Genomic DNA, 56,186 nt, shown 5'->3' with positions numbered 1-56,186 from the left:
CCGTACGCCTTGACGACCTGGCGCGCCCGGGCGGCAACGGCCGTCCGCCCTCCCGTACCCCCATAGGTGGGGCTCGTCACAGCCGTTGTCACGGTATGTCTCCTTAAGTCGGTCACAGCCGGTCACAGCCGGGCCCGTGCGGTCTCGCCGGACGCGGCCCGATGCCGTGCGGCTCCGTATGAAGTGTTTCGCGCCAGGGCAGCTGAGCGCCCTGGTGCCTGGCGCAGTCTTTTCCCGGGGGTTAACCCCACCCCCGGCCCCGCCCGGCGCCAGAACCGCTTCGTAAGAACAACCTAAGGAAGCCCCCGCCCCCGCTCCTCCTCCGGCGGGACGAACCGACCCCCGCCCGAACCGGGGACCCGCCCCTAGGGGTTCTCCGCCGGGAGGAGGAGTGAGAGGGTGAGCCGGCCAACTACATGCACAGGGAAAGGACTTCCGGTGGCGAAGAAGGTGCCGAAGGGGGCCGCGAAAGGGGTGCCTTCCGGCGGGGGTGCGGAGGCGACCGCCACCCCCGCGACCACCACCACCGGCGGACGCGGACCGCTGGTCGCCGCGCTGATGCTCGGCATGGCCCTCGCCGCCCTGGACGCCACCATCGTCTCCACCGCGGTCCCGCAGATCGTCGGCGACCTCGGCGGACTCTCCGTCTTCTCCTGGCTGTTCGCGGGCTATCTGCTCGCCGTGACCGTCACCCTGCCCGTCTACGGCAGGCTGTCCGACACCCACGGCCGCAAGCCCGTGCTGATCGCCGGGATCGTGCTCTTCCTGGCCGGCTCACTGCTGTGCGCCGCCGCCTGGGACATGCCCTCGCTCATCGCGTTCCGCATCGTCCAGGGCCTCGGCGGCGGCGCCCTCCAGGGCACCGTGCAGACCATCGCCGCCGATCTCTACCCGCTCAGGGAACGCCCGCGCATCCAGGCCCGGCTCTCCAGCGTCTGGGCCGCCTCGGCCGTCGCCGGCCCGGCGCTCGGCGGGCTGCTCGCCGGGTACGCGCACTGGCGGCTGATCTTCCTGATCAACCTGCCCGTCGGACTGCTCGCGCTCTGGCTGGTCGCCCGCCACCTGGTCGAACCCTCCCGCACCACGCCCCAGCGGCCGGGGGCCGCCCCCGGCCCGCCGCGGAGCGCGAGCGCCCGGGTCGACTGGCCCGGCGCGCTCGCCATCTTCGCCACCGGCGCCCTGCTGCTGACCGCGCTCGTCCAGGGCGGCACCGCCTGGCCCTGGCTCTCCGCGCCCTCCCTCGGCCTGCTCGGCGCCGCCGCGGTCTCGGCCGCCGTCACCGTCGCCGTGGAACGCCGCGCCGCCGAACCGATCATCCCCGGCTGGGTGTGGCGGCGGCGCACCATCGCCGCGGTCAACCTCGCCCTCGGCGCGCTCGGACTGCTGATGGTGGCGCCGACCGTGTTCCTCCCGACGTACGCCCAGTCCGTCCTGGGCCTCGGCCCCGTCGCGGCCGGCTTCGTGCTCTCCGCCATGACCCTGACCTGGCCGGTCAGCGCCGCCCTCTCCAGCCGCGTCTACACCCGGATCGGCTTCCGGCGCACCGCCATCATCGGCATGACCTGCTCCACCGCCGTGCTGCTGGCCTTCCCGCTGCTGCCCTACCCCGGCGCGCCCTGGCAGCCCACGCTGATCATGCTGCTGCTCGGCGGCTGCCTGGGGCTGTTCCAACTGCCTCTGATCGTCGGCGTCCAGTCCACCGTCCCCTGGTCCGAACGCGGCACCACCACCGCGTCCGTGCTGTTCTGCCGCCAGGTCGGGCAGAGCCTGGGCGCCGCGCTCTTCGGCGCCGTCGCCAACGCCGTCCTCGGCTCCCACCTCACCGAGGCCGGCCCCGCGCGCGGCGGCCTGGACGACCCGGCGGCCGCGCTGACCCCGCGGGCCGTGGACGCGGCCGTGGAGTACGTCTTCCTGGGCGCCGCCGCGGCCGGCGCCCTGGCCGTCCTGGTCCTGCTCACCCTCGCGCCCCGCCGCTTCCCCGTCCTCCCCGAGGACCGCGCCGCCCCACCACCGGAACCGGCCGTGTCCGCGGAGGACTTGGCCCCTTGAGCCGGTGTCCCGGGTGGCGGCGAGGTGAAGGGTACGCGGATACCAGGGCTTCGCGGGCCGGGCCGGCCACTGGACGGGCGCTCCGGGTTACGGTGCGGGCATGGGGAAGATCGGGGAGGGTCCGGCGGTGGGCGGGACGGTGCTGATGGTGGCGGTGTCACCGGCGGGCCGGATGCGGTTGATGGACGCCGGTGGTGTCCTGGGCCCACTGGCCGCGGTGGGACCGGACCGGCTGACCGGGACGGACGGCGCGGTGTCGGTGGTGGAGTTGGCCGATCCGGTGGACCCGCAGGCCGTGCTGACCCGCGTACGCACCGCGGCCGCGGCCCCGGGACGGCTGACCGTGGTGCTCGCCGGGCAGCTGCATCTCGACGAGCGGCAGCAGCGGCTGCACCTGGCCCTGGCGCGCAGCACGCCGGCCGCGCTGCGGTACACCGCCCTGCCCTGGGACTGGGTGACGGACGCGCTGGCCGCCCGGCCGCCCGGCGCCACGACGATGGTCCTCGACCTGGTCGCCGACGCGGCCGCCTGGCAGCGGTTGCGGACCGGCGGACTCGGAGCGGGACCGCGCGTGTTCGGCCGGGTGGTCCCGCCACCCGGCCGGCGCCGGACGGTACGGCCCGACTACCTCATGGCCCTGGCCACCGCGTGGCGCACCGGCCCCGCGACCCCGCTGGAGGCGCTGCACGAGCAGGCCGTCGCCGAAGCGGGCGGCCGGGAAGGGGCCCTGATCCTGGACGGATCGCCTCCCTCGTACGGTCCCGACCGCCTCGCCACCGCCGGCCGGCAGCCCGCTCCCGACCGCTTCGTCACCGGTGAGCGGCAGCGCGCGCCCGGCGCGGCCCCGCCGCACCGGGCACCGGCGGGGCCGTCCACCGCGCAGGGCGGCCCGCCGGAAGCGGTACTGGCAGAAGTTCTCGCGGCCGCACAGGCGGGGCGGCATACCGAAGCCGCGGCGCTGGCCGCGCTGGCCGAGGGCCAGGTACTGCGCACCGACGGCGTCGGCTCGGCCAGGGCGACGCACTGGCTGGAGGTGCGAGCCGATCTGGCCCGGCTGGCGGGCGAGGCGGGACGCAGCTGCGAGCTGTGGATGGCGGCGGCCGACGCCCATCTCGCTCTCGGTCGGCCGGCCGACGACCAGCAGGTGGTCGCCGCGGTCGACCGGGCCCATCACCAGTGGCAGCAGACCGATCCGGTCAGGGCCCTGGACCTGGGCGGACAGCTCGCCGCACTACGGGAACACGTCCCCGGCCACCGCCCGGGCGCGGCGGCCGCGGTGCGAGCGCGGCTGGCGGCACTGGAGAGCACCGGGGCCGGACACCTTCCGGGGCGGTGACGCCATCGGGGAGCAGGCACCGGTGCCCACGGGGAGCTACGCGAAGCCGCCGCTCGGCCCGGAGGCGGCCACAGTGCTCCTACCCGGCTCGCAGCGGCGGGCCCGCCCGGACCCCCAAGGGAACGCGCTACTCCTCCGTGCCCCGCCCCGTCAGCGCCGCCAGGCTGCTGCGTACGTGGGCCATATGGGCGCGCATCTCCTCCGCGGCCGCCTCGTGCTCCCGCAGCAGCCGCTCCGTCTCCCGCTCGACGCGCTCCGCCCGGAGCCGGGCCTGCCCCAGCAGCTCCTGTGCCCGCGCCGAGGCGTCCTCGTCGGTGTGCCGGGCCTGCTCGGCGGCCTCCGCCAGTACCCGCTCCGCCGCGCCCAGCCGCTCCCCGGTCGCGTCCAGCAGCCGGTCGTGGTCCGCGACCAGCGCCGCCTCAGCGGCCGCGTCCTCCCGCTCGACCGCCTCCCGCAGCTCGCCGTGCTTCTGCCGCTGCTCGGCGAAGAGTCGCTCCCCGCGCTCCCGCACCGCGCGCAGCACCGCCGCGCCCTCGGCACGTACCCGCTCGGCCTCCTCCCGGGCCGCCGCGCGCTCCGCCTCCGCCGACTCCCGGGCCGCGCCCAGCGTCTTGTCCGCCGACGCCTCCGCGTCCGCCCGGACCGCCTCCGCCGCCGCGCGAGCCGCCTCACCGGTACGGGCCGCCTCCGACGCCGCCTCCTCGGCCAGCCGCCGCGCCTCGGCGAGGGCGTCCGCCCGCAGCGTCTCGTCCTCCTCCTCGGCCAGCGCCCAGATCCGCTGGGCCCGCGCGCCCAAGTCCTCGTACCGCTGCGGCGGCAGCCCGGCCGCGTGCTCCCGCAGCCGCTCCAGCCGCTCGGCCGACTCCCGTACCGCCGCGTCCAGTTCCTCCGCGCGCCGGCGCGCCGCGCGCCCGGCCTCGGTGAGCTCGGCGACCGCCCGGTCCACCTGCCCCGGCCGGTACCCGCGCCCCCACACCAGATCGAACTCAGCCGTGCTGCCTGTACCCGTCATGCCCGCCGCGCTCCCTTCCCCCGTCCAGAATGCCCCACCCCCGGCAGCGCGAAGCAGGGCGTCCGACCGGATCCGGCCGAACGCCCCGCCCCGGGACTCCCGCCGCTACCGCCGGCTCACAGCAACCCGTCCCACATCTGCTCCAGCAGCACCGACCACCAGCTCTCCGGCGAGGCCAGCGCCGCCGGGTCCAGCATCGCCAACTGCGCCTGGAAGTCGACGGTCCACCGGCCCGCCTGCTCCGGCGTCAACCCGAACCGCAGCCGCCACATCCGCCCCAGCAACGCCAGGCAGCGCACCAGCTCCGGCAGCCCCGAGTTCACGAACTGCGGCGCCTGCGGCCGCCCGTCCGGACCCGCCTCCACCGGCACCGCCACGATGTTCGCCGTGCCGTACTGCACACAGATCGCCCGGCCGAAGTCCGAACCGACCACCAGATACGAACCGGCGTCCGCCGCGGGCCGCACCTGCCGCTGCGCCGCCAGCTCCGCCAGCGTGGGCACCACCGGATGCGCCGGCTGCGCCCAGAAGAACGGTCCGAAGTCCGCCGGCAGCCCCGCCCACACCAGGGTGCGCGCCACCAGCTCCGGAACCCCCTGCCGGGACACCGCCCGCTGGTCGAACCGGCAGATCCCCGGCCCGAACGCCCCGGCCAGCTCCTGCGCCACCGCCTCCGGCGGCACCGGCGGCACCGGCTGCACCGCGGGCAGCGGCGCCCGCACCGGCGCCGGACGCGCCGGCCCGTCCGCCACCTGGTGCAACTCGCCCTGGTGCGCGATCAGCTGCCCCATGCCCTGCTGACGGCTGGCATGGTCACGGCCGTACGGGGCGATCGAGGTGATCCGCGCCTGCGGCCAGGTCTCCCGGATCATCCGCGCGCAGTAGCCACCCGGCAGGTCACAGGACTCCAGCTCGGTGTGCAGCTCCAGCACCGCCTGCGGCGGCACGTTCATCGCCCGCAGCTCATGCAGTATCTGCCACTCCGGATGCGGCATCCCCGGCGCCGAACGCCGGATCAGCTGCGCCTCGGAGCCGTCGTGCGCCCGGTAGCGCAGCACCGCCTGGTAGCCGGGCCCCACCGTCGGCAGCCCGGCCGGCGGCTGCGGATAGCCGTACGCACCCGGTGCCCCGGGCGGCGGCGCCTGCCCCGGAGCGCCATGCGGCGGTACGGGACCGGGGGCCGCGTGCGGGGGCGGTACGGGAACGGGTGCGCCCTGCGGGGGCGGTACGGGGCCGGGGGCCGCGGGGCCGCCCGGGCCCGGCTGGGCCAGCATGGTCGCGGCGTGGTGCACCCCGCCCGGCGGCGTACCGGGCCCACCGGGAGCACCGGGGACGCCGGGAGCACCGGGCGGCTGCGGGGCACCCGGCGCACCGGGGCCGGCCACCGGGCCGGGCTGGGAGAGCATCGTCTGCGCGTAGTGCACCCCACCACCCGGCGTGGACCCGGGCGGCGCGGGCGCGCCCGGCGGAGGCGGCAGCGTGGCGCCGGACGGCGCGGGCGGACCGCCCAGCGTCCCCGGCCCGGGCTGGGACAGCATCGTCTGGGCGTAGTGCACATCGGCACCCGGCGGCGGCGTCGCCCCGGGCGGCCCGGGCGGCCCCGGAGGAGGCGGCGGGGTCGAGCCGGGAGGAGCCGCCGGAACCGGTCCGTCCGGGCCGAGCTGGGAGACCAGCTGCGTCGGCACATACCCACCGGCCGGCGCACCCGGCGCACCGGGACCCGAACCGCTGGGCGAATGCGTCTGGCCGGTCTGACTCGTCTGGCCGGAACGCGCCCCCGGAACGCCCGGCTCCCCGGGCGGCGGCGGGGTGGTCGACCCGGTACCGCGCGAAAGACGCGGCGGCCGGGTGGCCTTGCTGGTGGCCGCGTCGGCGATGTCCCCGGTGCCCGGGCCGTCGCCCGCCACCGGCAGCGGTGTCACCGCGGTACGCGGAAGCTGGCTGCCGCCCGACATCAGCGCCGTCGGCGCGTCCGCGCCCACCGCGGGCGGCGGGGTGTCGTCATCGTCCGACCCGGACAGCGGCGGCGCGAACACCGTCGCCGGCAGCCCCGCGGACCCGTCGTCCTCGGCGCCGGGCGCGTGCACATCGCTCCACGGAGCGGGAGTGGGGGTCGGGGTGGCGGAAGAAGCGGACGCGGGCGGTACGGGCGCCAGGGTGCCGCTGCTCCCCGTACCGGCTCCGCCCTCACCCGCCGGGACCGCGTCCACGACGTCCTCGACCGGCGCGGGGGGCGCCGCCTCACGCCCGGCCGCGTCCCGGTCCGCCTCGGGCGCCGGCCAGGAGACGGCCCCCGGCACCGCGTCCACCGGGACCGGGACGGCGTCGGAGCGACCCGGAGCCGGGACCTCATCGGAAGGCCCCGGACCCGGACCCGGAGCCGGCACCGCGTCCGAAGGCACCGGAACCGAAGCCGAACCCGGACCCGGGACCGCATCCTCCGGGCCGACCGGCCGCACCGCCTCCGCGGCGCCCGCCGGGCCAGCCGGCGCCGAGGCCTCCTCCCCGGCCCCCGGACCGCCCACGCCGCCGGCACCATCAGTGCCCCCCGTACCGCGCCGGTCCGGCACCCCCATCCGGTCCGCCGCGTCCTGCAACCACTCCGGCGGCGTCAGCAGGAACGACGTCTGGTTGAGGTCGATCCGCTCCGGCGCCTCCGCCGGCTCCGGCACACCCGCACCGGCCGGCGCGCCGTACTGCTCCTCGTACCGCCGGATCACCTCACCCACCGGCAGCCCCGGCCACAGCGTCACCTCACCGCCGTCCCGCGCGATCACCAGCCGCTGACGGCCCGCACCCGACACCGGGCCGCCCTCGCGGTCCTCCGCCCACACCACGAACCCGAGACCGAATTCCCGCACCCGCACCTCGCGGTGCTGGTACGCCGGAACCTCGCCGTTCACCCACTCCTCGGCGCGCTCCTGCGCCTGCGCGTACGTCACCATCGGCCCGTCACCCCTCACCCTCGACCGCACCGGCCGCACCCGACACCGGGACCACCGAGGCGAAACCACCGTCCACCATCAACCGCGCCACCGTCTCCAGCTCCGGCGGCTCACCCGCCAACCGCTCCAGGAACGCGTCGAAATCCGAGCCGCACGGCAGCAGCAGCCGCTCCACCCGCTCCGTCACCGACCAGCCGTCCCGGTCCCGGGCGTCGTCGAACGGGCAGAACCACACCGAGCCCGCGTCCGCGCCGCCCCGCACCTTCACCGCCAGCAGCCCGCCCTGGACGAACGCCACCCCCAGGAAGTCCTTGGTCAGATGGTCGCGCAGGCACTTGTTCACATAGACCAGGTCGTTCACCGCCGCCTCGTCCCGCACCGTGAAGAACGGCTGGTCCACCAGGATCCCCAGCTCCGGATCGAGCGCCGCCCCCACCGGAGCGCACCCGCCCGCCGCCTTCAGGAACGAGCGGTACGCCTCTGGGAGCCGGTAGCCCAGATCCTCCTCGACCCCCTGCACCTGCGACTCCGACACCGCCGTCCCGGCCCGGGGCAGCCCGAAGTGCGCCGGACGCACCTCCTGCAACGGCCGGGTGCCCCGCTTGTCCTGGTCCACCGCCGCCGTCGCCACCCCTCCGTGGTGCCGCAGCAGCGCCTTCACCTCCACCGGGACCAGCTCAAGCCGCCGCGAACCCGCCACGTGGTGCCAGGTCCAGCCGTGCGGCGTCGCCACCGGCGACACCGTCTCCCACAGCTCGTGCCCCGCCAGCGCCAGCGCCGCGTTCGCCGAGACGTAGTCCGTCAACCGCAGCTCGTCCACGCCGAAGCCCTCCGGCGGCTCCGCGATCTCCACCGCCGCCCGGGCATACGGCGAGAAGTCCGGAAAGCCGGACTCGCCCATCCGTACCCCGCCCGGATACCGGGAGGCCCGCACCGGGTCCGGAAAGGACACGACCTGCCCGGCGTACGCCGCGTTCGGCGGCACGACCGGGGCGTCCGGAGCGGCCGACACGGAACGCTGCCCGAGCCCACCTGTCGTCATGGCGGTTGCCCCCTGCTGCTGACACGGCTACTGACACGGCTGGTGTCCGCACAGCCTAAGCCGTGCTCCGACACAGCAGACCAGCCCACCGCCCCGGTGACCAACCGTCACGGACGGGTGACCCGTCAGCCACCATTCCGACACACCACCCACCCGAAACACCGCCCCCGCTTCCCCCACCACACCCCTGTTTGGCAGGCTGTTCCCCGCAACTCGGGGGATTGCAGAGGGGACGACACCAGACCATGCACACGGCACAACCAGCCACAACACCGACCGGCGCACCCGCCGCCGGAGACCCGCGCCTCAGCTGGAGCACGACCGCCCCCGAGCGCGCGCCCGTCCTCCGCCGCCGCCGCGACGGCATCCTCCCCACCATCGGAGCAGCACTCTCCGTACGCGGCACCACCCTCACCGCCACCGCCGCCCGCGGCAACCGGCCGCCCGCCCTCCACCCCCTCGTCCAGGACTTCCTGGACGCCCTCGGCAGCGGCCAACGCGAACGCTTCACCGGCCGCTGCCCCGAAGTCATCCTCATCTCCCGCCACCTCACCACCACCGACAACAGCCGCTCCAAACGCGCCCAGCGCAAACCCCTCAGCCAGGGCGAAGCCCGGCGCTCCCTCAAACACGCCAAGATCACCACCCGGCGGATACGAGAAGCCGACGACCCCCTGCACGGCAGCTACGCCGCCCCCTGCCGCTCCTGCGCCGCCCTCCTCGCCCACTTCGGCGTACGCCCCATCGACCCCACCACCCCCGAGAACGGCTGACCGCACCGCCATGCCCGACGCCACCACCCCCGGCCACCACCCCGGCCCGCCCCGCACCGTCCACGACACCACCCGCTTCCCCGCCCATGTGGACACCGCCCTCACCCAGGCCGGCTGGCACCCCGGCCGCTGGGACATGCGCCAGGCCGAACACTGGGCCGACACCCTCCGCGCCCACACCTCACCCGGCGGCCACCACCACACCGTCTTCCCCGCCGCCGTCGAAGCCTGGGCCGAATTCGGCGGCCTCCACCTCCAGGCCACCGGACCCGGCCGCCAGATCGCCCCCACCCCCGTGCACCTCGACCCCCTCACCGGCCTGCACCACGCCCGCAGCCTCGCCGACCTCGGCCGCGCCCTCGACACCGACATCGCCCCCCTCGGCATCGAAGGGGACCACCACGCCCTCCTCACCATCGACGCCCACGGCCGGGTCTACAGCCTCGACCACAGCGGCGACTGGTATCTCGGCCCCACCCTCGACCGCGCCCTCGCCGCCCTCCTCACCGGCGCCCAACCCGCCCGCCTCACCTCCCCCTGAGGCCCTCCCCGGCGATTCCCTCCGGCAACACCGCCGACAACCGGAACCCCCCGGCGTCCGTCGGCCCCGACACGAACACCCCGCCCAGCGCCGACACCCGCTCCCGCATCCCCACCAGGCCGTTCCCCCCACTCGGCAACCCGGCGTCCGCCACCGCACCGTCCGAAGGACCGTTCTCCACCTGCAACGCCACCTCCCCCTCCCGGTGCGCGAGGCGCACCACCACCTTCGCCCCCGCCGCGTGCTTGTGGACGTTGGTCAGCCCCTCCTGCACCACCCGGTACGCCGTACGCTCCACCGCCGCGCCATACGCCCGCGCCTCCCCCACCACCAGCAGCTCCACCACCATCCCGGCCTGCCGCGACTGCTCCACCAACCCGTCCAGCTCCTCCAGCCCCGGCCCCTCGTCCAGCGGACCGCCGCCATCGGCAGGCTTCCTCTCCTCCCCCTCCCCCTCCACCGCCGCCGACACCGCCGCCGCCGCGGCCCGCCCCACCGCCGCCAACGGCACCCCCTCCGAGCCGCCCCGGACACCACCCGGCTCCGTCCGCAACACCCCCAGCATCTCCCGCAACTCCGTCAGCGCCTGCCGGCCCATATCCCCCACCAGGGCCGCGTTCCGCACCGCCTTCTGCGGATCCTTCAACGCCACCGCCTGCAAGGCCGCCGCGTGCACCACCATCAGACTCACCCGATGCGCCACCACGTCGTGCATCTCCCGCGCGATCCGCGTCCGCTCCTCCGTACGCGCCATCTGCGCCCGCTGCTCCGCACGGTCCGCCAGCAGCGACAGCTCCTGCTCCAGACTGTCCGCCCGCTCCCGCAGGCTCTCCATCAACCGGCGCCGCGCCCCTATGTACAACCCCAGCAGCACCGGCGGCGCGGTCATCCCCACCGCCAGCACCACCGCCGTCACCGGCACATACCAGGGCCCCGGATCGAACTCCGGCGCCGACGCCACATCCGCGCGCATCCGCACGAACGTCACCACCCCCAGCGCCACCAGCGACATCGCCGCCAGCAACGCCGTGATCCGCCGCGGCACCTCCGAAGCGGCCAGCGTGTACAACCCCACCACGCCCATCAGGAAGCCCATCTCCGCCGGGGTGATCGCGATCGACACCAGCACCACCGCGATCGGCCACCGCCGCCGCAGCAGCAGCACCCACCCCACGACGAACCCGAACCCCACCCCCAGCGCCGTCGGCACCCCCGCGCTCCGGGAGAACTCCACCCCCTCCGCCGCGCACTCCAGCGCCGACAGCAGCGCCAGCACCCCATCCAGCACCGCCCCCCGGCGCCGCTCCCACCACCACCAACCGCGGGCGGTCCGGCCCACGGCTCCCTGCTCTGCCCCCGTTGCGGTCATGCCTCCAGCCTACGAGTGGGCACCAGCCGATTTCGGGAGGGCCCATGTCAGCCCGGACTGCCCTAAAGACGAACAAGACCGGCCCATCCCTCGAACAAGTGAATCGCCCGGGCATTCGACCCGTACAGCCACATGGCGGACCACACTGCCTCCATGACCGACTACGACACCCTCCGCGACCAAGCCGTCGCCTTACGCCGCGAAGGCCTCAGCCGCCGCCAGATCCGCGACCGCCTCGGCATCCACAACAACGACCTGCTCAACCTCCTGGTCCAGGGTGAACCCCCACCCGACTGGACCCGGCGCCCCAACGCCAAAGACGAGCTGCGCGCCAGGGCGCGCGAGCTGCGGACCCAGGGCATGACCTACGACCAGATCCAGCTGGAGCTGGGCTGCTCGAAGAGCTCGATCTCGCTGTGGGTGCGAGATTTGCCGAAGCCGGAGCGGCGGAACCCGTCCGAGCAGGCGCGCCTCGCGGGCCGCCTCCGCTGGGAGCATGAATTGGCCGTGCGGGATGCCGAGCGGCAGGAGACGAAGGCGGCCGCCTGCGGCGAGATCGGAACGCTCTCCGACCGCGAGCTGTTCTTGATCGGTGTAGGGCTCTATTGGGCAGAGGGTTCCAAGGACAAGACGTACGCCCGTCGGGAGAACGTGCTCTTCGTCAACAGCGACCCGAGCATGATCCAGACCTACCTGGCCTGGCTGAAGCTCCTCAAAGTGGAACCCGAGCGCTTGCGCTACCGCGTGATGATCCACGAATCGGCCGATGTGGCAGCGGCCGAACAGTGGTGGGCCGAACTGGTGGGCGTCGATCGCTCGCGCCTCGGCAAGACAACGATCAAGAAGCACAATCCGAAGACGGTGCGCAAGAACGTCAACGACAACTACCGCGGCTGCCTCGTGATCGGGGTAGTCCAATGCGTCGAGCTCTACCGCCGCATCGAAGGGTGGTGGCAAGGCATCACAGTGGCCGCACAAGGCTGAACCGCGTAGGCTGACCCGGGCCGTTCCCGGGTTGCTCTGTCGGTAGGGGCGACTGGACTTTGAATCCAGGTAAGACGCAGGTTCGACTCCTGCCCCGGGAGCCTCACGCGGGCCCCGACCGTCGCACAGCGCGACCGTCGGGGCCCGCCCCCGTTTCGGTCCGTTAACCCCCCGGTATCCTGCGGTTGTCCACACCCCGAAAGCCGAAGGGCAATCCCGTGAGCGCCACACGCCCGGCCGCCGTCGTCGTCCTCGCAGCGGGTGAGGGCACCCGCATGAAGTCGAAGACCCCCAAGGTCCTGCACGAGATCTGCGGACGTTCCCTGGTGGGGCACGTCGTCTCCGCCGCGCGCGAGCTGGACCCGGCGCAGTTGTGCGTCGTGGTGGGGCACGCCCGGGAGCAGGTCGCGGGGCATCTGGAGGAGTTCTACCCCGGGACGCGCACCGCGGTGCAGTACGAGCAGAACGGCACCGGGCACGCGGTGCGGATGGCGCTGGAGGAGCTGGGCGCTCAGGCGCTGGGCGGGACCGTGGTGGTGGTGTGCGGGGACACTCCGCTGCTGTCGGGCGGGACGCTGGCGGCGCTGGTGGAGACGCATGGCACGGACGGCAACGCGGTGACGGTGCTGAGCGCGGAGGTGCCGGACGCGACGGGGTACGGGCGGATCGTGCGGGACGCCGGTTCGGACGCGGTGACGGCGATCGTGGAGCACAAGGACGCCTCGGAGGCGCAGCGGGCGATCCGGGAGATCAACTCGGGTGTGTTCGCGTTCGACGGCCGGCTGCTGGCGGACGCGCTGGGGAAGGTGCGGACGGACAACAGCCAGGGTGAGGAGTATCTGACGGATGTGCTCGGGATCCTGCGTGAGGCGGGGCACCGGGTGGGTGCGTCGGTGGCGGGTGATCACCGCGAGGTGGCGGGGATCAACAACCGGGTGCAGTTGGCCGAGGCGCGTGGGCTGCTGAACCGGCGGTTGCTGGAGGCGGCGATGGCGGCGGGGGTGACGGTGGTGGATCCGTCGTCGGTGCTGGTGGATGTGACGGTGACGTTCGAGCGGGACGTGGTGGTGCATCCGGGGACGCAGTTGCTGGGGTCGACGCATCTGGCGGAGGACGCCGAGGTGGGTCCGAACTCGCGGCTGCGGGACACCCGGGTGGGCCGGGGTGCGCGGGTGGACAACACGGTGGCGGACGGCGCGGAGGTGGGCGAGTCGGCGTCGGTGGGTCCGTACGCGTATCTGCGGCCGGGGACGCGGCTCGGCGCGAAGGCGAAGGCCGGGACGTATGTGGAGATGAAGAACGCGTCGATCGGCGAGGGGACGAAGGTTCCGCATCTGTCGTATGTGGGGGACGCGACGATCGGTGAGTTCACGAACATCGGTGCGGCGAGTGTGTTCGTGAACTACGACGGTGAGGCGAAGCACCACACGACGATCGGCTCACACTGCAAGACGGGTTCGGACAACATGTTTGTGGCGCCCGTCACGGTGGGGGACGGTGCTTACACCGCGGCGGGCTCGGTGATCACCAAGGATGTTCCGCCGGGTTCGCTGGCGGTGGCGCGGGGCCAGCAGCGGAATATCGAGGGCTGGGTGGCGCGCAAGCGGCCCGGGAGCGCGGCGGCGCAGGCGGCCGCGGAGGCTTCGGAGCGGGGCGAGGAGCGGGCTTCGGATGAGGGGTGACCGGAAACGGCCGCGCTCATCTCGGCGTACCGTGATACATGCACACAATTTCGGCTGGCTAGCGCGGCGGTCTCTCGTCGGTGGTTCGCGGCCAGGGAACACGTCTGAGGAGACAGTGCTGTGACCGGGATCAAGACGACCGGCGAGAAGAAGCTGATGCTCTTCTCCGGCCGCGCCCACCCCGAGCTGGCCGAGCAGGTCGCGCACCAGTTGGGGGTCGGTCTGGTGCCGACGAAGGCGTTCGATTTCGCCAATGGTGAGATCTACGTCCGGTTCCAGGAGTCGGCGCGCGGCGCCGACTGCTTCCTGATGCAGAGCCACACGGCCCCCATCAACAAGTGGATCATGGAGCAGCTGATCATGATCGATGCTCTGAAGCGGGCCTCGGCCCGGAGCATCACCGTGATCATCCCCTCGTACGGCTACGCCCGGCAGGACAAGAAGCACCGGGGCCGTGAGCCGATCTCGGCCCGTCTGGTGGCGGATCTGCTGAAGTGCTCGGGTGCGGACCGGATCCTCACGGTGGATCTGCACACCGACCAGATCCAGGGCTTCTTCGACGGCCCGGTGGACCACCTGTCCGCGCTGCCGGTGCTGGCGGACTACGTGGGCGCCAAGGTGGACCGGTCCAAGCTGACGGTGGTCTCGCCGGACGCGGGCCGGGTGCGGGTCGCGGACCGCTGGTGCGACCGGCTGGACGCGCCGCTGGCGATCGTGCACAAGCGGCGGGACAAGGACGTCGCCAACCAGGTGACGGTGCACGAGGTGGTCGGTGAGGTCGAGGGCCGGGTCTGCGTCCTGGTGGACGACATGATCGACACCGGTGGCACCATCTGCGCGGCGGCCGAGGCGCTGTTCGCGCACGGTGCGGAGGACGTCATCGTGACGGCCACGCACGGCATCCTGTCGGGTCCGGCGGCGGACCGCCTGAAGAACTCCAAGGTGAGCGAGTTCGTGCTGACGGACACCCTGCCGACGCCGGGTGAGCTGGAGCTGGACAAGATCACCGTGCTGTCGATCGCGCCGACGATCGCGCGTGCGGTGCGCGAGGTGTTCGAGGACGGTTCGGTGACGAGCCTCTTCGAGGAGCAGCGCTGATCGTCTAGCGATTTTCGCAGGTGAGGGGCCGTCCCGGCCGGTGGTCGGGGCGGCCCCTCGCGTTCCGTTAGACTGGTGGGGTTGCTCGGCGAGGGAGGCCGTCCGCGGTACGCGGGTCGGCGGTCCGTTATCGACGCGCTCTTCGTAGCAGGCCAAGTCCAGTCGTGGCCGGGTGACCCCACGACCGTTGATCCGTCTGTATTTCTACGAGGAGTGCTGATGTCCGAGGTGAAGATCTCCGCCGAGACCCGCAGCGAGTTCGGCAAGGGCGCCGCCCGCCGTATCCGCCGTGCCGACAAGGTTCCCGGTGTGCTGTACGGCCACGGCACCGACCCGGTGCACCTGACCCTCCCGGGCCACGAGCTGCTGCTGGCGCTGCGTACCCCGAACGTCCTGATCGCCCTGGACATCGCGGGCAAGGGCAGCGAGCTGGCCATCCCGAAGTCGGTGCAGCGCGACCCGCTGAAGGGCTTCCTGGAGCACGTGGACCTGCTGCTGGTGAAGCGCGGCGAGAAGGTCAACGTCGAGGTCCCGGTCGTCGCCGAGGGCGACCTGGCCCCGGGCGGCAACCTGCTGGAGCACGTGCTGAACGCGCTGCCGGTCGAGGCCGAGGCCACCCACATCCCGGAGTCCTTCACCGTGTCGGTGGAGGGCCTGGAGGCCGGCGCCTCGGTGCTGGCCAAGGACATCGAGCTGCCCAAGGGCGTCACGCTGGCCACCGACGAGGACGCGGTGGTCCTCCAGGTCGTGGCCGCGCAGGCCGAGGAGCCGGCGGCTGAGGAGGAGGCCGAGGAGGCCCCCGAGGCTGCCGCGGCCGAGGGTGACGAGTCCTCCGAGGGCTGAGTGCCTTCCGGCGCGAGCCGGTGAGTGACGGGGTGGTGGGCCGCTGCGGCCCGCCACCCCGTACTTCTGTCTCAGGAAATCTCAGGACGTCCCAGGTGGACGAGCGAGGGGATGGCGAGGGTGGACGAGAGCTCTTCGGTCTGGCTGGTGGTGGGGCTGGGCAACCCGGGGCCGGAGTACGCGGGCAACCGGCACAACGTGGGGTTCATGGTGGCCGATCTGCTCGCGGAGCGGATGGGCGGGAAGTTCAAGCGGGCGGGCAAGGCGCAGGCGCAGGTGGTGGAGGGCCGGATCGGGCCTCCGGGGCCGGCGAGCCGGCGGGTGGTGCTGGCGAAGCCGATGTCGTTCATGAACCTGTCGGGTGGCCCGGTCTCCGCGCTGCGGGACTTCTACAAGGTGCCGCTGGCGGGGGTGGTGGCCGTCCATGACGAGCTGGACATCGACTACGGGGTGCTGCGGCTGAAGTTGGGCGGCGGTGACAACGGTCACAACGGGCTGAAGTCGATGACCAAGGCGATGGGTGCGGAGTACCACCGGGTGCGGTTCGGGATCGGGCGGCCGCCGGGGCGGATGCAGGTGGCGGACTTCGTGCTGAAGGACTTCGGTTCGGCGGAGCGCAAGGAGCTGGACTACTTCGTGGACCGGGCGGCGGACGCGGTGGAGTGCCTGGTCACCGAGGGTCTGGAGCGGGCCCAGTCGGCGTACAACTCCTGAGGCCGGCAGGTCGCTGCGTTTGACCGGGCACAGTCATGTAGTCAAGGATCCCGGGCCATGAGCAGCCGAACCACCGCCAGAAGACCGAAGACCGCCGCGAGGCCGAAGAGTGCCCCCAAGCGCCGCTCGCCGCTGCCGTTCGCGCGGGCGGCGTTGATGGGGCTGGTGGCGTTGCTGCTGGTGGTGGCGGGGATGTGGGCGTCATGGGCGGACGCTCAGCACATACTGCTGTCGAAGGGGCGGGAGCACGGGACGCTGGTGGTGACCGGGTGCTCGGCGGAGGTGTGCACGGGCCGGTTCGATCCCGAGGGCCCGGCCCCTGTTCGTGCCGATATGTCGATAGAGCGGTCGGTGGCGGTGCGCTCGGACGGCGAGTACCCGGTGGTGGTGAAGCCGGGCAGCCGTGAGCTGGTGCGTACGGGGCTGGGCGGCGGGTTGCACGCCTGGTTGCCGTTGGGCGGGTCGCTGCTGCTGGCGGCGCTGGTGATCGGCGGTGGGCTGCGGTTGCCGCGGCTGGGCTGGGCGGCGGCCTCGCTGGGCGGGCTGCTGCTGGTGGGGACGTTCTTCACGGTGTGAGACGCGGAGGACGTTCTTCACGGTGTGAGGCATACGCGTACGGAGAAGGGGGCGCCCGGCGGTCGGCCGGGCGCCCCCTTGTCCTTCTTCGGCTGCGTCAGCCGGTGTTGCGCAGTCCGGCGGCGACGCCGTTGACGGTGAGCAGCAGGGCGCGGGCGAGCTGCGGGTCGGGCTCGTCGCCGGCCTCGGCGGCCCTGCGCTGGCGGTCGAGCAGGGAGACCTGGAGGTAGGAGATCGGGTCCAGGTAGGCGTCGCGGATGGCGAAGGTCTGCTGGAGGACCGGGTTGGAGTCCAGCAGTTCCTTGCCGCCGGTGACCTTGAGGACTTCGGCGACGGTGAGGGCGTGTTCGGCCTCGATGGTGGCGAAGACGTGCTGGAGGTTCTCCGGCACCAGGGTGTCGACGTAGTGGCGGGCGATCCGCAGGTCGGTCTTGGCGAGGGTCATCTCGACGTTGGAGAGGAAGTTGCGGAAGAAGTGCCAGCGCTCGTGCATCTCGTCCAGGACCTCGTCGAGCCCGGCCTCGCGCAGGGCCTTGAGGCCGGAGCCGACGCCGTACCAGCCGGGGACGATCTGGCGGGACTGGGTCCAGCCGAACACCCACGGGATGGCGCGCAGACCGTCCAGGGAGACGCCGGAGCCGGGGCGGCGGGAGGGGCGGGAGCCGAGGTGGAGGTCGGCCAGCTGGTCGACGGGGGTGGAGGCCAGGAAGTAGGTGGGCAGGTCGGGGTCTTCGACCAGCTTGCGGTAGGCCTGGTGGGCGGCGTCGGAGACGGTGTCCATGGCCGCGTCCCAGCGGGCCAGGGCCTCGTCGGACTGGCGGGGGGCGGTGTGCAGGGCGGAGGCCTGGAGGGTGGCCGCGACGGTCAGCTCCAGGTTCTCCCGGGCCAGGGAGGGGACGAGGTACTTGTCGGAGATGACCTCGCCCTGCTCGGTGACCTTGATCTCGCCTTCGAGGGTGCCCCAGGGCTGGGCCAGGATGGCGTCGTGGGAGGGGCCGCCGCCGCGGCCGACGGTGCCGCCGCGGCCGTGGAAGAGGCGCAGCCGTACGCCGTAGCGGTGGGCGACGTCGCGCAGCCGGCGCTGGGCGCGGTGGATCTCCCACTGGCTGGTGGTGATGCCGCCGAACTTGGAGGAGTCGGAGTAGCCGAGCATGACCTCCTGGACGTCGCCGCGCAGGGAGACCAGGCGGCGGTAGGAGGGGTCGGCGAGCATGCCGTCGAGGATGACGTCGGCGGCCTTGAGCTCGTCGGTGGTCTCCAGCAGCGGCACGATGCCGATCTTGGCCCAGCCGGCGTGCAGGTCGATCAGTCCGGCCTCGCGGGCGAGGACGGCGGCGGCGAAGACGTCGTCGGCGCCCTGGCACATGGAGATGATGTAGGACTCGATGACCTCGGGGCCGAAGCGCTCGAAGGCTTCCTTGACGGTGTGGAAGACGCCGAGGGTCTTCTGTCCGGCCTGGTCGAGGGGGGCCGGGGTGGGGGCGAGGGGCCGGCGGGAGCGGAGCTCCTTGGCGAGGAGCTTCTGCCGGTAGTCGCGGGGCATGTCGGCGTAGCGCCAGGACTCCTCGCCGAGCCGGTCGAAGAGCTGGCCGAGGGCGTGGTGGTGGGCGTCGGCGTGTTCGCGGACGTCCATGGTGGCGAGCTGGAGGCCGAAGGCGGCCAGGGTGCGGATGGTGCGGTCGAGGCGGCCGTCGGCGAAGAGGCCGCCGCGGTGGGCGCGCAGTGAGGTCTGGATGAGGGTGAGGTCGGCGAGGAGTTCGGCGGTGCCGAGGTAGTCGCGGCCGTCGCTGTGCGCGGTGCCGTGGGCGAGGCGCTCGCGGGTGTTGAGGAGCTTCTGCCGGATGCAGGTGGCCTTGAGCCGGTAGGGCTCCTCGGCGTTGAGCCGCTTGTAGCGGGGGCTGATCTCCGGGAGCTTCTCCAGGTCGGCCTGCAACGACTCCAGCAGCTCGTCCGTGGCGCCGGCGTAGCGGATGGAGTTGGAGAGCTGGCCGCGCAGGTGGTCGATGAGGTCGATGGCGTCGGTGATGCCGTGCTCGTGCTGGAGGATCAGCACGTCCCAGGTGACGGCGGGGGTGACGTTGGGGTTGCCGTCGCGGTCGCCGCCGATCCAGGTGCCGAAGGTGAGGGGGCGGGTGCCGGGCGGCAGCTCGTAGCCGACCCGCTCCAGCTCGGCGGCGAGGTCTTCCAGGACGTCGCCGACGGCGCCGGCGTGCAGCTCGTCCAGGTAGTAGATGGCGTTGCGGGCCTCGTCGGCGGGTTCGGGCCGGACGACGCGCAGCTCGTCGGTCTGCCAGATGAGGTCGATGGCCTCGGCCAGGCGCAGGTCGTGGCGGCGCCGGTCGGAGGCGATGACCGGGGTCTCAAGGAGCTCGGCGATGCGGCGGAGCTTGTTGAGGACGGAGCGCCGGGCGGCCTCGGTGGGGTGGGCGGTGAACACCGGCCGTACGTTGAGGTTGCGGACGGTGTCCCGTACGTGGGCGGGGTCGCCGTCCTTGAGCATGTCGGCGGTGCGGGCGAGCAGCCCGCCCTCGGCGGCGCGGCGGGCGCGCAGCTCCTTGCCGCGGTGCACCTGCTCGGTGACGTTGGCGAGGTGGAAGTAGGTGGAGAAGGCGCGGACCAGGCGGCCGGCGGTCTCCAGGTCGGTGTCGCCGAGGAGGGTGGCGGCGGCTTCGCCGTTCTCGCGGGTGAGGTGGCGGACCTTCTCGACGAGTTCGAGGAGGGCGGGGCCTTCCTGGCGTACCAGGGTCTCGCCGAGCAGGTCGCCCAGTCGGCGGATGTCGGATCGCAGCTCGGCGTTGGCGGTGGCGGCCTGGTCGGCGCGGCCTGCGGTCTGGTCGGCACTGCTCACAGGTGCGGCTCCTTGCAGTGTTCTGAGCACGTCTGGGAGGGGTACTGAAAGCTCGCGGACCACGCTGTCCGGCGGGTCCCAGGATAGGTGTCCGTCCTGCGGGGATGCCTCCGGCCCTCCGTCCGGTGCAGGTCGCGCGCCGGTGGTGCGCCCGTGGTGCTCTTGCCGCGCCGCTCGCCGCTGCCATACTTACGTCGCCGTAGGTTACGGTTCCGTAGGTACCGTACCGTCGGTGCTGCCGTCTTCTCTCCCTCACCCCCAGGGGACCCCATGACCACTACTCCCGAGGCACCCGCCGCGGAGTCCGCCGCCCAGGCCGCCGCCGGGCCGGCCGCCGCCCCGGATGTGCCCTCCGCCACGCTCGGCGGGGACAGCAAGCGGTCGGTCGAGCAGCTGGCGCTGCTGGCGTTCATCGTCGTGCCGTTCGTGGCCCTGGTGGCGGCGGTGCCGCTGGCCTGGGGCTGGGGGGTGAGCTGGCTGGATCTGGGGCTGCTGGTGGCGATGTACTACATCGGCTGCCATGGCATCACGATCGGCTTCCACCGGTACTTCACGCATGGCTCCTTCAAGGCGAAGCGGCCGCTGCGGATCGCGCTGGCGGTGATGGGTTCGCTGGCGGTGGAGGGTCCGCTGGTGCGCTGGGTGGCGGACCACCGCAAGCACCACAAGTTCTCCGACGCGGAGGGCGACCCGCACTCGCCGTGGCGGTTCGGTGAGACGCTGCCGGCGCTGATGAAGGGCCTGTGGTGGGCGCACATCGGCTGGATGTTCGACGAGGAGCAGACCCCGCAGCACAAGTACGCCCCGGACCTGATCAAGGACCCGGCGCTGCGCGCGATCTCCCGCCAGTTCGTGCTGTGGACGATCGTCTCGCTGGCGATCCCGCCGCTGGTCGGCGGGCTGGTGACGATGTCCTGGTGGGGCGCGTTCACCGCGTTCTTCTGGGGCTCGCTGGTGCGGGTGGCGCTGCTGCACCATGTCACCTGGTCGATCAACTCGATCTGCCACGCGGTGGGCAAGCGCCCGTTCAAGTCGCGGGACCGCTCGGGCAATGTGTGGTGGCTGGCGGTGCTGTCCTGCGGTGAGTCCTGGCACAACCTGCACCACGCGGACCCGACCTCGGCGCGGCACGGGGTGATGCGCGGGCAGATCGACTCCAGCGCGCGGCTGATCCGCTGGTTCGAGCAGCTGGGCTGGGCGTACGACGTGCGCTGGCCGAGCAAGGAGCGGATCGCGGCCCGGCGGCAGGACAGCTCCGCGCACGCGGCATGATGGATGCCGTGGCGATCGACGGCAGCAGCGGAAGTGACAAACCCCGGCGCGGGCGCCGGGTACGGATGACGGGCGCGGAGCGCCGGCAGCAGTTGCTGGACATCGGCCGCACGCTCTTCGCCGAGCGGGGCTTCGAGGGCACCTCGGTGGAGGAGATCGCCGCGAAGGCGGGCGTTTCCAAGCCGGTGGTGTACGAGCACTTCGGCGGCAAGGAGGGCCTGTACGCGGTGGTGGTGGACCGCGAGATGCGCCAGCTGCTGGACATGGTCACCAGCGCGCTGACCGCGGGGCACCCGCGAGAGCTCCTCGAACAGGCGGCGTTCGCGCTGCTGGACTACATCGAGACCTTCACCGACGGCTTCCGCATCCTGGTGCGGGACTCGCCGGTCGCCCAGTCCACCGGCACCTTCGCCTCGCTGATCTCCGACATCGCCACCCAGGTCGAGGACATCCTCGGCATGGAGTTCAAGAACCGCGGCTTCGACCCCAAGCTGGCCCCCCTCTACGCCCAGGCCCTGGTCGGCATGGTGGCGCTCACCGGCCAGTGGTGGCTGGACGCCCGCAAGCCCAAGAAGGCCGAGGTCGCCGCCCACCTGGTGAACCTCGCCTGGCACGGCCTGGACGGCATGGAGCAGAAGCCCCGGCTGATAGGGCACCGGAAGAGTTAGGGGGCGGGGCGCGCCGAGGGGTTGAGTGCCCCGGTACGCGGCTACGCGCCGGTGACCGTTTTGCCGATGGCGAAGCCCTTGGCCGGGCCGCTGGGGATGACGGCGTCGTTGCCGTAGGGGACGCGGTGCTCGTCCTCGTAGGTGCCCTTGGCGGGGTTGGGCGCGGTCAGCACGAGGACGGCGCCGTCCTGGTCGAAGTCGTCCACGATCACGTACACCGGGATGCCGGCCCGGGCGTATTCGCGGCGCTTGCGGACGCGGTCCCGCTCGATGTTCCGCTGCCCGGGGGAGACGAGCTCCATGACGAGGGCGACACCGACGGCGTCCACGCCGAGACCCTCCTCGTCGGGAATCTCGTCGAGGTCGTCGGTCGCGACGAAGAGGTCCGGGATCCAGAGCTTGCGGCGGTGGACGACATTCACGTCCTGGTAGGCGGAGAAGGCGCTGTCCGCCAGCTGGGCTTCGAGCGCCCTGCGCAGCCGGTTGACCAGGATGCCGTGACGGCGGCGGCCGGTAGGCGACACCTCGATTGCTCCCTCGATGATCTCGGCCCGGCACCCTTCGGGGAGCTCCATGGCCTTCCAGGTCCGCCACAGGAGCTCGTCCAGCTCAAGGACCGGCTCGTTCTCCACCACCGGGATCACCTCATGTGCGAGAGCGGTCATCGTGCAGCACCTCCTCCTCAAGTGTGGGCGCGCGTGCCCGGGCGGCACAAGCGACACCGGGACGCTACGCACCCGTGGCGTCCCGGTGTCGGCATATGCCAGTGGCTCACCCGTACGAGCGACCGGACACGCCCCTCACTCCTCCCGGCGCGCCACCGCGAACACGCGGCGGAAGGGGAAGGCGGTGCCGTGCGGCCCGGTCGGGTAGGCGGCGCGGAGGAGTTCGCGGTACTGGCCGAGGAAGGCGGCGACGGCGTCGGGGTCGTCGTCCAGGGCGGTCAGCACCGGGCGCAGGGCGGTGCCCTTGACCCAGTCCAGGACGGGGTCGGGGCCCTGGAGGAGCTGGTGGTAGACGGTCTCCCAGACGTTGGCGGCGCAGCCGAGGCCGGTGAGGTGGCCGAGATAGCCGGGGGCGTCGAGGATGTGGACGAAGCGGCGGCCGTGGTCGCCGACGCGGTCGCGCCACTCGGGGGACTCGCAGAGGTCGCCGAGCAGGGCGTGGCTGGGGGCGGTGAAGTTGGCGGGAACCTGGAAGGCGAGCACCCCGCCGGGGGTCAGCCCGCCGAGCCAGCGCGGGAAGGACTCGGGGTGGCCGGGCACCCACTGGAGCGCGGCGTTGGAGACGATCAGGTCGTAGGGCTCGTCGGGCATCCAGTGGGCGGCGTCGGCGGGGCGGAAGTCGAGGAAACCGCCGCCGGAAGTGGGGCCGGAGTGGTGCTTGTCGGCCTGTTCGAGCATCTCCGCGGAGAGGTCGAAGCCGGTGATCCGGGCGTCCGGCCAGCGCTCGGCGAGCAGCGCGGTCACATTGCCGGGGCCGCACCCGATGTCGGCGATCCGGGCGGGCCTGCCGAGCGCGGTGGCGGGCAGTTCGGGTATGCGGTGCAGCAGATCGAGGAACGGTCGGGTCCGATGCGAGGAGTGACGCAGGTACTGATCTGGGTCCCAGACCGGTGCGGAATGCATGTTCGAGCCCCCTTGCAGCATCAAGTAGCCGAAACGGAACGGCGTTTCGGGCCAACCATGCCCCATGCTCCGGCCAATTATCTCTCGACGTCAAGAGACTTCACATCGACAGATCCCCTACACTGATCGACATGGAGGACGAGGTCGATCGACTGGTGGCCGCATGGCGTCGCGAGCGCCCTGACCTCGACGTGGAACCGCTGGAGGTCCTCAGCCGGGTCTCCCGGCTCGCCCGGCACCTCGACCGGGCCCGGCGCCTCGCCTTCGCCGAGCACAGCCTGGAGCCGTGGGAGTTCGACGTGCTCACCTCGCTGCGCCGCGCGGGCGCCCCGTACCAGCTCTCCCCCGGCCAGCTGCTCACCCAGACGCTGGTCACCTCCGGCACCATGACCAACCGTATCGACCGGCTCGCCAAGAAGGGCCTGGTCGAGCGGCTGCCCGACCCCAGCGACCGGCGCGGGGTGCTGGTCCGCCTCACCGCCGAGGGCCGCGACCGCGCCGACCAGGCCCTCGCCGGGCTGCTCGACCAGGAACGGGCCATCCTCGCCGAGCTGTCCCGCGCCCAGCGCGCCGAGCTGGCCGCGCTACTGCGCCAGCTGACCGCCCCGTTCGACAACATCCCCACCTGACACACCTGACACACCTGAGGCACCCGACACGGCCGAGACGGGCACCGCCTGCATCGGCACTCCCGGGGCCGCCGGGGTGGAGGCCAGGGCGGCCAGCGGCGCCGGGCCGACCCCCGCCCGGCGGGCCAGCGCCACCGCCGCGAGCGTGGAGTGCACCCCGAGCTTGCCCAGCACGTTCTGCATATGCGTACGGACCGTGTGCGGGGAGAGGAACAGCCGCTCGGCCACCGCCTTGCGGCCGAGCCCGGCCACCATGCAGCGCAGCACCTCCCGCTCCCGGGGGGTCAGCGACTCCACCAGCCGCTCGCTCTCGGTGCGGTGCTTGCGCTCGGCCGTCAGCTCCCGCAGCACCCCGGTCAGCAGCGCCGGCGGCAGATGGGTCTCGTCCCGCAGCACCCCGCGGATCACCGCCAGCAGCCGCTGCAACGAGCAGTCCTTGGCCACCCAGGCCGAGGCCCCGGCCTGGAGCGCCAGCGCCGCCCGCCGCGCCTCGTCCCGGTCCGCCAGCACCACCACCCGGACCTCGGGTCTCGCCCGGCGCACCCCCGCGACCAGCGAGATCCCGTCCACCGCGGCCTCCGCCCCGTCCGGCACCGCCCGCGGTGCCGCGGCCCGCGCCACCCCACCGGGCACGCCCAGGTCGGCGTCGACCAGCGCCACATCGAACCGGCGCCCCTCGGCGGCCGCCCGCTCCAGACAGCGCAGCGCCGCCGGACCGCTGCCGGCCGCCGCGACCTCCACATCCGGCTCGGCCGCCAGGGCCGCGGCCAGCGACTCGGCGAAAATACGGTGATCGTCCACCACGAGAACCCGGATACGGCCCACTGGCACCCCCAAGTGTCGAGCCTCCCTACGCAAGGACGTGAGGAGGGCGGAAACCGGCCGCGGGCGACCGCCCGGCCCACGGGACGGCTCCCGCCGCCACCGCGAGGGGGAAGCTACCCCCGCCCCGGGCCTCGTACCCGGGCTCTCCGGCCCCTGCTCAGCCACCGGCCCCCACCGGTACGCCGGCCTTCAGGGTACGGGCGGGGCGCCGCGCCGGAAGGGGATTGGCACAAGTGCCCGTGGAGGTACGGGGACGGCACAGGCGCCGGGTCGGGTACGGGAACGAGCGGCGCCCCCGTACCGCAAAGGCCGCCGCCCGCCTCGCCCCCGGACACGGGGACGGGCGGCGCCTCCGTACCCGAAGACCACCGCCCGCCCCGTTCACCGTCCCCGGCCCCTCACCCCACTCGCCGCGCCCCCGCCGAGGGCACCGCCGGGAAGACGCGGGGGGCGGTGTGGCCGGCGGCGGCGAAGGCGTCCTCGACGGCCTTGGTGACCGCGGCGGTGTCTCCCGCCTCGGCCAGGACGATCGCCGAGCCGCCGAAGCCCCCGCCGGTCATCCGGGCGCCCAGCGCCCCCGCCTCCACCGCGGTGGCCACCACCAGGTCCAGCTCCGGGCAGGAGACCCGCAGGTCGTCGCGGAGCGAGGCGTGGCCCTCGGTGAGCACCGGGCCCACCGCCCGGGCGTCACCCGCGTCCAGCAGGGCGATGGTGCGGGCGACCCGCTCGTTGTCGGAGACCACATGGCGGACATAGGCCCGTACCGTCGGATCGTCCAGCCGGTCCAGGGCCTCCGGCAGGCGCGCGTACTCCACCTCACGCAGGGTGTTCACTCCGAGCGCCCGCGCGCCCGCCTCGCAGCCGGCGCGCCGCTCGGCGTACGCGCCGTCGCCGAGCGCGTGTTTCACGCGGGTGTCCACCACCAGCAGGGCGAGACCGCGCTGCGCCAGGTCGAAGGGGACCTGGCGCAGCGAGAGGTCCCGGGTGTCCAGGTGCAGCAGATGCCCTTCGGCGGCGCAGGCGGAGGCCATCTGGTCCATCACCCCGCAGGGCACGCCGACGAAGGCGTTCTCGGCGCGCTGGCCGATCCGGGCCAGCTCCGGGCGGGAGCGCCCGAGCCCGTAGAGGTCGTTCAGGGCGAGCGCCACCACCGTCTCCAGCGCGGCGGAGGAGGAGAGCCCGGCGCCGGTGGGGACGGTGGAGGCGAGGTGGACGTCGGCGCCGGTGATGATCTCGTGCCCGGCCTCCCGTAGCGCCCAGACCACGCCCGCCGGGTACGCGGCCCAGCCGACGGCCCCCACGGGCCCGACGGCCCCCACGACCCCGCCCGCGCCGCCGCTCTCCGGCCGCAGCTCCGCCACCTCCAGGGTGACGACCCCCTCACCGGTGTCGGCCGAGTGCACCCGCAGCCGCCCGTCGGTGCGCCGGGAGACCGCGGCGACGGCGGTGTGCGGAAGGGCCAGCGGCATCACGAAGCCGTCGTTGAAGTCGGTGTACTCGCCGATCAGGTTGACCCGCCCCGGGGCCGCCCAGACGCCCTCGGGCTCGGCCCCGTACAGCCGGGCGAAGCCCTCGGCGACGGCCCGCGCCGACTCCTCCGGGGTCGCCGGGGCCTCGACCGGCAGCCCGCTCACTCGGCGTCCGCGTGGAGCGCGCGGGCGAAGTCCCAGGCGTCCGCGACGATCCCGGCAAGCTCGGCGCGGCGGGGCTTCCAGCCGAGCCGGTCGCGGGCCACGGCGGAGGAGGCGACCAGCACGGCCGGGTCGCCGGCCCGGCGCGCGGCGGCGGTCTCGGGGATCGGGTGGCCGGTGACCTCCCGTACCGTCTCGATCACCTCGCGGACCGAGAAGCCGCTGCCGTTGCCCAGGTTGCAGATCAGGTGCTCGGCGGGGCGGACCGCGTCCATGGCCAGTAGATGGGCCTCGGCCAGGTCGGCGACATGGATGTAGTCGCGGACGCAGGTGCCGTCCGGGGTCGGGTAGTCGTCCCCGTAGACGCTGATCGACTCGCGGCGGCCCAGCGCCACCTGGAGGACCAGCGGGATGAGGTGGGACTCGGGGTCATGGCGCTCGCCCTGCGCCCCGTACGCCCCGGCGACGTTGAAGTAGCGCAGCGAGGCGGCCGCCAGCCCGTGCGCCCGCGCCTCGCCGGTGATCATGTGGTCCACGGCCAGCTTGGACGCCCCGTAGGGGCTGGTGGGCGCGGTCGGGTCGGTCTCGGCGATCTTCTCGGAGACCGGCTCCCCGTAGGTCGCGGCGGTGGAGGAGAACACCAGCCTGCGCACCCCGGCGTCCCGCATCGCGGCGAGCAGCGCCAGGGTGCCGCCGACGTTGTTGGACCAGTACTTCTCCGGGTCCGTCACCGACTCGCCGACCTGCGAGAACGCGGCGAAGTGCAGCACCCCGTCGAAGGAGGGGTCGAGGTGCTTCGCGGCGTCCTGGATGCGGCCCTCGATGAACTCGACCCCGTCCGGGACTCCGGCGCGGAAGCCGGTGGACAGGTCGTCCAGGACGGTCACCTCGTGCCCCGCCTCCAGCAGATGGGCGGCGACCACCCCGCCCACATAGCCGGCCCCGCCCGTCACCAGATACCTCATGCGCTCGCTACCTCTCGCAGTCGCCGTGCCGCGGCCTCGGGCGGCACGTCGTTGATGAACACGCTCATACCGGACTCCGAGCCGGCGAGGAACTTCAGCTTGCCGGAGGTCCGCCGTACGGTGAACAACTCCAGGTGCAGAGCGAAACCCTCGCGGCGCGGATCGCTCAGCGGGGCCTGGTGCCAGCCCGCGATATAGGGGGTGGGCGGCTCGCCCTCGCCGAAGATCCGGTCGAAGCGGCGCAGCAGCTCCAGGTAGACGCGGGGGAACTCCTCCCGGGCCGCCTCGTCCAGCGCCCGCAGGTCGGGCACCCGGCGGCGGGGGTAGAGGTGGACCTCGTACGGCCAGTGCGCGGCGTACGGGACGAAGGCGGTCCAGTGCGCGGCGTCCAGCACGATCCGCTCCCCCTCGGCGCGTTCGCGGGCGAGCACGTCGTCGAAGAGGTTGCGGCCGGTCGCGGTGTGGTGGGCCGCCAGCGAGTCGAGCATCCGCTCGGTGCGCGGGGTGGTGAAGGGGTACGCGTAGATCTGGCCGTGCGGGTGGCCGAGGGTGACGCCGATCTCGGCGCCCCGGTTCTCGAAGCAGAAGACCTGCTCGACGCCGGACCGGGCCGACAACTCGGTGGTGCGGTCGGTCCACGCCGCCAGCACCAGGGCGGCCTGCTCCTCGCTGAGGTCGGCGAAGGAGGCCTGGTGGTCCGAGGTGAAGCAGACCACCTCGCAGCGGCCGAGGTCGCCGGCGAGTGAGGGGAAGCGGTTCTCGAAGACGGCCACGTCGTAGTCGGCGGCGGGGATCTCGGTGTGCCGGCCGCCGGTGGACGGGCAGAGCGGGCACTCGTCGGCCGGCGGGTGGTAGGTGCGGCCCTGCCGGTGCGAGGCGATGGCGACCGAGTCGCCGAGCAGCGGGTCGCGGCGGACCTCGGCGGTGGTGGCGACGGCGTCCAGCGGGCGGGGGTCGACCGCGTCGCGGACGGTGCCGTCCCGCAGGTCGTAGTAGAGCAGCTCGCGACCGTCGGCCAAGCGGGTCGACGTCTTCTTCACTCCTGGACTCCTCACCACACGACCATTCCAACACGATCAAACATAACCAACCATCGGCGAGCCATGTCCGTCAACGGATGGGGCGCGACGAACCTCCGGCCGCCATCAGCCTCCCTCAGGTAAGCGCTTCCATCCGACATTTACCCCACCCCTCGCCCGCCATCATCACAATCAAACAAAGATGACCAACCGGTCTGTTCATTTTCGGTGAGCCAAGGCGTAGGTTCCGTGGCTGTTCCGGGCCCGCTCCGGACACCGACCACCAACCACCAACCACCGACTCCGCCTCCATCCCGTCCCGCACCCGCGACGAAGCGAGTACCCATGCATGTGCTGGCCGCCGAGCTACGGCTCCCCACCAACTGGCTCGACTACCTGATCCTGGCGATCTACTTCGCCGTGGTCCTCGGCATCGGCTTCGCCGCCCGGGCGAGCGTCAAGACGAGCCTCGACTTCTTCCTCTCCGGGCGCTCACTGCCCGCCTGGGTGACCGGCCTCGCCTTCGTCGCCGCCAACCTCGGCGCCACCGAGATCCTCGGCATGGCGGCGACCGGCGCCCAGTACGGCGTGGCCGTCGTCCACTGGTACTGGGTGGGCGCCATCCCGGCCATGGTCTTCCTGGGCCTGGTGATGATGCCGTTCTACTACGGCTCCAAGGTCCGCTCGGTGCCGGAGTTCCTGCTGCACCGCTTCGACAAGCCGGCCCACCTGCTCAGCTCCGGGCTGTTCGCGTTCGCCTCGATCCTCATCTCGGGCGTCAACCTCTACGCCCTGTCGATCGTCGTGGAGGCGCTGCTCGGCTGGCCGCAGTGGGTGTCCATCGTGGTCGCCGGCTTCTTCGTGCTCGCCTACATCACCGTCGGCGGCCTCTCCTCGGCGATCTACAACGAGGTGCTGCAGTTCTTCGTCATCCTCGCCGCCCTCATCCCGCTCACCGTCCTCGGACTGAAGAGGGTCGGCGGCTGGGACGGACTGACCGACACCCTCACCAAGCAGCACGGCGGCGACTTCCTCTCCGCCTGGGGCGGCACCGGCATCGGCGACGCCAACCCGCTGGGCGCCAACTGGCTGACCATCGTCCTCGGCCTCGGCTTCGTGCTCTCCTTCGGCTACTGGACCACCAACTTCGCCGAGGTGCAGCGGGCGCTCTCCGCCAAGAACCTCTCGGCCGCCAAGCGCACCCCTCTGATCGCCGCGTTCCCCAAGATGTTCATCGTCTTCCTCGTGATGATCCCGGGCCTGGTCGCCGCCGCCCTCGTCCCCAAGATCGGCCTGGAGGGCTCCGGGCTGACCTACAACGACGCCATCCCGCTGCTGATGTCGGAGCTGCTGCCCAACGGCGTCCTCGGTATCGCGGTCACCGGACTGCTCGCCGCCTTCATGGCGGGCATGGCGGCCAACGTCTCCTCCTTCAACACCGTCTTCACCACCGACATCTGGCAGAAGTACGTGGTAAAGGACCGCCCCGACGCCTACTACCTGAAGTTCGGCCGGCTGATCACCGCGATCGGCGTCGTCGCCTCCATCGGCACCGCCTTCCTGGCGGCCAGCTTCTCCAACATCATGGGCTACCTCCAGACCCTGTTCTCCTTCTTCAACGTCCCGCTGTTCGTGGTCTTCATCATCGGCATGTTCTGGAAGCGGGCCTCGGTCAAGTCCGGCTTCTACGGGCTGCTGGCCGGCACCACGGCCGCGATGGCCAACTACTTCATCGTCTACAAGCAGGGCGTCATCGCCATCCCCACCGACCAGGGCGCCAACTTCGTCTCCGCCATCGTCGGCTTCGTGGCCGGCGCGGTCGTGATGGTGGCCGTCACCCTCTTCACCGCCCCCAAGCCCGAGGAGCAGTTGGCCGGGCTGGTCTACGGGACGCGCTCGCCGGGCATGGAGGAGCCGCCCGCCGAGGGGGACGACGCCTGGTACCGCCGCCCGGCGCTGCTCGGCTGGGGCGCGATCATCCTGGCCGCCGCCCTCTACCTCCCGTACTCCCTCTGATCCCGCCCCGGAGGCATTCAGACATGTCCGATGTGCAGCGCGAAGTCTCCGAGCTGGAGCGCAAGTCCGCCACCGCCGCCCGGCTGTTCGACATCCGGCGGATCATCGGGGGCCTGTTCACGGTCTACGGGATCATCGTGACGATCGCCGGGATCACCGCGTCCGACGCCGACCTGGACAAGGCGGTCGGCGTCAACGTCAACCTGTGGACGGGGCTCGGCATGCTCGCCCTCGGGATCTTCTTCCTGGTCTGGCTGAAGCTCCGCCCCACCGCTCCCCCGCCCCCCGTATCCGACGAGGACGGCCAGCGGTCCTAGGGCCGCTCAAGGGGCGCCGCCGCCCGGTCCAGCAGCCCGGTACGGGCCGCCAGGGCGGCGGCCTCCAGCCGCGAACCGACGTCCAGCTTCATCAGCACCCGCTGGACATGGGTACGGGCCGTGCTGGGGGCGATGCCCATCCCGGCCGCGATCCGCCGGGTGTCCTCGCCCTCGGCGACCCGTACCAGCACCTCCACCTCGCGCGGGGTGAGCAGCCGCAGCAGCCGCTGGGCCTCGTCGTCCGGCTGCGCCACCGGGTTGAGCAGCTCGGTGAACGCCCCGCGCAGCAGCTGCGGCGCCACCGCCGCCTCCCCGGCCCGGGCCTTCAGCATGGCCCGCTCGACGCCCTCGATCCGCTCGTCCTGGCGGACATAGCCGGAGGCCCCGGCGGCGAAGGCGGCCGCGATCCCCAGCGGGCTCGGCACCGGGCCGAGCACCACCACCGCGATCTGCGGACGGTCCCGTTTGATCGCCGCCACCAGGTCGAAGGCACCGGGCTCGGCCGGCGCCGAGGTGCCCAGCAGACACACCTCCGGTGCGCGGCTCACCACCAGTTCGGCCGCGCCCGCGGCGGGCGCGGCCGCGGCCAGCACCCGGTGCCCGCGCAGCTTCAGCGCCGAGGCGAGCGCCTCGGCGAGCAGCCGGTGGTCGTCGACCACCATCACCCGCACGCCCATCGAGCCTCCCCCTCACCGGGAGGGGCCCCACCGCCCCAGCGCGCCCGGCTGTGTTGACCCGGCAAGCTACACGCTTGTTCGACGCCGCGCTGCCCCTACGGGGCCAAAGCCCCCCGTAATCGCGAAAACGGCCCCCTCCGCGTGTGCGCGGCTGCGCGGCGAAGGGGGCCGGATCGTGTCATCCGAGGGTTCCGACGGCTCAGTGGGTGGTCCGACGGCTCAGTGGGTGGTGAGCACCATCGCCATGTACTTGCGGTCCGTCTCCGGGTTGCGCGGCTCGTTCACGAAGTCGGTGGACAGGAAGAAGCGGCCGTCCGCGTACCGCATCTCCAGCCACTCGTCGCTGAACGCGGATTCCGCCTCGGACACCGAGTCCTCGGCCGGGTTCCGCATCAGCACGGTCTCCTTCATGGTGCCGCCGTGGAGGCTGACGACCACCCCGCCGCCGTGGTACGTCGCGGGCTTGTAGGCGATCAGGTTCCCGCCGTCCATGCGCAGCGGCACCATGGAGTGCTTGGGACCGGCCACGGCGCGGTCGGAGGTGGGCTTCCCGGTGTCCAGGTCGAAGGAGACGATGTCGTTGGTCTGGGTGATCCCGTCCTCGCTCTCGTACGGCTCGGTGGGGATGTAGAGGCGGTTGTTGCCGACGACCGCCTTCTCGCACTGCTCCACCTCGGTGGACCCGCACTCGGCGGCGTACTTGTCGGCGTTGGCGGTGATCTTGGCCTTGAGCTTCCCGGTCTTCTCGTCGATGGAGAAGAAGTCCGAGATGGACGAGCCGTCGCCCGCGGTGTCACCCACGTCGGCCGCCGCCACCAGCGGCTTGGTGGAGATGATGCCGGCGGTGTCCACCCCGTCCGGCATCTTGAACTCGGAGATCGGCGCACCGGTCTTCGGGTTGAGGCTCTGGATCAGCACGTACTGCTGGTCCGAGGGCCCGCAGACCCGGGCCGCGGCCAGCCCCTCGCCGCCGGCGTAGCCCCGGTCCTTGCAGGACTCGGCGTTGACCTCGGGCTTCCACAGCTCCTTGCCGGTGGCCAGGTCCCAGGCGGCGCCGCCGTCGGTGCCGCCCGCGGCGACGGTGCCGCCGCCGACGGTGATCTCGTCGTAGCGCACCTTGCCGTCACCCGCGTCACCGCCGGTGACGGACTTGGTCCACAGCAGCTTGCCGCCCTTCAGGTCGACGGCGCCGACCTCGGTGCACGGCTCGTAGTAGTTGGGCGCGGTGCCCTTCTTGGCGGCGAAGGCGATCGCGGTCTTGCCGTCCTGGGCGTGCCGGGAGGCCGCGCAGACGTCACCGGGCAGGTCGAGCTTCCACAGCTGGGTGCCCTTGTCCGGGTCGTAGGCCGCGACCGACCCGACGCCGACCTTGACGAACGCCGTGTCGGTCACCCAGGCCCCGGAGACGGTCGTGAGATCGGGGACGACCGGGGTGGGCACCTGGAAGGCCACCTTGGACGCGGTGTTGCCCGGCACCTTCTCCTTGCCGTCCCCGTCCGGCGCGCTCTTCCCTCCGTCCTTGCCGTCCTTGCCGCCGTCCGTCCCGGCCGAACTCCCGCCCCTGGCCTCGTCCGTACCGTCCGAGCCACGGGTCTGCGAGTACACCACCCCGGCCCCGATGATCAGCACGATCGCGACCGCGGCGGCGATGATGATCTTCGCCTGCGCCGAGAGCTTCTTCCGCCCGGTGGACGGGGACTGGCCGGCGGCCGGTACGGGCTGGGTCGCCGGCACCGGCTGCCCGGGCGCCTGCGGATAGCCGTACCCGGCCGGCTGCGGATAGCCGTAGGCGGGTGGCTGCCCGGGCGCCGGCGGCTGCCCGTACTCGGGCTGCTGCGGGTACGCGGCCGCCGGCGGCGTCTGCGGATAGCCGTACCCGCCACCCTGCGGAGGCCCGCTCGGCGGAGGCGTCTGCGGCTGCGCCTGGGGCGCCTGGGGATAGCCGTAGCCCCCGGCGGGCGGTGCGGCCGGGGCGGGCGGGGTGCCCGGCGGCTGGCTGGGCGGCGGCCCCGGGTGGTGGCCGGGGGGCTGGTGGGGCGGCTGGCCCGGAGGCTGGTTCGGTGGCGGCGGAGGGGGCTGGGTCATGGCGTGGATACCTCGGGAGTGGCCGGCGGTCGGCCTGGGGGACGGGGAGAAGAAGTGAGGAGCAGCGGAAGGCGGAGGCGAAGGACGAAGGACGGCGTACGGAGGCGGGGAGACGGGCGGGCGTACGGCCCGAGGCGGTCGAAGTACCCCGCCCCGGGCCGTACGCCGGACTCAGCCCAGGACCGACAACCGGTCCCGGCACCGGATGTGGTTTCGGCCCCGCCCCCGGCCCCGACTCACTTCTCGTACGCGAGGATGGTGATGAACTTCTTCTCCTCCTCGTCGTTGCCGGCGCTGACCCGGCCGTCGGCGATGAAGAACCGCCCGTCGGCGTAGGCGTACCGGGGGTTGTACACGCTGCTCTCCAGCTGGGCGGTGGAGACCGGGTGCTGGAGCAGCATCTTCGGTGCGCCGCCGGTGGGGGCGAGCGTGGCGACGCCGCCGCCCCGGTCGTAGGAGCCCTGCAGGTACACCAGCACCTCGGAGCCCTCCATCCGCAGCGGGGTCATCGTCCGCTCCGGGCCCGCCTTGGCCCGCCACTTGGGCTTGCCGGTGTCGAGGTCGAAGGCGACGACCTCGTTGGTGCCCCGGGTCAGCTGGGTCGGCTCGGTCGCCATATAGAAGGTGGAGGCGTCCGCCGCGACCCCGATGCAGCCCTGGAGGTACTCACCCAGAATGATGAAGCTGCCGCCGCACTGGGGGCGGAACTTGTCCTTGCCGCCCTGGATGGTGGAGCGCAGCTTGCCGCCGTCGGTGAGGGCGAAGACGCTCCACTCCTTCTTGTCCCGCTTGATCGCGGAGACCACCAGCGGGCTGACCGAGTAGACCTTGTCGACCTCCCAGCCCTCCGGCAGCCGGTAACTCCACTTCGCCTTGCCGGTCTTGGCGTCGACCTCGCTGACCTCGTGCTGCGTCTTGGCGGCACCGCCGCAGTCGGCCGCGGCGATCAGCCTGGGGCCACCGGCGAAGGCGTACCGCTTGCACTCGGCGTCCGGGTCCTTGCCCCACAGCTGCTTGCCGTCGGCCATCGAGAACGCGAAGGAGTTGCCGGTGCCGGCCGCGGTCACCGTGTCACCGCTCATCGCGAGGGTGATCTCGAAGAGCGAGCCGAAGCCGTCGCCGCGCGGCACGGGCTTCTTCCAGCCCGCCTTGCCGGTGTTGAGGTCGATCAGCTGGAGGTCGTTGCAGTCGGCCTTCTCGGTGACGCCGTCCTTGAGACCGATCACGATCCTGCCGTCGGCGGTGGGCGCCGCCGGGGCCGTGCAGACCTCGGTGGCGAAGGGGATCTCCCACTTCTTGGTGCCGTCCGCGGCGGAGTAGCCGACGACGCTCTTGTACATCGCCTTGACGACGGTGTCGCCGACCACCCACGGGCCGTACACATCGGCGCCGTTGCGCGGCAGGTCCACGTCATTCTTGACGGTGAAGGCGACCTTCGCCTCGCCGGGCTGGCGGTCGGCGTTGAAGTCGTCGCCGACATCGCGGCCGCCGCCGGTGCCGGTCCCGTCGCCCTTGTCCACCGTCGGGGAGCCGCTGGGCTTCACCGGGGCGCTGCTGCCCTTGGCGTCCGGCTTGGCCGGGTCGTCGTCACCGGCGGTGGCGAACCAGACGCCGCCGCCGACCACCAGCAGCGCGGCCACCGCCGCCGCCACGATGGCCAGCGGCTTGCCCTTGAAGGGCCCCTTGCCCCCGGGAGACCCCTGCTGGGGCCCACCGGGGTACGGGGGCTGTTGACCGGGCCCGCCGGGGTAGGGGGCCTGCTGGGCGTACGGGCTCCCGGGCTGGCCGGGGTACGGGGCCTGCTGGCCGGGCCCGCCGGGGTGCGGGGCCGCCGCGTACGGGCTGCCGGGCTGCCCGCCGTAGGGGTTCGGCTGCCCGCCGTACGGGCCGGGGGCCTGGGCGGGCGGGGTCTGGGCACCGTATGGGCCGGGGGCCTGACCGGGGGGCGTCGGGGCACCGTATGGGCCGGGGGCCTGGCCGGGGGGCGTCGGGGCACCGTACGGGCCGGGGGCCTGGCCGGGCGGGGTCTGCGGGTAGCCGTAGCCGGGCTGGGGGGTGCCGTAGCCGGGCTGCGGAGCCCCGGCCCCGTACCCGCCGGGCTGCCCGGGCACCTGGCCCGGCGCCTGGCCGGGGGCCTGCGGCGGCATCGGCGGCGGCCCGGCGGGCGGCTGCGGTGCTCCCGCCGGAGGCTGGGCGGGCGGCTGCGGAGCCCCGGCCGGAGGCTGGGCCGGCGGCTGCGGAACCGCACCACCCGGCGACTGCTGGCCGGCCTTCCCGCCCTTCCCGGCCGTCCCGGCCTTCCCGGCCTGATCCGACGGGTTGGCCCGATCCGACCGACCCGACTGGCCGTCCTGACCGGCCCGCGGGTCGGGCTCCTCCGGAGGCCCGAAGCCCCCCTGCGGCGGTTGCTGGCTGGGCGGCTGACTCATCAGCGCATCCCCCTTCGCGCGGCCCGCTGCCCGACCGGCCTCCCCCGCGATTCCGGCGCGCACGTACCGCCGGAATGGAGTGAATCGGACATGGAATCCGCAGTGTTGCGTGAGTCGAGCGGGGCTTCTTTCTATCACCCGGCGAGGACACAAAAAGGTCCGGTCCCGCCCCTGTACCCAAGGGAGGACCGGCCTGTGATGCCTCTGTTATCGCCTCTCCACGCCGACTCCACGCCGCCGGGCGGCGGGCTGTCCCGCCATCCCCGCTACGCGTCCTCGGCGAGTTCCAGCCACCGCGTCTCCAACTCCTCGCGCTGCGCGGCCAGTGCGCGAAGCTCGGCGTCGAGCTCGGCGACCTTCGCGAAGTCGGTGGCGTTCTCCGCGATCGACGCGTGCAGCTTCCCTTCCCGCTCCGCCACCTTGTCGAGCTGCCGCTCCACCTTCTGCAGCTCCTTCTTGGCGGCCCGGGCGTCCCCCGCCGACTTCTCCCGCACCGGAGTGGCCACCGGTGCGGGCGCCGCGGCCTCCACCATCCGCTCCCGCCGCTCCAAGTACTCCTCGATCCCTCGCGGCAGCATCCGCAGGGTGGCGTCGCCGAGCAGGGCGAAGGTGCGGTCGGTGGTGCGCTCGATGAAGAAGCGGTCGTGCGAGATGACCACCATCGAGCCCGGCCACCCGTCCAGCAAGTCCTCCAGCTGCGTCAGCGTCTCAATATCCAAGTCATTCGTCGGCTCATCCAGGAACAGCACATTCGGCTCGTCCATCAGCAGCCGCAGCAGCTGCAACCGCCGCCGCTCGCCGCCCGAGAGATCACCGACCGGCGTCCACTGCTTCTCCTTCCCGAAGCCGAACTGCTCGCACAGCTGGCCGGCGGTCATCTCCCGCCCCTTGCCGAGGTCCACCCGGTCCCGGACCTGCTGCACCGCCTCCAACACCCTCAGCTGAGGCGGCAGTTCCGTCACATCCTGCGACAGATAAGCCAGCCGCACCGTCTTCCCGACCACGATCTTCCCCGCCGCCGGCTGCTTCTCCCCACCGCTGTACGCGGCATCCGCCAGCGCCCGCAGCAGCGAGGTCTTGCCCGCGCCGTTGACACCGACCAGCCCGATCCGGTCCCCCGGCCCGAGCTGCCAGGTCAGATGCTTGATCAGCGTCTTCGGCCCCGCCGTGACCGTCGCATCCTCCATCTCCAGCACGGTCTTCCCCAGCCGCGCGTTGGCGAACTTCATCAGCTCGCTCGAATCCCGCACCGGCGGCACATCCGCGATCAGCGCGTTGGCCGCCTCGATGCGGTAGCGCGGCTTGGAGGTACGGGCCGGGGCGCCACGGCGCAGCCAGGCCAGCTCCTTGCGCATCAGATTCTGCCGCTTGGCCTCCTCGGTCGCGGCGATCCGCTCCCGCTCGGCCCGCGCGAACACATAGTCCGAGTACCCGCCCTCGTACTCATGGACCGAGCCCCGTTGCACATCCCACATCCGGGTGCAGACCTGGTCCAGGAACCACCGGTCGTGGGTGACGCACACCAGCGCCGACCGCCGAGCCTGCAAATGCCGCGCCAGCCAGGCGATCCCCTCCACATCCAGGTGGTTGGTCGGCTCGTCCAGCACCAACAGATCCTGCTCGGCGATCAGCAGCTGCGCCAGCGCGATCCGCCGCCGCTCACCACCCGACAGCGGCCCGATCACGGTGTCCAGCCCCTGCGGGAAGCCCGGCAGGTCCAACCCCCCGAACAGCCCGGTCAGCACATCCCGCACCTTGGCGTCCCCGGCCCACTCATGATCGGCCCGGTCGCCGATGACCTCGTGGCGCACGGTGGCGGCCGGGTCCAGCGAGTCGTGCTGCGTCAGCACCCCCAGCCGCAACCCCCCACTGTGCGTAACCCGCCCTCCGTCGGCCTCCTCCAACTTCGCGATCATCCGGATCAGGGTCGTCTTACCGTCCCCGTTCCGCCCGACCACACCGATGCGATCGCCCTCCGAGACCCCGAGGGACACCCCGTCGAGCAGCGCACGGGTGCCGTACACCTTGCTGACTGCCTCGACATTGACCAGGTTGACGGCCATGAACACTCCTGTACGCGGGCGGGGGGCGACCTACCAGAGTAGCCGGACCCGCGGTGCGCTACCGTGCCGCGTTCTCCCACGACCAGGGGCGGGGATCCTCGTACGGGCCATACAGCGGACGATCATGACAACGGCACCCCTCACCGCCCTATCCCTCGCCCCCACCGGCTGCACCGCCGACGCCCCCTCCCCGTCCCCCTCCCCCGAGGTCCGCCAAGGCACCCTGAACGTCCGCTGCGAGCTGGACGCCAAACCGGCCGGCCACACCGGCTTCCTCCGCGTCTACGTCCCAGGCCCCGACACCCCCGACGACCTCAGCCCTCGCGCAGCCCTATCCGCCTTCCTCGCCGACGAGGAGGGCGCGACCCCGGGTGGAGGGGTGGGGGCCTGGGGCCAGGGGCGATCCCCGCAGTGAGCGGGGCGCACCTCGGCCTCGGCGCCGTGAACGGCATCGTCGCAGGATCATCCCCGCGCGGGCGGGGAGCACCGGTCGTGGAGTTCGCAGTACCGCAGGATGACGGGACCATCCCCACGCGGGCGGGGAGCACATGCCCAGTGCCTCAGCGATCGGCCCCGGGATCGGGCCATCCCCGTGCGGGCGAGGAGCACACTTCGCAACCTGCGACGTTACTCGGGCCGCCATCGCTTCCGCATGACTTCCGGGAAGTCGGACCCAAGCGGCGGCAACCTTCGCCCTGTCGTGAAACCCCTCAGTCGATCGACAGACCCAGGGCCCTGAGTGTGCCCAGGGAGATGTCGGCGCCATCGAGAGCGGCGACAAGGCGAAGCGCCTGTTCCGCGATCGCCAGGTCCTGCGGAACGTCGGGGACCGGATGACCGACCTCCCGCAGATACGCGAGAACCTGGTCCCAGGCATAAAGCACAGTTCCCTCGCGGGATACGGGTGCGGGGAAGTGCCGGTCCTGGGACGACTGTGCCAGCGACTGAGCGCCTAGCCCGCTGCGCTGAGCGGCTTCATCGAGAGTCACGGTCTCGGGCAGGGCGACACCGACAGCCTGTAGCCCGCCGATCAGCCGAATGCGCTGTACCGCTTGGGCGACAGCGTCCAGAAGGGTCGGAGCCTCGATATCGCAGGCCAGCTCCCGCAGCAGGGATGCGTCCGGAGACTTCGGGTGAGCGGCCGGATCTTCCGGGGGAAGCGTGTAGGAAATCGCTCCGTCCGCGAGGGCGTCGCAGTGGTCGAACGCATCAGCCTGTTCGGAGGTGAGCGGCTTCGCGAGGAGGATGCTGAAACTCCACTCCACTTCATACCTCCCTAGTGCGCGTGGGTTCTGACAAAGCGGTCGATCCTCTTCGCCTCGTTCAGGTCGGGGCGCGGGTCCGGGCGGATTCCGTGGCAAGCACGATCGTATGAGAGCGCAGGCGCGGAGGAGTTGAATCGCCACCGCCGGACAGCCGCCGCTTGATCGTCTTCCCGGATCACTGAGAGGCGCCGCTGGTGAGCGGCCGGTTTTGCTGAACCGGCAACGGGATTCACGCCTGGTGCGCCGGCCGCTGAACGATTGCTGCTGTGTCCTCGGCCGGAGCGCGGCAGCTGGTTCCGGTCTGGTCGTGGGCACCGGTCATCCGCACTATTGCCAGGAGGATCCATGCCGCAGCCGACCGCCGCCGGCCTCACCCACCGTCTGGTGCCTTCACCCGCCGGCCGGATCCACCTGGTGGAGCAGGGCAGCGGGCCGCTGGTGTTGCTCGTGCACGGGTTCCCGGAGTCCTGGTACTCATGGCGCCACCAGATGCCCGCACTGGCCGCGGCCGGCTACCGCGCGGTGGCTGTCGATGTCCGTGGTTATGGCCGCTCCTCCAGGCCCGAGGCGGTCGATGCGTACCGGGTACTCGATTTGGTGGAGGACAACGCCGCGGTGGTGGAGGCGTTGGGCGAGCAGACCGCAGTGATCGTCGGGCACGACTGGGGAGCGACCATAGCCGCGACCTCCGCATTGGTCCGGCCCGATGTCTTCCGCGCGGTCGGACTGCTCAGCGTGCCCTACACACCGCCCGGCGGCCCCAGGCCCGGTGAGGTCTTCGCGCAGTTGGGCGGGGAGGAGGAGTTCTACGTCTCCTACTTTCAGCAGCCGGGCCGCGCCGAGGTGGAGATCGAACCCGATGTGCGCCGCTGGCTGGCGGGCTTCTACGCCGCCCTGTCCGCCGACACCATGCCCGCGCCGGGCGCGCCCGACCCCCACTTCGTCAACCGCGGCGGAAGGCTGTGTGACCGGTTCCCCGCCGATCGGCTGCCGTCCTGGTTGGGCGAGCACGACCTCGACGTCTACGCCGCGGAGTTCGAACGGACCGGCCTGACCGGGGCTCTGGCCCGCTATCGGAACATGGACCGGGACTGGGAAGACCTAGCCGAGTACAACGGCGCCCCCCTCACCCAGCCGTCGCTGTTCGCGGGCGGGGCCCTGGATGCCTCCACCATCTGGCTGGCAGACGCGATCGAGGCGTACCCCACCACTCTGCCGGGCCTGGTCTCGTCGCACATCCTTGACGGCTGCGGTCACTGGATCCAGCAGGAACGCCCCACGGAGATCAACCGGATCCTGACCGATTGGCTCGCTTCCCTGGCTGCCTGATGCACCCGGTGGCACTTGCGCATGGACCCCGAGCCCACCCACCGGGCCCCCTCTCATCCAGCGGCGAGCACCTTGAGTCCAAGGCCCGTAGGGGCGCCAGGCGTGTCCGCGCGGGGCCGTTGTGGATGGCGTTCGTGGTGATCACCAGGTAGCGGCCTGCCGCCGGAGCGAGGTAGAGGCTCGTGCCGGTGAAGCCGTGGTGGTAGGCGGTATGCCCACCGTGGGTGGTGACCCAGGCCAGCCCCCGATGCAGGCCCGGCTCGATCTCCGCCTGGGGGACCAGGCCGGCCCGGAACCAGGCGCCCAGCGGATCGTCGGCATTCGCGTACGCACCGAGGAGGCGTTCCGCGTAGGTGGCCAGGTCGTGTGCGCTGGCGAAGATGCCCGCGTGTCCGGCGACGCCGCCGAGCAGGGCGGCGTTGTCGTCATGGGCGGTGCCCCAGAGCTGAGGTGCGCCGGGGAAGCGCGACTCGGTGGGAGCGACCCGCGATGAGCGGGCCAGCGGCCCGTAGGTGGTCGCGGGCATGCCGAGGTCGTCGAAGAGCTCCCGGGCGAGTTGGTCGAGGTCTCGCCCGTGGACATGGGTGAGTGCCAGGCCGAGGAGGACGAAGCCGCGGTTGATGTACCGGTGGGCACGGCCAGGCTCGTCGTCCAGCGGTTCGCGGCACATCAGCTCGTACAGCGGTAGCTCCGCGCCCCGGTAGTGATCGAGCCGGGTGGTGGCCCGCATGCCGCTGGTGTGAGTGAGGATCTGCCGGACGGTGGGTTCGGCGCTGGGGGTGCTGTCGGACATGGCGGGGAGGGCCTCGCGGAGTGGGGTGTCGATGTCGAGCAGGCCCATTTCCACGGCGCGGCCGATGAGGGGCCAGGTGGCGACGACCTTGGTGAGCGAGGCGAGGTCGTAGAGCGTGTGCTCGTCGGGGCGTTCGGGGCCGTGCTCGGGAGCTACGGCACCAGCGGCAAGGACCGTACGGGAGCCGTCGGCCGCACCGGTGAGGATGACACCGCCCGGGGTGGCCCCGTCCGCGATGACGGCTCGGAGGGCTTCGTGCAGAGCCCTGTGGTCAGCCTGGCTGTACGGGGTGGGCATCACGATGTCTCCGGTTTGGTGTGCCGATGCTGTGGCTTCGCGCGGCCGGGCCGTCCTTCCCGGGGAGGGACAACCGCACCCGTCTCCGGTACGCGGGTACAGGCCGCACGCGTACATCAGCGCCTGGACGACGGCGACTTTGGCGAAGCCGACCCACCGGACACGCATCCACCGATGCCCGCAGTAGAGCCGGCAGAGCCCGTCAGCCCGTTCGTGGAGGCTCCGTGCGGCCGCCGGTGCAGACAGTCCTCCGCACGCGAACATGGCGATCACCTGTGCTGCGAGGCGCCTTCCACCAGTTTTGCTCGGCTGCCTCCGCGATCAGAGGCCCTCGGCCGTAGGAAGAACGTCCTTCTGCTTCTCGGCGTCGGAGAACAGAAGGGTGGGTTCGGCGAGGATGTCGCGGCCGGACTCGCTCTTGTAGATCTCGTCGACGCTGCCGAACCGGGCCTCGGAGTAGTCGAGGTCCAGCATCACGGCGGCCTGCCGCACCGATGCCTCGTCGGGTCCCTCGATCTCCAGGAAGGTGGGAAGGTCGGGCCAGGTGTCGAAGTCGAAGGCGACCTCGCCCAAGCGCCACTCCTCGCGGTAGTTCTCCTGGTAGCGGACCTCGGTAAGGCCGACTCGACGCAGGATGTCGGCCATGGCGTGCAGATCGGTGACCTCGGTCTCGATCTCCTTCGTGCCGTCGATCGTCGTGGCATCGGTGACCTGCTTGAGCGTGAGCGTCGACCGGGTGCCCTCATCACGCAGCCGAACCCAGGCCCCGCCTTCCAGGGAGTCGTTCTCGAAGATCTTGCGGGTGAGGAGTGTGCGGGGGAACGCCTGGACGGCGCCGAGAGCAGTCAGCTTGGCCTGGAGGCCGGCGGCATCGACGGCCAGGAACTTCGCCTCGTACTCGTGCTTCACGGGTCCTTCTCTCAGAAGTGGTCGGTAAGGGTGGTGGACGTACGGACTGCCATAGGCAGCAGCTTCAGTCGATCGATGAGGACCAGCGCATGTGACTGGCTATCACCCGGGAGGTGGACGTCACCTCGGTGATGGGCGATCGCTGCATGGGGCCAGCCCCGCGCGGGCGAGGAACACGTCGTGTCGCGAGGGTAGTGCTCGTCGTGGTGGGGGCCATCCCCGCGCGGGCGGGGAGCACAAGGTCGGCGGCACCGGCCTGGCCACCCCGGCGGGGCCATCCCCGCGTGGGCGGGGAGCACCAGCCCTGGCCATATTTGGGGATCACGGTTCCGGGGCCATCCCCGCGCAGGCGGGGAGCACCGGCGGCCGCGCAGCTTGGGCACGCAGGGGCCGGGGCCATCCCCGCGCAGGCGGGGAGCACTCTTCGCGACCTGGGACGTTACTCGGACCGCTGCCGCTCCCGCATGACTTCTACGGAATCCGACATCAGGGGTACCAGCCCATCATCCGGGCACTTCCTCGGTCGGTGACCGGCAACCAACCGCAGCCGCCGGGCAGATGGCGCAGGCCACGGACGACGGAAGCACCGTCCGCGACCTGCGCCAGGATCAGCAGGCGGCAGTCGCTGGCGCGCCAGTGACTTCGAACGCGGCGGGGCGATGGCGCCTGCCTCTCTCGACGTCGATCCACCGGCTCCTGTGCCGTCGCTCAGTCCTGCTGCAGGGCCTCTTCACGGAGTTCGATGCCGCGCTCCAGCTGGATACGGATGAGCTCTACCTGACCGGGATCCAGGTCAAGCGTGCTGGAGACCGCCGTCCCGTCGCGCAGGCACACCTCGACGGGCAGATGGGCGCGGCCGGTCAGCCGGTCGTAGCGCAAGTCCTGCTTGAGCGGGACGACCCGGCTGATGAAGGGCCACGACGCTGCGGCGCGTGCCGGCGGCTGGGTCCGCTGACGCGGGCTGGATTCCATGGGCGTCCTCTCTGAGGTTCTGCTGCGGGGCCCCCTGAAGGCGGGGGCGGAACGGCGGCTCGCGCCGTTCACGAGCGGGTCGGCTTGGTGGAGCGCACCTCGCCGAGGCTGTCGGGCGGGTGCTCGTCCAGGGGCACGAAGCCGTGCAGCGACAGGCAGTGCAAGCAGGCGTGGAGAACGCTGCCGGGTCCGGACGCGGCGTGGACGACTCCGACGCAGACGGCTTGGTCGTCGCTCTTGCCACACCAGTGACAGGTCTTCATGGTGCGTTTCACTCCCTACTGTCGATATCGATCTCGGCCCAGACGGTGGCGCGTTCGGCAATGCGGTCATGTCCGTAGCGGTCGCACTGATCGAGGGCGAACAGAACGGCCTGGCGCCGAGCAGGGCCGAGATCGTCGGGGAGAGCCACCTCGATACGGGCGAGGCGAGGTCCGATGGTGACCACAGGCTCGGCGTCGGTAGCGGCCTGAAGCATGCTGGCGACGGCGGTCGCGCGCGTCTCGATACCGGGCACAGCTCTCCCCTGTGATCTGCGCGTCACTTTTAGTGATGCTGAGTACTTAGCTTCACCTGATGGGTTAGCTTTGTCAACGTCGAACCCGACCCACCGGAGCAACGCAGATGCCACGCGAGACCCCGTACCTGCAGGTGGCCGACCAGCTGCGCGCCCGCATCAAGTCCGGCGAGTGGGCGATCGGCGACAAGCTGCCCAGCCGGGCCCGTATCGCCGCTGAGTACGGCGTCGGGCAGTCCGTGGCGCAGCGCGCGATGGAACGCCTCATCATCGAGGGCCTGTTGGAGGGGCGAGCCGGGTCGGGTACCTATGTCCGGCGCCCACGCGAGCGACTGCGTATGGTCCGCTCCCGGCATCGCGAGCACCGCGGCGGCAGCCCGTTCCGCTCGGACATGCACGAACAGGGCAAGACCGGCACATGGGAGTGCCATAGCACCGCCCGGGTCCCCGCTCCCGACCACATCGCCGAGCGCCTGGCCATCTCGCCCGGTGATCCGACGGTGTTCACTCGGTACGAGTTCCTGGCCGACGGGCAGCCCGTTCAGCTCTCCGAGTCCTGGGAGCCCATGGCCATCACCGGCGAGACACCCGTCGTACTGCCCGAGATGGGCCCGCTCGCCGGGGCCGGCGTGGTCGAGCGGATGCGGTCCATCGGGATCACCATCGACCTGGCCGTGGAAGTGCCGCGCCCCGCCCGCGCCAGTCAGCGGACGGCGAACCTGCTCGGCATCAGCATCGGCGACCTGGTGACCGAGATCGAGCGCACCTACTACGACACCGACGGACGCCCCGTCGAGACGGCCGACATCACCGTCGCGGATGTGCGGTGGGAGATCGCCTACGAGATCGGCGTCCCACGGGTCTGACGCGCTGGCCCGTGGCGGTAGCGCCGACCAGCGAGCAACCCTCGTCGAGCTATTCATACCTGCCGTCCTCCTTCAACCCATCCCCGCATGGGCGAGGAGCAGGCCAAGGACGGCTACGGCATGACCGTGTACGGGAGAACGGCCCCGCATCGGTGGGAAGCGCATCGTCCCGAAGGGGTGCCGCGTCCGATGCGGGCACGAATCCCCGCGTGCGCGAGGGATCCTTCGTAACGTCTCACGGCGCTTCTCTGGACTGGCAACCACGCCAGCCTGCGCGGGGATCATCTCGCCAGACGTCCAGAGCACCGACCGGCGGTCCACTACACCAGGCGGGAATCCTGCCACGCGGACCACGACCCGGCCACGGTGCAGTTGTCGGGGGTGGGCCATCGCTGCGCTTCCTCTTGCTCGTGCGTGCGCCGGGCGCCGGGCGCCGGGCGCCGGTGGATCGGAGTACTCCGGTCGCCCGCAGTGATCGGGTGATGCTTAGTCAACTTCTCCACACGGCACTTGGAGAGGGCCCAGGATGTAGTCCTGCGTACTCCCGTGTAGTCCGGAGAAGGCGGGGTGACAGGATGACGAACAGGCGGCATGTCGGTGCTCTGATCGCTCAGGCATGTGAGGCACGGGGGTGGGGCCCCAGCGAGTTGGCGAGGGCCGTGTCGAAAGCGGAGAGCGGCGACCCCGGGCGGTTATCCCGGCAGTACGCCTACAAGTGGATGGCAGGTGAGCGGGCGCCGGATTACTGGTGGCCCCATGTGGCGACGGTGTTGAACCTTGACCCGGACGCCATCAATGCCGCTCCGCCCTCGGAGGCGGCACCGTCCGGCATGGACACCGTGGCCTCGGCCCTGGAGCTGGCAAGGAGTGACGTGGACCGCCGGAACTTCATCACCGCCACCAGTGGGTACGCCCTGGCTGCGCTCGGGCTGCCGGACCTCGACAGCATCACCCGGCGTACGCAGGCCGGTTCGGGCTCGGTACGAGTCGGTGTGGGCGAGGTCGCGGCCGTCCGGCAGATGGTGAAGTCGCTCGGCGACTCGGCCTCGGAACTCGGCGGCGGCCACGCACGGCACTTGGCTGTGCGCTACCTCACCCAGGATGTCGCGCCCTGGTTGAAGGGACGCTTCACCGAAGTCGTCGGTCGCGAGCTGTTCGGGGCGACCAGTCAGCTTGTCCACTTGGCCGGTTGGATGGCCCAGGATGAAGGCGACACCCCGGAACTGCGGGGCCTGGCACAGGGCTACTACGCCCATGCGTTCCGGCTGGCAGCCGAGGCCGGTGATGCGGAACTGTCCGCCACTGCATTGCGCGGCCTCACCGTCCAGTGCATCGACCTGGGATTCCGAGCGGAGGCCGTACAGCTTGGTGAGGCCTGTGTGGAGCAGGGCCGTCATGTCGGTAACTCCCGTGCAATTGCCTACTACGAGGCGACGCTCGCCAACGCGGCCGCACAGGACGACGACCGGCGTACGGCCACTAGACACCTGGCCGCCTCCGAAGCAGCCATCGGCCGCCCCTCCGCCGTCGGTGGCGAGTCCTGGGCCGCCCACTACTCCCCCGGCCGCTGGGCCCACGACAGCGGGATGATCCTCAACCGCCTGGGCGACCTGGACGCGGCGGAAGAGCAGTTGCGCCTCGCGCTGGACATCCACGGCCTGGATCGCCGTCGCACCCGCGCGATCGTCCTGGCCGACCTGGGCACTGTACGGCTGCGGCAGGGCGACCTGGACGGCGCGCTCGCCACCTGGAGCGAGTTCGCCGACTGTGCGGACGGCGTCCGCTCGGTGAAGGTGCGGGCAGCCCTGCGAGACATGCGCGTACGGCTCCGCCGGTACCCGGGGTCGGCAGAGGCGCAGGCGCTACGCGAGAGGGCGGCGCAGGCGGAAGCCCCGATGTGACGATGGCATGCTGGCACATCCAGGGAGCGCATGGGCAGTACGGAGCACTTGGCCCACGACGAGGGATCGTCTGTCGTCGGGGGACAACCCCCGGGCGCGGGGAGGACACGCCACGATCCGCGACCACCCGAGGACACGCGCATGGCATGCCGAGGATCGCGCATCACCGGCATTCACACGCGAGCGAGTCGGCACGGCTCCTCGCATACCGTCAGTTCATGTCGAGGACCCGCACCCTGATACCTACTCTGCTGCGCGGCACCGCCCGCCTTGGATGTCGCTCCCGTCGTCGAGAACGCTCAGGCTTGCGGCTGGGATGTGTGCCTCGGGCTGACACCGACGACGGCCGAGTGGCTGGACCAGGATCTGGAAGACCTGAGGACCCTGACCCGGCACCCGATCCGTCACCGATACCGACGGCCGGGAGAACCGGACGTCTGGCCTCAAGCCGACGCGGTCCTTGTCGCTCCGGCCACCACCAATACGATCAACCGGATCGCCCTCGGGCTGACGGACACCTGGGTGGCCGGGTTCGTCGCCGAAGGCATCGGCAAGCGCATTCCGATGGCGCTGATGCCATGCGTCAACGCGGCCTATGCCGAGCATCCTCAACTACCCCTGTCCCTGGCGACGCTGAGCGCAGCCGGGATTCGTGTGCTGTACGGCCCGGGTGGCTTCCAGCCCAACCCGCCCGGCGAGAAGTGGCCGTATCCCTGGGACGCGGCGTTGGATGCGGTGGAGGCTCTGTGACCCTTGTGCTCAGCGCCATCCATCCCCGCGCCGGCGGGGCGCGTGTCATGATCGGCGTTTCCGTCGCCATGATCGGGGGACCATCCCCGCACAGGCGGGGCGTGTACTTCGCGACCTGCGGCATTGCTCGCATCACGACCGGCCCCGAGGATTCAGGGCCCGGTCGAGCAGTTGGAGCCCGGCCAGCCGTGACGGGAGACGCGGTCGGCCGTGGCCGTACGGGTGGCCCTACTTCTGGCGGTCCGGGACGGCGAAGCCGCGCATGGGCCGGGGCTCCGGGTCCCGAGAATCCGGCTCCTGAGCTTGCTTCCAGGCGGCGACCAGCTCGGCGTATCGCGGGTCGATCCACTCGCTCATCCGGTCCTCCTCGTTGTCGGCCCGCCCAGCGTACTCAGCCCTTTGGCTTGGGTTTCGGGATCAGGACGATCGGCCTCTCGCTGGAGTGGCTACCCGCCGCTGCTGGCCGGTGTGGATGCCTAGTGGAGGCGCAGACGCTGCGGGAGAGGGCGGCTCCGGCGGAAGCCGCGATGTGACGACGGCGTCCCGGCATGTCCAGGCCAGGAAACGCATGGGCGGCCGGGGCCGTCCCCGCGTACGCGGAGAGCACGCCTGGGCACGCACGTTGGCGTCGATCGCCCCGGGGCCATCCCCGCATGCGCGGGGAACACGCTATTGGTGCTCCCCACCACCGAGACAGATGGGGGCCATCCCCGCGTTCACGGGGAGCACTCTCACTCACCTGCGACGCTACTGCTGGTCCGGCAACTCCGCTTGCACTTCCGGAGGATCAGACAACCCGGGCACTTCGCGACCCTCTGTCACCCATGACAGCCGCCCCCGTCAGCGAAGTCGCCACCCGGTGCCGTACGGCTCGGTCGGGGCCGGAGCAGGGCGCGTCGCCCGCGCCCCGTCCCGAGGGGCCCGTCACGGGGGTTTCCCGGCTAACCGGCCGCAGGTTTCTTCGGCGCAGCGGACGCGGCGCGGAAGGCGCTTGGGCTTAGGCCCTTGTGGCGTTTGAACGCGGTGCTGAAGCCGAAGGCGTCGGCGTAGCCGACGGACTTGGCGATCCGGGCGATGCCGAGGTCGGTCTCGGACAGCAGCGCCTCGGCCTCGTCCATGCGGCACTCGGTGAGGTAGGCGAGAGGCGGGCGGCCCATCAGTTCGGTGAAGCGCTTGGCGAACAGGGCGCGCGAGACGCCGGCCCGGGCGGCCAGGGACGCCACCGTCCAGGCCTCGGCGGGTCGTTCGTTGAAGGACTCCAGGGCGGGGGCGAGCACCGGGTCGGCGAGGCCCCGGTACCAGCCGGGCGCGTCGGCGCCCGCCCGGTCGAACCAGGTGCGCAAGGTGCAGACCAGGGCCCAGTCGAGGAGCCGGTCCATCAGCGCCTGCGAACCGGCCGAGTGCCGGGCGGCGTCGATGGCGGCCGCCTCCAGCCAGGTGCAGACCTCGGCGTCCTCCGTGACCACCAGGACCGGCGGCAGGGTGCGCAGGAGCCGTTCGTGGCGCATGCCCGAGGCGCGGTAGGCGCCCACGATCAACGCGGTCGTCTCCTGGGAGTCGGCGCCCCAGTGGATGCCGCCGAGTTCCTGGGCGGCGCAGTCGGTGTTCGCGGTGAAGCAGGCGATCTCGTACGCGGCGTGGGCGCCGCGGAGGGTGGCGGGACGGTCCACGAGATTGAACGGCGCGGAAGCGCGCACGAGGACCGTGTCGCCCGGGCCGACCGCCCGCTCGGTTCCGTCGGCCAGCAGCAGGGTGCCGCCACCACGCAGCACGTTGATCATGGTGAGCGGCGCGTCGTCGACGAAGCGGATGGCCCAGGGCGCCGTCAGTACGGCATGGCTGACGATCGACCCTTCGGCCCGGATGCCGCTCAGCAGCGAACTCAGAGGGTCCATGGCGGATAGGGTAGACGATCTCCTATGTCTCGGAGCGTTTCTGCTATAGATCGTCCATGTCAGCCCGGCTGTACTGGACTCACCGAACCGACCGAGACCAGCCGCAGCCGGGAGACACCGTGACGCAGCACGACAACCGCACCAGGACCGCCCTCGTCGTCGTGGCACACCACCGCACCGATTCCCTCACCGCGCACACGGCCCGCCGTGCCGCCACCCGGCTCGAAGCCGCCGGATACCGCGTCGACCTGCTCGACCTGCACGCCGAGGGGTTCGACCCGCGGATGAACGAGTCGGACCAGCCGGACTGGGGCAACCGGGAGAAGGCGTACTCGGACGAGGTGCGGACCCATATGCGGCGCATCCTCGACGCCGATGTCCTCGTCGTCGTCTTCCCGGTGTACTGGATGAGCGTGCCCGCCGTCCTCAAGGGCTGGATCGACCGCGTATGGAACTACGGCTTCGCATACGGCCGCAGCAAGCCCCGCCTCGCCGGCAAGCGCATCCTGTGGCTGGGCCTGGCCGGTGCCACCGCCGACGATCCTCTCGTGGAGGGGATGCAGACCGTCCTGGAGAGCGGTCTGAACGACGGCATCGCCTACTACTGCGGCTTCTCCCGCTCCACCGTCGGCCTGCTCACCGACGCGGAGGAGCGTCCGCAGCGTGTCGACGCCGAAGGCACCCTCTTGGTCGGCGCGGCGGTCGCGGGCTCCGAGCGGGAGGCGCGGTACGCGGCCTTCGACCGTCGTGCAGAGGGGTTCGTGGATCGGTTCGTGGCCGAGGAGCTTGTGGCGGTCTGAACCCTGGGAGGGGGAGGACTACGTAGTCCGCGAGGACCGGGTCGGCTGCACCACCACAGCCCCGTCCGCCGGAGAGGTCGCCACCCGGGCCGTGCGGCAGGTGCCCGACTCCAGCAGGGCGGCGGCCACATGCGCGGCCGCGTCGACGTCCTTGACCAGGAAGGCGGTGGTCGGGCCGGAGCCGGAGACGAGGGCGGCGAGGGCGCCGGCGGTGGTGCCGGTGGTGAGGGTGGCGGCGAGGGAGGGGCGGAGGGAGAGGGCGGCGGGTTGGAGGTCGTTGGCGAGGGTGGCGGCGAGGGCGGTGGGGTCGCCGGTGCGGAGGGCTTCGAGGAGGGCGGGGGTGGCGACGGGGGGCGGGACGGCGGTGTCGGCGGTGAGGCGGTCGAACTCGGCGTAGACGGCGGGGGTGGAGAGGCCGCCGTCGGCCACCGCGAAGACCCAGTGGAAGTCGCCGCCCACCGGGAGCGGGGTGAGGTGCTCGCCGCGGCCGGTGCCGAGGGCGGCGCCGCCCAGCAGGGAGAACGGGACGTCGCTGCCCAACTCGGCGCAGAGGGCGAGGAGTTCGTCGCGGGGGGTGGACAGGCCCCAGAGGATGTCGCAGGCGAGGAGGGCGGCGGCCCCGTCGGCGCTGCCGCCCGCCATCCCCCCGGCGACCGGGATGTCCTTGGCGATGTGCAGGTGGACGTCGGGGGCGATGCCGTGGTGGGCCGCCAGGGCCTCGGCGGCGCGGGCGGCCAGGTTGGTGGAGTCCAGGGGGACCTGGGGGGCGTCGGGGCCGGAGCAGGTGACGACGACACCACCGGAGGAGGGAGTGGCCGTCACCTCGTCGTAGAGGGAGACGGCGAGGAAGACGTTGGCCAGGTCGTGGTAGCCGTCGGGGCGGGCGCCGCCCACCGCCAGTTGGACGTTGACCTTGGCGGGGACCCGGACGGTCACCCCCGTACGCGTACCGGTGCTGCTCACGCTTCCTTGGCCTCCGCGATCCGGGCGAACTCTTCGACGGTGAGGGACTCGCCACGAGCCTGCGGGGAGACCCCGGCGGTGGTGAGGGCGCGCTCGGCGGCGGCCGGGGAGCCGGCCCACCCGGCGAGCGCGGCGCGCAGGGTCTTGCGGCGCTGGGCGAAGGCCGCGTCGATGACGGAGAAGACCTCGCGCTTGGTGGCGGTGGTGGCGACGGGGCTGGCGCGGCGGACCAGGGAGACCAGGCCGGAGTCGACGTTGGGGGCCGGCCAGAAGACGTTGCGGCCGATGGACCCGGCCCGCTTGACCTCCGCGTACCAGTTGGCCTTGACCGAGGGCACTCCGTACACCTTGTTGCCGGGGCCCGCGGCCAGCCGGTCGGCGACCTCCGCCTGGACCATGACGAGGGTGCGCTCGATGGTCGGGAAGCGGTCCAGCATGTGGAGGAGGACGGGGACGGCGACGTTGTAGGGGAGGTTCGCCACCAGGGCGGTGGGGGGCGGGCCGGGGAGCTCGTCGACCAGCATCGCGTCGGAGTGGACGAGCGAGAAGCGGTCGGCGCGGGCGGGCATGCGGGCGGCGACGGTGGAGGGGAGGGCGGCGGCGAGGACGTCGTCGATCTCCACGGCGGTGACCCGGTCGGCGGCCTCCAGGAGGGCCAGGGTGAGGGAGCCGAGGCCGGGGCCGACCTCGACCACGACGTCCTCCGGACGCACCTCGGCCGTGCGGACGATCCGGCGCACGGTGTTGGCGTCGATGACGAAGTTCTGGCCGCGCTGCTTGGTCGGGCGCACGCCCAGCGCGGCGGCCAGCTCGCGGATGTCGGCGGGGCCGAGGAGGGCGTCGGGCTCAGTGGTGCTCACCGATACAGCCTACGGGCACCAATGCTCAGTAATTGAACCTCCCCGGCGCCTCATCCGTGCAGCCTGGCGCCGCAGTGCGGCCAGGGGCTGGCGCCGCGCTGCACATAGAGCTTCTTCGCCCGGAAGGTCTGCTCGGCGGCGGGCGCCTGCTGGGCGGTGCCGCTGCCGCCGAGGGCCTGCCAGGTGGAGGGGTCGAACTGGTACAGGCCTCCGTAGGTGCCGGACGGGTCGACCGCGTCCGCCCGGCCGCCGGACTCGCAGGCGGCCAGCGCGGCCCAGTCCAGGCCGTCGGCGCCGGAGACCGCGACGGTGGCGGGCCGGGGCCGGGTGCCGACCCGGACCTGGCGGCTGACCGGCTCGCGGGCGATCTCGTCGGCCAGCAGCCGGGGCCGCTGCCGGACGCCGTTGACCGTGCGCAGGGCGTAGGTGAGGCGGCGCACGCCTGCCCGGCCCTGGCGCTCCACCACCTCCGTACCGGTGTACAGCTCGGGATCGGAGGTGCGGACGACCGTGTACGGCAGCGGTTCCTCGCGGACCTCGCGGCCGTCGGTGATCCGCATGACGGTGACCGTCTGGCCGTCGCGGGGGAACGTGCCGGCGGGTACGGAGGTGGTGTCCTGCCCGGCGAGCGTGATCCCGGCCTGGGCGAGCGCCTCGCCGACGGTGGCGGCGTTGGTGCGGATGGTGCGCTCGCGCCCGTCGGCCATGAAGGTCACCGCCCGCTCGGTGCGTACGTCGAGGGTGAGGCCGGAGCGCGGGATCGGGGTGGTGGGAGCGGTGGAGAGGTACGCGCCCGAGGACCGGACGCCGATCTCGCGCAGGGCCTCGTCAACGGTGCCCACCGTCGTCCACAGCTGTCGGCGTTGGCCGTCCAGGGTGAGGGCGACGGGACGTCCGTAGCGCAGCTGGACCCGGTCGCCGTCGGAGAGGGTGCCGTCCGGGCCGCCGGGGGTGACGGTGTCGTGCGGGCCGGGGGCCAGGTCCTCCTCGGCGAGCAGTTCCCGTACGTCGTCGGCGAAGGTGTGCAGGGTGCGGGCCGGGCCGCCGTCGACGCTGAGCTCCACCGCCTTGTCCTGGGCGACGAAGGCGGTGGTGCCGCCGGCGAGGACCGCGACGACGAGCGCCTGGGGGACGAGCCGCCGCAGCGTGTCCGGCCCACTGGACGATTCGGGGGCGGGGAGGGGGGTGGGGAGGGGGACTGCCGGGTCGGGGGTACGGCGTCGGCGGGCGGCTGCCGCCCGACGCGCCTCGCCCCGGCCATCGGTCGGCGGCCCACCGGTCGGCGGCCCATCGGTCGGCGGCGGGGGCGGCGCGGGGGAGGTGTACGCCGGGTGGCTGCCGTACGGAGCCGGGTCGTACGGGCTCGGCGGCTCCGGCGGCCAGGGGGTCTGGGGCCAGGGGGCGGCCGGGGGTACGGGGGCGGGGCCCGGGCCGTACGCGGTGACGGGCGGCGGGCCGTACCCATCAGCAATCGACGGCGCCCTGTACCCCTCGACGGTGGACGGTGGACCGTACCCATCAGCCATCGACGGCGCGCCGTAACCGTCCGCGAGGGGCGGCGGACCGTACCCCTCGGCGACCGGCGGCGGACCGAACCCGGCGGCGACCACCGGCGGACCGTAGCCCTCGGCAGCCGCCGGCGGGCCGTAGGCGACCGGCGGGGGGCCGTAGCCGGGGGCCGGCTCGTACTCGTATGTGGCGGAGGTGCTCACGAGGCCGGGACCCTAGCGGAGTCTCGGTCACTCTCCCAAACAGCCCGGTTACGCGGTGTCGCGCTCGGCGGTGGTGACCAGGTGCTGCTCAGTAGTCGAAGGCGCGGGCCGTGTTGACGGCGATCGCGGTGGCCATGGCCTCCTCGTCCACCCCCCGCACCTCGGCCATCGCCCGCACCGTGAGCGGGATCAGATAGGGCGCGTTGGGCCGCCCGCGGTAGGGGGCGGGGGTGAGGAAGGGGGCGTCGGTCTCCACCAGGACCAGGTCCAGGGGGGCGACCGCGAGGGCGTCCCGGAGGGGCTGAGCGTTCTTGAAGGTGACGTTTCCGGCGAAGGACATGAAGTAGCCGGCCTGGGCGCAGATGCGGGCCATCTCGGCGTCGCCCGAGTAGCAGTGGAAGACGGTCCGTTCGGGCGCGCCCTCCTCGGCGAGGATCCGCAGCACATCGGCGTGGGCCTCGCGGTCGTGGATGACCAGCGCCTTGCCGTGTCGCTTGGCGATCTCGATATGGGCGCGGAACGAGCGCTCCTGGGCGGCCATGCCCTCGGGGCCGGTACGGAAGTAGTCGAGCCCGGTCTCGCCGACGGCCCGCACCTGGGGCAGCGCGGCCAGCCGGTCGATCTCGGCGAGGGCGTCGTCCAGGGCGCCGTCGCCGCCGGCTTCTCGGGCCCCCTGACGGGACCAGCCTCCCCCAGCCCCAGGGGGCTGGGAGGTGCCCCCACCATCCCCCAGGACGATCCGAGGCGCCTCGTTGGGGTGCAGGGCGACGGCGGCATGCACGTTGGCGTGGGCGGCGGCCGTCTCCGCCGCCCAGCGGGAGCCCTTCAGGTCGCAGCCCACCTGGACGACCGTCTCGACACCGACCGCGGCGGCCTTGGCGAGCGCCTCGTCCACGGTGCCGGACTGCATGTCCAGGTGGGTGTGCGAATCGGCGACCGGTACGCCGAGGGGTTCGGGCAGCGGCGGCGGGGCGTCCTTGGCACTCATGCCCCGATCGTACGGAAGCCGCCGCCCGGACCCGTTCGCCCGGACCCGTTCGCCCGGACCCAGTGCGGGCTACCTGCCCCGGAAGGGGTGCAGCAGGTCCGACAGATGCCAGTGGTGCGGCTCCTTGCGCAGGTCGGCGTCCGGGGCGGCGGCGGGCTGGGCCGGCACGGCGGAGGCGGGCGCGGAGGGGTCGATCGGGACGGCGGGGACCGGGCTCGCGGCGGCGGCCGCGGCGGCCTCGCGCTCCCGCTCGTCCAGGTCGGTGGGGCCGAGCGGTCCGAGGGCGCCCCGGGCCGGGACGGACTGCCGGGCGAGCAGGTCCAGCACCGAGGAGACCTGGCCGGAGCGCATGATGCGCACCACATGGCTGTCGCAGTTCTCGCAGGTGGGCTTGGAGAGCGGGGAGGCCACCCGGCGCCCGCCGTCGGCGCGGTAGACCACGAAGGCGTGGCCGTCGACGTCGGTGTGGTGCTCTATCTCGTAGGCCTGCTCCCAGCCGTGCCCGCACCTCATGCAGGCGAAGGCGTAGGCCTCATGTCCGACCGGGGTGCTCACTATCTCGGTCATGCCGGCTCCTTCCCACTCGGGACTGCTCAGGACCCGTTGGGGGGCACCTCAGCGCGCACGCATGCGGACGCATGCCGCCGAGGAGTGCTCTGGCCGCCGAATTCGGCCGTCGAGCGGGTCACTGAAGCCAGTGGACGCCTTCACCGGCAGGAGCGCTAAGGCATCTGCCGAACCATCGAACCGATTTGGGACGCCGCATACCGGGAGGCCCGGTCTGCGGTCTTTTCTTTGCCTTTCACGATAGGCCTTTACCGTGCGCTGAGCCTTCCGGAGAGGCGTTCTTTGCCGCCACGACGGCATCGAAGACCTCGCGCTTGGGTAGCCCGGCCTCGACGGCGACCGCCGCGATGGCCTCTTTGCGCCGCTCCCCCGCCTCCTCGCGCACCCGCACCCTGCGTACCAGCTCGGCGGGGTCGAGATCGGCCGGTCCTGGCTCGGGCGCGCCCTCCACCACGACGGTGATCTCACCCCGTACGCCCTCGGCCGCCCAGCGGGCCAGTTCGGCCAGCGGGCCGCGCCGGACCTCCTCGTAGGTCTTGGTCAGCTCCCGGCAGACGGCGGCGCGCCGGTCGGCGCCGAACACCTCCGCCATCGCGGCCAGGGTGTCGTCCAGCCGGTGCGGGGCCTCGAAGTAGACCAGGGTGCGCCGCTCGCCGGCCACCTCGCGCAGCCGGCCCAGCCGCTCGCCCGCCTTGCGGGGCAGGAACCCCTCGAAGCAGAAGCGGTCCACCGGCAGCCCGGACAGCGCCAGCGCGGTGAGCACGGC

50 protein-coding genes, 1 tRNA gene and 1 pseudogene (2 of these 52 running past the window's edge) are annotated in these 56,186 nt (G+C 72.3%); 22 read left to right on the top strand and 30 right to left on the bottom strand.

Annotated elements, in window-relative coordinates:
• On the bottom strand, positions 1–92 hold the start of the coding sequence (locus tag ABZ945_RS02020; RefSeq protein WP_361262359.1) for an ABC transporter ATP-binding protein. 697 nt of this gene lie to the left of the window's left edge; only the first 92 of its 789 coding nucleotides appear in the window; it begins with the start codon at positions 90–92; its stop codon lies off the left edge, out of view.
• A gap of 382 nt (positions 93–474) precedes the next feature.
• Between ABZ945_RS02020 and ABZ945_RS02015 the strand changes: the two genes are divergently transcribed.
• Both ABZ945_RS02015 and ABZ945_RS02010 read left to right on the top strand, forming a co-directional pair.
• A complete protein-coding gene (locus tag ABZ945_RS02015; protein WP_361262912.1) occupies positions 475–2,049 on the top strand; it encodes an MFS transporter in 1,575 nt (524 codons plus the stop codon).
• Positions 2,050–2,149: 100 nt separating this feature from the next.
• Positions 2,150–3,385, top strand: coding sequence for a hypothetical protein (locus ABZ945_RS02010; RefSeq protein ID WP_361262356.1), 1,236 nt, complete (start codon positions 2,150–2,152; stop codon positions 3,383–3,385).
• Between the two features lie 127 nt (positions 3,386–3,512).
• On the opposite strand, the gene ABZ945_RS02005 is transcribed toward ABZ945_RS02010, so the two are convergent.
• From ABZ945_RS02005 to ABZ945_RS01995, 3 genes are all read right to left on the bottom strand, one after another.
• On the bottom strand, positions 3,513–4,397 hold the full coding sequence (locus ABZ945_RS02005) for a cellulose-binding protein (RefSeq protein WP_361262353.1): 885 nt from the start codon (positions 4,395–4,397) through the stop codon (positions 3,513–3,515).
• A 116-nt stretch (positions 4,398–4,513) separates the two neighbouring features.
• The gene (locus tag ABZ945_RS02000; RefSeq protein ID WP_361262351.1) at positions 4,514–7,342 is read right to left on the bottom strand and encodes an SUKH-4 family immunity protein; all 2,829 of its coding nucleotides are present in this window, start codon (positions 7,340–7,342) and stop codon (positions 4,514–4,516) included.
• 7 nt (positions 7,343–7,349) lie between these two features.
• The gene (locus ABZ945_RS01995) at positions 7,350–8,384 is read right to left on the bottom strand and encodes an SMI1/KNR4 family protein (protein WP_361262348.1); all 1,035 of its coding nucleotides are present in this window, start codon (positions 8,382–8,384) and stop codon (positions 7,350–7,352) included.
• A gap of 245 nt (positions 8,385–8,629) precedes the next feature.
• Between ABZ945_RS01995 and ABZ945_RS01990 the strand changes: the two genes are divergently transcribed.
• Entirely contained in the window at positions 8,630–9,157 is a 528-nt protein-coding gene (locus ABZ945_RS01990; protein ID WP_361262345.1) for a YwqJ-related putative deaminase, read from the top strand.
• A gap of 10 nt (positions 9,158–9,167) precedes the next feature.
• Positions 9,168–9,698 (top strand): SUKH-3 domain-containing protein, encoded by a 531-nt coding sequence (locus tag ABZ945_RS01985; RefSeq protein ID WP_361262342.1) that lies wholly within the window; start codon positions 9,168–9,170, stop codon positions 9,696–9,698.
• On the opposite strand, the gene ABZ945_RS01980 is transcribed toward ABZ945_RS01985, so the two are convergent.
• Positions 9,685–11,067, bottom strand: coding sequence for a histidine kinase (locus ABZ945_RS01980; protein ID WP_361262339.1), 1,383 nt, complete (start codon positions 11,065–11,067; stop codon positions 9,685–9,687). The two genes, ABZ945_RS01985 and ABZ945_RS01980, sit on opposite strands and share 14 nt — an antisense overlap.
• Before the next feature lie 153 nt (positions 11,068–11,220).
• Here ABZ945_RS01980 and ABZ945_RS01975 point away from each other — a divergent pair, with 153 nt between their 5' ends.
• The 7 genes from ABZ945_RS01975 to ABZ945_RS01945 all read left to right on the top strand — a co-directional run bounded on the left by ABZ945_RS01975 (position 11,221) and on the right by ABZ945_RS01945 (position 16,964).
• Complete coding sequence (locus ABZ945_RS01975; RefSeq protein WP_361262336.1) at positions 11,221–12,051, top strand: hypothetical protein; 831 nt, start codon at positions 11,221–11,223, stop codon at positions 12,049–12,051.
• Positions 12,052–12,075: 24 nt separating this feature from the next.
• Positions 12,076–12,152, top strand: a tRNA-Gln gene (locus ABZ945_RS01970).
• 117 nt (positions 12,153–12,269) lie between these two features.
• Complete coding sequence (gene glmU, locus ABZ945_RS01965) at positions 12,270–13,733, top strand: bifunctional UDP-N-acetylglucosamine diphosphorylase/glucosamine-1-phosphate N-acetyltransferase GlmU (RefSeq protein WP_361262333.1); 1,464 nt, start codon at positions 12,270–12,272, stop codon at positions 13,731–13,733.
• A 120-nt stretch (positions 13,734–13,853) separates the two neighbouring features.
• Complete coding sequence (locus tag ABZ945_RS01960; RefSeq protein ID WP_248635956.1) at positions 13,854–14,831, top strand: ribose-phosphate diphosphokinase; 978 nt, start codon at positions 13,854–13,856, stop codon at positions 14,829–14,831.
• Between the two features lie 219 nt (positions 14,832–15,050).
• Positions 15,051–15,674 (top strand): 50S ribosomal protein L25/general stress protein Ctc, encoded by a 624-nt coding sequence (locus ABZ945_RS01955; protein ID WP_361262331.1) that lies wholly within the window; start codon positions 15,051–15,053, stop codon positions 15,672–15,674.
• A gap of 120 nt (positions 15,675–15,794) precedes the next feature.
• Entirely contained in the window at positions 15,795–16,388 is a 594-nt protein-coding gene (gene pth / locus ABZ945_RS01950) for an aminoacyl-tRNA hydrolase (protein ID WP_361262328.1), read from the top strand.
• Between the two features lie 156 nt (positions 16,389–16,544).
• Entirely contained in the window at positions 16,545–16,964 is a 420-nt protein-coding gene (locus tag ABZ945_RS01945) for a hypothetical protein (protein ID WP_361262909.1), read from the top strand.
• Positions 16,965–17,061: 97 nt separating this feature from the next.
• Here ABZ945_RS01945 and ppc read toward each other — a convergent pair whose 3' ends face one another.
• On the bottom strand, positions 17,062–19,812 hold the full coding sequence (gene ppc, locus ABZ945_RS01940; protein ID WP_361262325.1) for a phosphoenolpyruvate carboxylase: 2,751 nt from the start codon (positions 19,810–19,812) through the stop codon (positions 17,062–17,064).
• A 270-nt stretch (positions 19,813–20,082) separates the two neighbouring features.
• Between ppc and ABZ945_RS01935 the strand changes: the two genes are divergently transcribed.
• Together ABZ945_RS01935 and ABZ945_RS01930 are read left to right on the top strand one after the other, a co-directional pair.
• Complete coding sequence (locus ABZ945_RS01935; protein WP_361262322.1) at positions 20,083–21,084, top strand: fatty acid desaturase; 1,002 nt, start codon at positions 20,083–20,085, stop codon at positions 21,082–21,084.
• Positions 21,081–21,752: a TetR/AcrR family transcriptional regulator gene (locus ABZ945_RS01930; RefSeq protein WP_361262318.1), complete on the top strand. Its 672-nt coding sequence runs from the start codon at positions 21,081–21,083 to the stop codon at positions 21,750–21,752. Before ABZ945_RS01935 ends, ABZ945_RS01930 begins: the two co-directional genes overlap by 4 nt.
• A 41-nt stretch (positions 21,753–21,793) precedes the next feature.
• On the opposite strand, the gene ABZ945_RS01925 is transcribed toward ABZ945_RS01930, so the two are convergent.
• Both ABZ945_RS01925 and ABZ945_RS01920 read right to left on the bottom strand, forming a co-directional pair.
• The gene (locus tag ABZ945_RS01925; RefSeq protein ID WP_361262315.1) at positions 21,794–22,417 is read right to left on the bottom strand and encodes a Uma2 family endonuclease; all 624 of its coding nucleotides are present in this window, start codon (positions 22,415–22,417) and stop codon (positions 21,794–21,796) included.
• Between the two features lie 135 nt (positions 22,418–22,552).
• The gene (locus ABZ945_RS01920) at positions 22,553–23,380 is read right to left on the bottom strand and encodes a trans-aconitate 2-methyltransferase (protein WP_361262312.1); all 828 of its coding nucleotides are present in this window, start codon (positions 23,378–23,380) and stop codon (positions 22,553–22,555) included.
• 131 nt (positions 23,381–23,511) lie between these two features.
• Here ABZ945_RS01920 and tamR point away from each other — a divergent pair, with 131 nt between their 5' ends.
• The gene (gene tamR / locus ABZ945_RS01915) at positions 23,512–24,009 is read left to right on the top strand and encodes a MarR family transcriptional regulator TamR (RefSeq protein ID WP_105871686.1); all 498 of its coding nucleotides are present in this window, start codon (positions 23,512–23,514) and stop codon (positions 24,007–24,009) included.
• Here the strand turns inward: tamR and ABZ945_RS01910 are convergent.
• The 4 genes from ABZ945_RS01910 to galT all read right to left on the bottom strand — a co-directional run bounded on the left by ABZ945_RS01910 (position 23,965) and on the right by galT (position 28,470).
• The gene (locus tag ABZ945_RS01910) at positions 23,965–24,834 is read right to left on the bottom strand and encodes a response regulator transcription factor (RefSeq protein WP_361262906.1); all 870 of its coding nucleotides are present in this window, start codon (positions 24,832–24,834) and stop codon (positions 23,965–23,967) included. The two genes, tamR and ABZ945_RS01910, sit on opposite strands and share 45 nt — an antisense overlap.
• Before the next feature lie 398 nt (positions 24,835–25,232).
• The gene (gene galK / locus ABZ945_RS01905; protein WP_361262903.1) at positions 25,233–26,459 is read right to left on the bottom strand and encodes a galactokinase; all 1,227 of its coding nucleotides are present in this window, start codon (positions 26,457–26,459) and stop codon (positions 25,233–25,235) included.
• 5 nt (positions 26,460–26,464) lie between these two features.
• On the bottom strand, positions 26,465–27,430 hold the full coding sequence (galE, locus tag ABZ945_RS01900; RefSeq protein ID WP_361262308.1) for a UDP-glucose 4-epimerase GalE: 966 nt from the start codon (positions 27,428–27,430) through the stop codon (positions 26,465–26,467).
• Positions 27,427–28,470: a galactose-1-phosphate uridylyltransferase gene (gene galT, locus ABZ945_RS01895; protein ID WP_361262305.1), complete on the bottom strand. Its 1,044-nt coding sequence runs from the start codon at positions 28,468–28,470 to the stop codon at positions 27,427–27,429. The genes galE and galT overlap by 4 nt, the downstream gene beginning before the upstream one ends.
• Positions 28,471–28,794: 324 nt before the next feature.
• Between galT and ABZ945_RS01890 the strand changes: the two genes are divergently transcribed.
• Both ABZ945_RS01890 and ABZ945_RS01885 read left to right on the top strand, forming a co-directional pair.
• Positions 28,795–30,465, top strand: a complete 1,671-nt coding sequence (locus ABZ945_RS01890; protein WP_361262303.1) for a sodium:solute symporter family protein — start codon at positions 28,795–28,797, stop codon at positions 30,463–30,465.
• A 23-nt stretch (positions 30,466–30,488) separates the two neighbouring features.
• Positions 30,489–30,782, top strand: coding sequence for a hypothetical protein (locus tag ABZ945_RS01885; RefSeq protein WP_361262300.1), 294 nt, complete (start codon positions 30,489–30,491; stop codon positions 30,780–30,782).
• Here ABZ945_RS01885 and ABZ945_RS01880 read toward each other — a convergent pair.
• The 4 genes from ABZ945_RS01880 to ABZ945_RS01865 form a co-directional block, all read right to left on the bottom strand.
• Positions 30,779–31,459: a response regulator transcription factor gene (locus tag ABZ945_RS01880; RefSeq protein ID WP_361262296.1), complete on the bottom strand. Its 681-nt coding sequence runs from the start codon at positions 31,457–31,459 to the stop codon at positions 30,779–30,781. The two genes, ABZ945_RS01885 and ABZ945_RS01880, sit on opposite strands and share 4 nt — an antisense overlap.
• 219 nt (positions 31,460–31,678) lie before the next feature.
• Positions 31,679–33,544, bottom strand: coding sequence for a PQQ-binding-like beta-propeller repeat protein (locus tag ABZ945_RS01875; protein ID WP_361262293.1), 1,866 nt, complete (start codon positions 33,542–33,544; stop codon positions 31,679–31,681).
• Between the two features lie 236 nt (positions 33,545–33,780).
• Entirely contained in the window at positions 33,781–35,691 is a 1,911-nt protein-coding gene (locus tag ABZ945_RS01870) for a PQQ-binding-like beta-propeller repeat protein (RefSeq protein WP_361262290.1), read from the bottom strand.
• 548 nt (positions 35,692–36,239) lie between these two features.
• Positions 36,240–38,036, bottom strand: coding sequence for an ABC-F family ATP-binding cassette domain-containing protein (locus ABZ945_RS01865; protein ID WP_361262288.1), 1,797 nt, complete (start codon positions 38,034–38,036; stop codon positions 36,240–36,242).
• Positions 38,037–38,160: 124 nt separating this feature from the next.
• On the opposite strand from ABZ945_RS01865, the gene ABZ945_RS01860 reads away from it, so the two are divergent.
• Positions 38,161–38,451 carry a lipoprotein gene (locus ABZ945_RS01860; protein WP_361262286.1) on the top strand — a complete coding sequence of 97 codons (291 nt, stop codon included), beginning with the start codon at positions 38,161–38,163 and terminating at the stop codon, positions 38,449–38,451.
• 295 nt (positions 38,452–38,746) lie between these two features.
• Here the strand turns inward: ABZ945_RS01860 and ABZ945_RS01855 are convergent, their stop codons facing one another.
• Positions 38,747–39,301, bottom strand: coding sequence for a hypothetical protein (locus tag ABZ945_RS01855; RefSeq protein WP_361262283.1), 555 nt, complete (start codon positions 39,299–39,301; stop codon positions 38,747–38,749).
• A gap of 345 nt (positions 39,302–39,646) precedes the next feature.
• On the opposite strand from ABZ945_RS01855, the gene ABZ945_RS01850 reads away from it, so the two are divergent.
• Positions 39,647–40,630 (top strand): alpha/beta hydrolase, encoded by a 984-nt coding sequence (locus tag ABZ945_RS01850; protein ID WP_361262280.1) that lies wholly within the window; start codon positions 39,647–39,649, stop codon positions 40,628–40,630.
• Here the strand turns inward: ABZ945_RS01850 and ABZ945_RS01845 are convergent.
• From ABZ945_RS01845 to ABZ945_RS01825, 5 genes are all read right to left on the bottom strand, one after another.
• On the bottom strand, positions 40,587–41,720 hold the full coding sequence (locus ABZ945_RS01845; RefSeq protein ID WP_361262277.1) for a serine hydrolase domain-containing protein: 1,134 nt from the start codon (positions 41,718–41,720) through the stop codon (positions 40,587–40,589). The two genes, ABZ945_RS01850 and ABZ945_RS01845, sit on opposite strands and share 44 nt — an antisense overlap.
• Positions 41,721–42,041: 321 nt before the next feature.
• The gene (locus ABZ945_RS01840) at positions 42,042–42,629 is read right to left on the bottom strand and encodes a CYTH domain-containing protein (protein ID WP_361262273.1); all 588 of its coding nucleotides are present in this window, start codon (positions 42,627–42,629) and stop codon (positions 42,042–42,044) included.
• A 708-nt stretch (positions 42,630–43,337) separates the two neighbouring features.
• A complete protein-coding gene (locus ABZ945_RS01835; protein ID WP_361262271.1) occupies positions 43,338–43,601 on the bottom strand; it encodes a hypothetical protein in 264 nt (87 codons plus the stop codon).
• A gap of 68 nt (positions 43,602–43,669) precedes the next feature.
• Positions 43,670–43,864, bottom strand: coding sequence for a hypothetical protein (locus tag ABZ945_RS01830; protein ID WP_361262268.1), 195 nt, complete (start codon positions 43,862–43,864; stop codon positions 43,670–43,672).
• Positions 43,865–43,872: 8 nt separating this feature from the next.
• On the bottom strand, positions 43,873–44,118 hold the full coding sequence (locus ABZ945_RS01825) for a hypothetical protein (RefSeq protein WP_361262265.1): 246 nt from the start codon (positions 44,116–44,118) through the stop codon (positions 43,873–43,875).
• Positions 44,119–44,225: 107 nt separating this feature from the next.
• Between ABZ945_RS01825 and ABZ945_RS01820 the strand changes: the two genes are divergently transcribed.
• From ABZ945_RS01820 to ABZ945_RS01810, 3 genes and pseudogenes are all read left to right on the top strand, one after another.
• Complete coding sequence (locus ABZ945_RS01820) at positions 44,226–44,984, top strand: GntR family transcriptional regulator (RefSeq protein ID WP_361262262.1); 759 nt, start codon at positions 44,226–44,228, stop codon at positions 44,982–44,984.
• A 659-nt stretch (positions 44,985–45,643) separates the two neighbouring features.
• Positions 45,644–46,885, top strand: a complete 1,242-nt coding sequence (locus ABZ945_RS01815; protein ID WP_361262259.1) for a tetratricopeptide repeat protein — start codon at positions 45,644–45,646, stop codon at positions 46,883–46,885.
• A gap of 240 nt (positions 46,886–47,125) precedes the next feature.
• Positions 47,126–47,635: pseudogene (locus tag ABZ945_RS01810) on the top strand (flavoprotein); the annotation flags it as partial.
• A 228-nt stretch (positions 47,636–47,863) separates the two neighbouring features.
• Here ABZ945_RS01810 and ABZ945_RS01805 read toward each other — a convergent pair.
• Complete coding sequence (locus tag ABZ945_RS01805; protein ID WP_361262256.1) at positions 47,864–47,992, bottom strand: hypothetical protein; 129 nt, start codon at positions 47,990–47,992, stop codon at positions 47,864–47,866.
• Positions 47,993–48,576: 584 nt separating this feature from the next.
• Complete coding sequence (locus ABZ945_RS01800) at positions 48,577–49,530, bottom strand: AraC family transcriptional regulator (RefSeq protein WP_361262253.1); 954 nt, start codon at positions 49,528–49,530, stop codon at positions 48,577–48,579.
• Positions 49,531–49,649: 119 nt separating this feature from the next.
• Between ABZ945_RS01800 and ABZ945_RS01795 the strand changes: the two genes are divergently transcribed.
• Entirely contained in the window at positions 49,650–50,330 is a 681-nt protein-coding gene (locus tag ABZ945_RS01795) for an NAD(P)H oxidoreductase (protein WP_361262251.1), read from the top strand.
• 18 nt (positions 50,331–50,348) lie between these two features.
• On the opposite strand, the gene ABZ945_RS01790 is transcribed toward ABZ945_RS01795, so the two are convergent.
• From ABZ945_RS01790 to rsmI, 6 genes are all read right to left on the bottom strand, one after another.
• Complete coding sequence (locus ABZ945_RS01790; RefSeq protein WP_361262248.1) at positions 50,349–51,293, bottom strand: 4-(cytidine 5'-diphospho)-2-C-methyl-D-erythritol kinase; 945 nt, start codon at positions 51,291–51,293, stop codon at positions 50,349–50,351.
• Positions 51,290–52,153 carry a 16S rRNA (adenine(1518)-N(6)/adenine(1519)-N(6))-dimethyltransferase RsmA gene (gene rsmA / locus ABZ945_RS01785; RefSeq protein WP_361262246.1) on the bottom strand — a complete coding sequence of 288 codons (864 nt, stop codon included), beginning with the start codon at positions 52,151–52,153 and terminating at the stop codon, positions 51,290–51,292. The genes ABZ945_RS01790 and rsmA overlap by 4 nt, the downstream gene beginning before the upstream one ends.
• A 50-nt stretch (positions 52,154–52,203) precedes the next feature.
• Positions 52,204–53,679 carry a ubiquitin-like domain-containing protein gene (locus ABZ945_RS01780; RefSeq protein WP_361262900.1) on the bottom strand — a complete coding sequence of 492 codons (1,476 nt, stop codon included), beginning with the start codon at positions 53,677–53,679 and terminating at the stop codon, positions 52,204–52,206.
• Between the two features lie 274 nt (positions 53,680–53,953).
• A complete protein-coding gene (locus tag ABZ945_RS01775; RefSeq protein WP_361262243.1) occupies positions 53,954–54,853 on the bottom strand; it encodes a TatD family hydrolase in 900 nt (299 codons plus the stop codon).
• A 69-nt stretch (positions 54,854–54,922) separates the two neighbouring features.
• On the bottom strand, positions 54,923–55,420 hold the full coding sequence (locus ABZ945_RS01770; RefSeq protein WP_361262240.1) for a hypothetical protein: 498 nt from the start codon (positions 55,418–55,420) through the stop codon (positions 54,923–54,925).
• Positions 55,421–55,655: 235 nt separating this feature from the next.
• Positions 55,656–56,186, bottom strand: the 3' portion of a protein-coding gene (gene rsmI, locus ABZ945_RS01765) for a 16S rRNA (cytidine(1402)-2'-O)-methyltransferase (RefSeq protein WP_361262237.1). It continues 402 nt past the right edge of the window; 531 of the gene's 933 nt are visible here — the last part of the coding sequence; its start codon lies beyond the right edge, outside the window — the gene reads right to left on this strand; it ends in the stop codon at positions 55,656–55,658.

This window comes from Streptomyces sp. NPDC046887, from assembly GCF_040644755.1.
In the GTDB taxonomy this organism is placed as follows: domain Bacteria; phylum Actinomycetota; class Actinomycetes; order Streptomycetales; family Streptomycetaceae; genus Streptomyces; species Streptomyces lichenis.
Note: the sequence above shows the minus strand (reverse complement) of the source record. Positions and strands in the feature narration are given on the sequence as shown.

What these genes read in the sequence shown, in the direction of transcription:
- ABZ945_RS02010 (WP_361262356.1), top strand. Translation starts at nt 2,150, where the DNA reads ATGGGGAAGATCGGGGAGGGTCCGGCGGTGGGCGGGACGGTGCTGATG.
- ABZ945_RS02005 (WP_361262353.1), bottom strand. Translation starts at nt 4,397, where the DNA reads ATGACGGGTACAGGCAGCACGGCTGAGTTCGATCTGGTGTGGGGGCGC.
- ABZ945_RS02000 (WP_361262351.1), bottom strand. Translation starts at nt 7,342, where the DNA reads ATGGTGACGTACGCGCAGGCGCAGGAGCGCGCCGAGGAGTGGGTGAAC.
- ABZ945_RS01995 (WP_361262348.1), bottom strand. Translation starts at nt 8,384, where the DNA reads ATGACGACAGGTGGGCTCGGGCAGCGTTCCGTGTCGGCCGCTCCGGAC.
- ABZ945_RS01990 (WP_361262345.1), top strand. Translation starts at nt 8,630, where the DNA reads ATGCACACGGCACAACCAGCCACAACACCGACCGGCGCACCCGCCGCC.
- ABZ945_RS01985 (WP_361262342.1), top strand. Translation starts at nt 9,168, where the DNA reads ATGCCCGACGCCACCACCCCCGGCCACCACCCCGGCCCGCCCCGCACC.
- ABZ945_RS01980 (WP_361262339.1), bottom strand. Translation starts at nt 11,067, where the DNA reads ATGACCGCAACGGGGGCAGAGCAGGGAGCCGTGGGCCGGACCGCCCGC.
- ABZ945_RS01975 (WP_361262336.1), top strand. Translation starts at nt 11,221, where the DNA reads ATGACCGACTACGACACCCTCCGCGACCAAGCCGTCGCCTTACGCCGC.
- ABZ945_RS01955 (WP_361262331.1), top strand. Translation starts at nt 15,051, where the DNA reads ATGTCCGAGGTGAAGATCTCCGCCGAGACCCGCAGCGAGTTCGGCAAG.
- ABZ945_RS01945 (WP_361262909.1), top strand. Translation starts at nt 16,545, where the DNA reads ATGGGGCTGGTGGCGTTGCTGCTGGTGGTGGCGGGGATGTGGGCGTCA.
- ABZ945_RS01935 (WP_361262322.1), top strand. Translation starts at nt 20,083, where the DNA reads ATGACCACTACTCCCGAGGCACCCGCCGCGGAGTCCGCCGCCCAGGCC.
- ABZ945_RS01930 (WP_361262318.1), top strand. Translation starts at nt 21,081, where the DNA reads ATGATGGATGCCGTGGCGATCGACGGCAGCAGCGGAAGTGACAAACCC.
- ABZ945_RS01925 (WP_361262315.1), bottom strand. Translation starts at nt 22,417, where the DNA reads ATGACCGCTCTCGCACATGAGGTGATCCCGGTGGTGGAGAACGAGCCG.
- ABZ945_RS01920 (WP_361262312.1), bottom strand. Translation starts at nt 23,380, where the DNA reads ATGCATTCCGCACCGGTCTGGGACCCAGATCAGTACCTGCGTCACTCC.
- tamR (WP_105871686.1), top strand. Translation starts at nt 23,512, where the DNA reads ATGGAGGACGAGGTCGATCGACTGGTGGCCGCATGGCGTCGCGAGCGC.
- galE (WP_361262308.1), bottom strand. Translation starts at nt 27,430, where the DNA reads ATGAGGTATCTGGTGACGGGCGGGGCCGGCTATGTGGGCGGGGTGGTC.
- ABZ945_RS01890 (WP_361262303.1), top strand. Translation starts at nt 28,795, where the DNA reads ATGCATGTGCTGGCCGCCGAGCTACGGCTCCCCACCAACTGGCTCGAC.
- ABZ945_RS01885 (WP_361262300.1), top strand. Translation starts at nt 30,489, where the DNA reads ATGTCCGATGTGCAGCGCGAAGTCTCCGAGCTGGAGCGCAAGTCCGCC.
- ABZ945_RS01880 (WP_361262296.1), bottom strand. Translation starts at nt 31,459, where the DNA reads ATGGGCGTGCGGGTGATGGTGGTCGACGACCACCGGCTGCTCGCCGAG.
- ABZ945_RS01875 (WP_361262293.1), bottom strand. Translation starts at nt 33,544, where the DNA reads ATGACCCAGCCCCCTCCGCCGCCACCGAACCAGCCTCCGGGCCAGCCG.
- ABZ945_RS01870 (WP_361262290.1), bottom strand. Translation starts at nt 35,691, where the DNA reads ATGCCGCCGCAGGCCCCCGGCCAGGCGCCGGGCCAGGTGCCCGGGCAG.
- ABZ945_RS01865 (WP_361262288.1), bottom strand. Translation starts at nt 38,036, where the DNA reads ATGGCCGTCAACCTGGTCAATGTCGAGGCAGTCAGCAAGGTGTACGGC.
- ABZ945_RS01860 (WP_361262286.1), top strand. Translation starts at nt 38,161, where the DNA reads ATGACAACGGCACCCCTCACCGCCCTATCCCTCGCCCCCACCGGCTGC.
- ABZ945_RS01850 (WP_361262280.1), top strand. Translation starts at nt 39,647, where the DNA reads ATGCCGCAGCCGACCGCCGCCGGCCTCACCCACCGTCTGGTGCCTTCA.
- ABZ945_RS01845 (WP_361262277.1), bottom strand. Translation starts at nt 41,720, where the DNA reads ATGCCCACCCCGTACAGCCAGGCTGACCACAGGGCTCTGCACGAAGCC.
- ABZ945_RS01835 (WP_361262271.1), bottom strand. Translation starts at nt 43,601, where the DNA reads ATGGAATCCAGCCCGCGTCAGCGGACCCAGCCGCCGGCACGCGCCGCA.
- ABZ945_RS01830 (WP_361262268.1), bottom strand. Translation starts at nt 43,864, where the DNA reads ATGAAGACCTGTCACTGGTGTGGCAAGAGCGACGACCAAGCCGTCTGC.
- ABZ945_RS01820 (WP_361262262.1), top strand. Translation starts at nt 44,226, where the DNA reads ATGCCACGCGAGACCCCGTACCTGCAGGTGGCCGACCAGCTGCGCGCC.
- ABZ945_RS01805 (WP_361262256.1), bottom strand. Translation starts at nt 47,992, where the DNA reads ATGAGCGAGTGGATCGACCCGCGATACGCCGAGCTGGTCGCCGCCTGG.
- ABZ945_RS01800 (WP_361262253.1), bottom strand. Translation starts at nt 49,530, where the DNA reads ATGGACCCTCTGAGTTCGCTGCTGAGCGGCATCCGGGCCGAAGGGTCG.
- ABZ945_RS01780 (WP_361262900.1), bottom strand. Translation starts at nt 53,679, where the DNA reads ATGGCTGATGGGTACGGTCCACCGTCCACCGTCGAGGGGTACAGGGCG.
- ABZ945_RS01775 (WP_361262243.1), bottom strand. Translation starts at nt 54,853, where the DNA reads ATGAGTGCCAAGGACGCCCCGCCGCCGCTGCCCGAACCCCTCGGCGTA.
- ABZ945_RS01770 (WP_361262240.1), bottom strand. Translation starts at nt 55,420, where the DNA reads ATGACCGAGATAGTGAGCACCCCGGTCGGACATGAGGCCTACGCCTTC.